63 protein-coding genes, 2 tRNA genes and 1 pseudogene (1 of these 66 running past the window's edge) are annotated in these 51,649 nt (G+C 64.6%); 35 read left to right on the plus strand and 31 right to left on the minus strand.

Annotated elements, in window-relative coordinates; genetic code table 11:
* The first annotated feature begins 337 nt into the window (after positions 1 to 337).
* Complete coding sequence (locus EKH81_RS14120; protein WP_132060107.1) at positions 338 to 1,699, plus strand: LLM class flavin-dependent oxidoreductase; 1,362 nt, start codon at positions 338 to 340, stop codon at positions 1,697 to 1,699.
* Positions 1,700 to 2,051: 352 nt separating this feature from the next.
* Here the strand turns inward: EKH81_RS14120 and EKH81_RS14125 are convergent, their stop codons facing one another.
* Complete coding sequence (locus tag EKH81_RS14125) at positions 2,052 to 2,438, minus strand: YccF domain-containing protein (protein WP_132060109.1); 387 nt, start codon at positions 2,436 to 2,438, stop codon at positions 2,052 to 2,054.
* Positions 2,439 to 2,551: 113 nt separating this feature from the next.
* On the opposite strand from EKH81_RS14125, the gene surE reads away from it, so the two are divergent.
* A complete protein-coding gene (gene surE / locus EKH81_RS14130) occupies positions 2,552 to 3,325 on the plus strand; it encodes a 5'/3'-nucleotidase SurE (RefSeq protein WP_132060111.1) in 774 nt (257 codons plus the stop codon).
* 122 nt (positions 3,326 to 3,447) lie between these two features.
* Here the strand turns inward: surE and EKH81_RS14135 are convergent, their stop codons facing one another.
* The 3 genes from EKH81_RS14135 to EKH81_RS14145 all read right to left on the minus strand — a co-directional run bounded on the left by EKH81_RS14135 (position 3,448) and on the right by EKH81_RS14145 (position 6,337).
* Entirely contained in the window at positions 3,448 to 3,642 is a 195-nt protein-coding gene (locus EKH81_RS14135; RefSeq protein WP_132060113.1) for a cold-shock protein, read from the minus strand.
* Positions 3,643 to 3,728: 86 nt separating this feature from the next.
* Positions 3,729 to 4,799 (minus strand): ATP-binding protein, encoded by a 1,071-nt coding sequence (locus tag EKH81_RS14140; protein ID WP_132060115.1) that lies wholly within the window; start codon positions 4,797 to 4,799, stop codon positions 3,729 to 3,731.
* 128 nt (positions 4,800 to 4,927) lie between these two features.
* Entirely contained in the window at positions 4,928 to 6,337 is a 1,410-nt protein-coding gene (locus tag EKH81_RS14145) for a class II fumarate hydratase (RefSeq protein WP_132060117.1), read from the minus strand.
* Positions 6,338 to 6,458: 121 nt separating this feature from the next.
* Here EKH81_RS14145 and EKH81_RS14150 point away from each other — a divergent pair, with 121 nt between their 5' ends.
* From EKH81_RS14150 to EKH81_RS14165, 4 genes are read left to right on the plus strand one after another with little or no spacing between them, the layout of a single operon-like run.
* Positions 6,459 to 7,745 (plus strand): ABC transporter substrate-binding protein, encoded by a 1,287-nt coding sequence (locus EKH81_RS14150; protein ID WP_132060119.1) that lies wholly within the window; start codon positions 6,459 to 6,461, stop codon positions 7,743 to 7,745.
* A 15-nt stretch (positions 7,746 to 7,760) separates the two neighbouring features.
* On the plus strand, positions 7,761 to 8,843 hold the full coding sequence (locus tag EKH81_RS14155; protein ID WP_238392196.1) for a carbohydrate ABC transporter permease: 1,083 nt from the start codon (positions 7,761 to 7,763) through the stop codon (positions 8,841 to 8,843).
* Between the two features lies 1 nt (position 8,844).
* Positions 8,845 to 9,804, plus strand: a complete 960-nt coding sequence (locus EKH81_RS14160; RefSeq protein ID WP_132060121.1) for a carbohydrate ABC transporter permease — start codon at positions 8,845 to 8,847, stop codon at positions 9,802 to 9,804.
* 32 nt (positions 9,805 to 9,836) lie between these two features.
* Positions 9,837 to 11,009 (plus strand): ABC transporter ATP-binding protein, encoded by a 1,173-nt coding sequence (locus EKH81_RS14165; protein ID WP_132060123.1) that lies wholly within the window; start codon positions 9,837 to 9,839, stop codon positions 11,007 to 11,009.
* A gap of 65 nt (positions 11,010 to 11,074) precedes the next feature.
* On the opposite strand, the gene EKH81_RS14170 is transcribed toward EKH81_RS14165, so the two are convergent.
* Positions 11,075 to 11,881 carry a hypothetical protein gene (locus tag EKH81_RS14170; protein WP_132060125.1) on the minus strand — a complete coding sequence of 269 codons (807 nt, stop codon included), beginning with the start codon at positions 11,879 to 11,881 and terminating at the stop codon, positions 11,075 to 11,077.
* Positions 11,882 to 12,171: 290 nt separating this feature from the next.
* Between EKH81_RS14170 and EKH81_RS14175 the strand changes: the two genes are divergently transcribed.
* Positions 12,172 to 12,384, plus strand: a complete 213-nt coding sequence (locus EKH81_RS14175) for a DUF8141 family membrane protein (RefSeq protein WP_132060127.1) — start codon at positions 12,172 to 12,174, stop codon at positions 12,382 to 12,384.
* 32 nt (positions 12,385 to 12,416) lie between these two features.
* Here the strand turns inward: EKH81_RS14175 and EKH81_RS14180 are convergent, their stop codons facing one another.
* Together EKH81_RS14180 and EKH81_RS14185 are read right to left on the minus strand one after the other, a co-directional pair.
* Positions 12,417 to 12,671, minus strand: a complete 255-nt coding sequence (locus EKH81_RS14180; RefSeq protein ID WP_132060129.1) for a BolA family protein — start codon at positions 12,669 to 12,671, stop codon at positions 12,417 to 12,419.
* A 468-nt stretch (positions 12,672 to 13,139) separates the two neighbouring features.
* On the minus strand, positions 13,140 to 14,756 hold the full coding sequence (locus EKH81_RS14185) for an alkaline phosphatase family protein (RefSeq protein ID WP_132060131.1): 1,617 nt from the start codon (positions 14,754 to 14,756) through the stop codon (positions 13,140 to 13,142).
* Between the two features lie 147 nt (positions 14,757 to 14,903).
* Between EKH81_RS14185 and EKH81_RS14190 the strand changes: the two genes are divergently transcribed.
* Complete coding sequence (locus EKH81_RS14190; RefSeq protein ID WP_132060133.1) at positions 14,904 to 15,224, plus strand: DUF5827 family protein; 321 nt, start codon at positions 14,904 to 14,906, stop codon at positions 15,222 to 15,224.
* Positions 15,221 to 16,027: an ATPase gene (locus EKH81_RS14195; RefSeq protein WP_132060135.1), complete on the plus strand. Its 807-nt coding sequence runs from the start codon at positions 15,221 to 15,223 to the stop codon at positions 16,025 to 16,027. The genes EKH81_RS14190 and EKH81_RS14195 overlap by 4 nt, the downstream gene beginning before the upstream one ends.
* Before the next feature lie 21 nt (positions 16,028 to 16,048).
* On the opposite strand, the gene EKH81_RS14200 is transcribed toward EKH81_RS14195, so the two are convergent.
* Positions 16,049 to 16,498 carry a Rieske (2Fe-2S) protein gene (locus tag EKH81_RS14200; protein WP_132060137.1) on the minus strand — a complete coding sequence of 150 codons (450 nt, stop codon included), beginning with the start codon at positions 16,496 to 16,498 and terminating at the stop codon, positions 16,049 to 16,051.
* 65 nt (positions 16,499 to 16,563) lie between these two features.
* Entirely contained in the window at positions 16,564 to 17,142 is a 579-nt protein-coding gene (locus EKH81_RS14205) for an MBL fold metallo-hydrolase (RefSeq protein ID WP_132060139.1), read from the minus strand.
* A 141-nt stretch (positions 17,143 to 17,283) separates the two neighbouring features.
* On the opposite strand from EKH81_RS14205, the gene thyX reads away from it, so the two are divergent.
* On the plus strand, positions 17,284 to 18,027 hold the full coding sequence (gene thyX, locus EKH81_RS14210; protein WP_132060141.1) for an FAD-dependent thymidylate synthase: 744 nt from the start codon (positions 17,284 to 17,286) through the stop codon (positions 18,025 to 18,027).
* 441 nt (positions 18,028 to 18,468) lie between these two features.
* Positions 18,469 to 19,077 carry a hypothetical protein gene (locus EKH81_RS14215; protein ID WP_132060143.1) on the plus strand — a complete coding sequence of 203 codons (609 nt, stop codon included), beginning with the start codon at positions 18,469 to 18,471 and terminating at the stop codon, positions 19,075 to 19,077.
* 32 nt (positions 19,078 to 19,109) lie between these two features.
* Here EKH81_RS14215 and EKH81_RS14220 read toward each other — a convergent pair whose 3' ends face one another.
* Positions 19,110 to 19,595, minus strand: coding sequence for an Lrp/AsnC family transcriptional regulator (locus EKH81_RS14220; protein WP_132060145.1), 486 nt, complete (start codon positions 19,593 to 19,595; stop codon positions 19,110 to 19,112).
* Between the two features lie 224 nt (positions 19,596 to 19,819).
* Here EKH81_RS14220 and EKH81_RS14225 point away from each other — a divergent pair, with 224 nt between their 5' ends.
* Entirely contained in the window at positions 19,820 to 20,821 is a 1,002-nt protein-coding gene (locus tag EKH81_RS14225) for a DMT family transporter (RefSeq protein ID WP_132060147.1), read from the plus strand.
* A 173-nt stretch (positions 20,822 to 20,994) separates the two neighbouring features.
* Here EKH81_RS14225 and EKH81_RS14230 read toward each other — a convergent pair whose 3' ends face one another.
* On the minus strand, positions 20,995 to 21,219 hold the full coding sequence (locus tag EKH81_RS14230) for a TrmB family transcriptional regulator (protein WP_132060151.1): 225 nt from the start codon (positions 21,217 to 21,219) through the stop codon (positions 20,995 to 20,997).
* Between the two features lie 113 nt (positions 21,220 to 21,332).
* On the opposite strand from EKH81_RS14230, the gene EKH81_RS14235 reads away from it, so the two are divergent.
* Positions 21,333 to 22,073 carry an SDR family oxidoreductase gene (locus tag EKH81_RS14235; RefSeq protein ID WP_132060153.1) on the plus strand — a complete coding sequence of 247 codons (741 nt, stop codon included), beginning with the start codon at positions 21,333 to 21,335 and terminating at the stop codon, positions 22,071 to 22,073.
* Positions 22,074 to 22,094: 21 nt separating this feature from the next.
* On the opposite strand, the gene EKH81_RS14240 is transcribed toward EKH81_RS14235, so the two are convergent.
* Together EKH81_RS14240 and EKH81_RS14245 are read right to left on the minus strand one after the other, a co-directional pair.
* Entirely contained in the window at positions 22,095 to 22,850 is a 756-nt protein-coding gene (locus tag EKH81_RS14240; protein WP_132060155.1) for an archaellin/type IV pilin N-terminal domain-containing protein, read from the minus strand.
* A gap of 57 nt (positions 22,851 to 22,907) precedes the next feature.
* Positions 22,908 to 25,937 (minus strand): FAD-binding and (Fe-S)-binding domain-containing protein, encoded by a 3,030-nt coding sequence (locus EKH81_RS14245; RefSeq protein ID WP_132060156.1) that lies wholly within the window; start codon positions 25,935 to 25,937, stop codon positions 22,908 to 22,910.
* Positions 25,938 to 26,130: 193 nt separating this feature from the next.
* Here EKH81_RS14245 and EKH81_RS14250 point away from each other — a divergent pair, with 193 nt between their 5' ends.
* Entirely contained in the window at positions 26,131 to 26,559 is a 429-nt protein-coding gene (locus EKH81_RS14250; RefSeq protein ID WP_132060158.1) for a methylated-DNA--[protein]-cysteine S-methyltransferase, read from the plus strand.
* Here EKH81_RS14250 and EKH81_RS14255 read toward each other — a convergent pair.
* The 6 genes and pseudogenes from EKH81_RS14255 to paaA form a co-directional block, all read right to left on the minus strand.
* Positions 26,525 to 26,719, minus strand: a complete 195-nt coding sequence (locus EKH81_RS14255) for a DUF2196 domain-containing protein (protein ID WP_132060160.1) — start codon at positions 26,717 to 26,719, stop codon at positions 26,525 to 26,527. The two genes, EKH81_RS14250 and EKH81_RS14255, sit on opposite strands and share 35 nt — an antisense overlap.
* 284 nt (positions 26,720 to 27,003) lie before the next feature.
* Positions 27,004 to 27,171, minus strand: a complete 168-nt coding sequence (gene paaE, locus EKH81_RS14260; protein ID WP_162224636.1) for a 1,2-phenylacetyl-CoA epoxidase subunit PaaE — start codon at positions 27,169 to 27,171, stop codon at positions 27,004 to 27,006.
* A 2-nt stretch (positions 27,172 to 27,173) separates the two neighbouring features.
* Positions 27,174 to 27,572 (minus strand): annotated as a pseudogene (paaD, locus tag EKH81_RS14265) (1,2-phenylacetyl-CoA epoxidase subunit PaaD); the annotation flags it as partial.
* A 169-nt stretch (positions 27,573 to 27,741) separates the two neighbouring features.
* Positions 27,742 to 28,599, minus strand: coding sequence for a 1,2-phenylacetyl-CoA epoxidase subunit PaaC (paaC, locus tag EKH81_RS14270; RefSeq protein ID WP_132060164.1), 858 nt, complete (start codon positions 28,597 to 28,599; stop codon positions 27,742 to 27,744).
* Complete coding sequence (gene paaB / locus EKH81_RS14275) at positions 28,599 to 28,931, minus strand: 1,2-phenylacetyl-CoA epoxidase subunit PaaB (RefSeq protein WP_132060166.1); 333 nt, start codon at positions 28,929 to 28,931, stop codon at positions 28,599 to 28,601. The genes paaC and paaB overlap by 1 nt, the downstream gene beginning before the upstream one ends.
* A 2-nt stretch (positions 28,932 to 28,933) precedes the next feature.
* Positions 28,934 to 29,875: a 1,2-phenylacetyl-CoA epoxidase subunit PaaA gene (paaA, locus tag EKH81_RS14280; RefSeq protein WP_132060168.1), complete on the minus strand. Its 942-nt coding sequence runs from the start codon at positions 29,873 to 29,875 to the stop codon at positions 28,934 to 28,936.
* A gap of 345 nt (positions 29,876 to 30,220) precedes the next feature.
* Here paaA and EKH81_RS14285 point away from each other — a divergent pair, with 345 nt between their 5' ends.
* Positions 30,221 to 30,862 carry a helix-turn-helix domain-containing protein gene (locus EKH81_RS14285; protein ID WP_132060170.1) on the plus strand — a complete coding sequence of 214 codons (642 nt, stop codon included), beginning with the start codon at positions 30,221 to 30,223 and terminating at the stop codon, positions 30,860 to 30,862.
* Between the two features lie 8 nt (positions 30,863 to 30,870).
* On the opposite strand, the gene EKH81_RS14290 is transcribed toward EKH81_RS14285, so the two are convergent.
* A complete protein-coding gene (locus tag EKH81_RS14290; protein ID WP_132060172.1) occupies positions 30,871 to 31,098 on the minus strand; it encodes a hypothetical protein in 228 nt (75 codons plus the stop codon).
* A gap of 102 nt (positions 31,099 to 31,200) precedes the next feature.
* Here EKH81_RS14290 and EKH81_RS14295 point away from each other — a divergent pair, with 102 nt between their 5' ends.
* Together EKH81_RS14295 and EKH81_RS14300 are read left to right on the plus strand one after the other, a co-directional pair.
* On the plus strand, positions 31,201 to 31,398 hold the full coding sequence (locus EKH81_RS14295; protein ID WP_132060174.1) for a hypothetical protein: 198 nt from the start codon (positions 31,201 to 31,203) through the stop codon (positions 31,396 to 31,398).
* Positions 31,399 to 31,477: 79 nt separating this feature from the next.
* The gene (locus EKH81_RS14300; RefSeq protein WP_132060176.1) at positions 31,478 to 31,732 is read left to right on the plus strand and encodes a UPF0058 family protein; all 255 of its coding nucleotides are present in this window, start codon (positions 31,478 to 31,480) and stop codon (positions 31,730 to 31,732) included.
* A gap of 68 nt (positions 31,733 to 31,800) precedes the next feature.
* Here the strand turns inward: EKH81_RS14300 and EKH81_RS14305 are convergent, their stop codons facing one another.
* Both EKH81_RS14305 and EKH81_RS14310 read right to left on the minus strand, forming a co-directional pair.
* The gene (locus EKH81_RS14305; protein ID WP_132060178.1) at positions 31,801 to 32,184 is read right to left on the minus strand and encodes a PaaI family thioesterase; all 384 of its coding nucleotides are present in this window, start codon (positions 32,182 to 32,184) and stop codon (positions 31,801 to 31,803) included.
* A gap of 156 nt (positions 32,185 to 32,340) precedes the next feature.
* Positions 32,341 to 32,646 (minus strand): hypothetical protein, encoded by a 306-nt coding sequence (locus tag EKH81_RS14310; protein WP_132060180.1) that lies wholly within the window; start codon positions 32,644 to 32,646, stop codon positions 32,341 to 32,343.
* A 110-nt stretch (positions 32,647 to 32,756) separates the two neighbouring features.
* Between EKH81_RS14310 and EKH81_RS14315 the strand changes: the two genes are divergently transcribed.
* On the plus strand, positions 32,757 to 33,521 hold the full coding sequence (locus tag EKH81_RS14315; protein WP_132060182.1) for an enoyl-CoA hydratase/isomerase family protein: 765 nt from the start codon (positions 32,757 to 32,759) through the stop codon (positions 33,519 to 33,521).
* 36 nt (positions 33,522 to 33,557) lie between these two features.
* Here the strand turns inward: EKH81_RS14315 and EKH81_RS14320 are convergent, their stop codons facing one another.
* The 4 genes from EKH81_RS14320 to EKH81_RS14335 all read right to left on the minus strand — a co-directional run bounded on the left by EKH81_RS14320 (position 33,558) and on the right by EKH81_RS14335 (position 36,665).
* Complete coding sequence (locus EKH81_RS14320; RefSeq protein WP_132060184.1) at positions 33,558 to 34,292, minus strand: SDR family NAD(P)-dependent oxidoreductase; 735 nt, start codon at positions 34,290 to 34,292, stop codon at positions 33,558 to 33,560.
* 6 nt (positions 34,293 to 34,298) lie between these two features.
* Positions 34,299 to 35,177 carry an amidohydrolase family protein gene (locus EKH81_RS14325; protein WP_132060186.1) on the minus strand — a complete coding sequence of 293 codons (879 nt, stop codon included), beginning with the start codon at positions 35,175 to 35,177 and terminating at the stop codon, positions 34,299 to 34,301.
* Between the two features lie 71 nt (positions 35,178 to 35,248).
* Positions 35,249 to 36,118, minus strand: a complete 870-nt coding sequence (locus EKH81_RS14330) for a hypothetical protein (RefSeq protein ID WP_132060188.1) — start codon at positions 36,116 to 36,118, stop codon at positions 35,249 to 35,251.
* An 85-nt stretch (positions 36,119 to 36,203) separates the two neighbouring features.
* Positions 36,204 to 36,665 carry a MaoC/PaaZ C-terminal domain-containing protein gene (locus EKH81_RS14335; RefSeq protein ID WP_132060190.1) on the minus strand — a complete coding sequence of 154 codons (462 nt, stop codon included), beginning with the start codon at positions 36,663 to 36,665 and terminating at the stop codon, positions 36,204 to 36,206.
* A 129-nt stretch (positions 36,666 to 36,794) separates the two neighbouring features.
* Here EKH81_RS14335 and EKH81_RS14340 point away from each other — a divergent pair, with 129 nt between their 5' ends.
* The 4 genes from EKH81_RS14340 to EKH81_RS14355 all read left to right on the plus strand — a co-directional run bounded on the left by EKH81_RS14340 (position 36,795) and on the right by EKH81_RS14355 (position 39,359).
* The gene (locus EKH81_RS14340) at positions 36,795 to 37,190 is read left to right on the plus strand and encodes an OsmC family protein (RefSeq protein WP_132060192.1); all 396 of its coding nucleotides are present in this window, start codon (positions 36,795 to 36,797) and stop codon (positions 37,188 to 37,190) included.
* A 175-nt stretch (positions 37,191 to 37,365) separates the two neighbouring features.
* Entirely contained in the window at positions 37,366 to 38,217 is an 852-nt protein-coding gene (locus tag EKH81_RS14345) for a Rieske 2Fe-2S domain-containing protein (RefSeq protein ID WP_132060194.1), read from the plus strand.
* Positions 38,218 to 38,298: 81 nt separating this feature from the next.
* Positions 38,299 to 38,754: a DUF5799 family protein gene (locus EKH81_RS14350; RefSeq protein WP_132060196.1), complete on the plus strand. Its 456-nt coding sequence runs from the start codon at positions 38,299 to 38,301 to the stop codon at positions 38,752 to 38,754.
* Positions 38,754 to 39,359 (plus strand): protein sorting system archaetidylserine decarboxylase, encoded by a 606-nt coding sequence (locus EKH81_RS14355; protein ID WP_132060198.1) that lies wholly within the window; start codon positions 38,754 to 38,756, stop codon positions 39,357 to 39,359. Before EKH81_RS14350 ends, EKH81_RS14355 begins: the two co-directional genes overlap by 1 nt.
* On the opposite strand, the gene EKH81_RS19415 is transcribed toward EKH81_RS14355, so the two are convergent.
* Both EKH81_RS19415 and EKH81_RS14360 read right to left on the minus strand, forming a co-directional pair.
* Positions 39,356 to 39,505, minus strand: coding sequence for a DUF7557 family protein (locus EKH81_RS19415; RefSeq protein WP_202935153.1), 150 nt, complete (start codon positions 39,503 to 39,505; stop codon positions 39,356 to 39,358). The genes EKH81_RS14355 and EKH81_RS19415 overlap by 4 nt on opposite strands.
* A 345-nt stretch (positions 39,506 to 39,850) precedes the next feature.
* Positions 39,851 to 40,939 carry a pyridoxal-phosphate-dependent aminotransferase family protein gene (locus tag EKH81_RS14360; protein ID WP_132060200.1) on the minus strand — a complete coding sequence of 363 codons (1,089 nt, stop codon included), beginning with the start codon at positions 40,937 to 40,939 and terminating at the stop codon, positions 39,851 to 39,853.
* 222 nt (positions 40,940 to 41,161) lie between these two features.
* Between EKH81_RS14360 and EKH81_RS14365 the strand changes: the two genes are divergently transcribed.
* Positions 41,162 to 41,914, plus strand: a complete 753-nt coding sequence (locus tag EKH81_RS14365) for a rhodanese-like domain-containing protein (RefSeq protein ID WP_202935154.1) — start codon at positions 41,162 to 41,164, stop codon at positions 41,912 to 41,914.
* A gap of 163 nt (positions 41,915 to 42,077) precedes the next feature.
* Entirely contained in the window at positions 42,078 to 42,371 is a 294-nt protein-coding gene (locus EKH81_RS14370) for a PRC-barrel domain-containing protein (RefSeq protein WP_132060204.1), read from the plus strand.
* A gap of 19 nt (positions 42,372 to 42,390) precedes the next feature.
* On the opposite strand, the gene EKH81_RS14375 is transcribed toward EKH81_RS14370, so the two are convergent.
* On the minus strand, positions 42,391 to 43,839 hold the full coding sequence (locus tag EKH81_RS14375; RefSeq protein ID WP_132060206.1) for a DHH family phosphoesterase: 1,449 nt from the start codon (positions 43,837 to 43,839) through the stop codon (positions 42,391 to 42,393).
* A 231-nt stretch (positions 43,840 to 44,070) separates the two neighbouring features.
* Between EKH81_RS14375 and EKH81_RS14380 the strand changes: the two genes are divergently transcribed.
* A tRNA-Lys gene (locus EKH81_RS14380) sits at positions 44,071 to 44,144 on the plus strand.
* 283 nt (positions 44,145 to 44,427) lie between these two features.
* Here the strand turns inward: EKH81_RS14380 and EKH81_RS14385 are convergent.
* Complete coding sequence (locus EKH81_RS14385) at positions 44,428 to 44,880, minus strand: AAA family ATPase (protein ID WP_132060208.1); 453 nt, start codon at positions 44,878 to 44,880, stop codon at positions 44,428 to 44,430.
* Between the two features lie 6 nt (positions 44,881 to 44,886).
* On the minus strand, positions 44,887 to 46,380 hold the full coding sequence (guaB, locus tag EKH81_RS14390; RefSeq protein ID WP_132060210.1) for an IMP dehydrogenase: 1,494 nt from the start codon (positions 46,378 to 46,380) through the stop codon (positions 44,887 to 44,889).
* A gap of 274 nt (positions 46,381 to 46,654) precedes the next feature.
* Here guaB and EKH81_RS14395 point away from each other — a divergent pair, with 274 nt between their 5' ends.
* From EKH81_RS14395 to EKH81_RS14440, 10 genes are all read left to right on the plus strand, one after another.
* Complete coding sequence (locus EKH81_RS14395) at positions 46,655 to 46,861, plus strand: DUF8099 family protein (protein WP_132060212.1); 207 nt, start codon at positions 46,655 to 46,657, stop codon at positions 46,859 to 46,861.
* A 6-nt stretch (positions 46,862 to 46,867) separates the two neighbouring features.
* The gene (locus EKH81_RS14400) at positions 46,868 to 47,839 is read left to right on the plus strand and encodes a DUF5794 domain-containing protein (protein ID WP_132060214.1); all 972 of its coding nucleotides are present in this window, start codon (positions 46,868 to 46,870) and stop codon (positions 47,837 to 47,839) included.
* A 169-nt stretch (positions 47,840 to 48,008) separates the two neighbouring features.
* Positions 48,009 to 48,236, plus strand: a complete 228-nt coding sequence (locus EKH81_RS14405) for a DUF5795 family protein (RefSeq protein WP_132060216.1) — start codon at positions 48,009 to 48,011, stop codon at positions 48,234 to 48,236.
* A gap of 46 nt (positions 48,237 to 48,282) precedes the next feature.
* Positions 48,283 to 48,463: transfer RNA gene (locus EKH81_RS14410), tRNA-Trp, on the plus strand.
* Between the two features lie 90 nt (positions 48,464 to 48,553).
* Complete coding sequence (locus EKH81_RS14415) at positions 48,554 to 48,826, plus strand: DUF7563 family protein (protein WP_202935155.1); 273 nt, start codon at positions 48,554 to 48,556, stop codon at positions 48,824 to 48,826.
* On the plus strand, positions 48,823 to 49,200 hold the full coding sequence (locus EKH81_RS14420; RefSeq protein ID WP_132060218.1) for a hypothetical protein: 378 nt from the start codon (positions 48,823 to 48,825) through the stop codon (positions 49,198 to 49,200). Before EKH81_RS14415 ends, EKH81_RS14420 begins: the two co-directional genes overlap by 4 nt.
* A gap of 176 nt (positions 49,201 to 49,376) precedes the next feature.
* Entirely contained in the window at positions 49,377 to 50,054 is a 678-nt protein-coding gene (locus EKH81_RS14425) for a hypothetical protein (protein WP_132060220.1), read from the plus strand.
* Positions 50,051 to 50,542: a PD-(D/E)XK family putative nuclease gene (locus EKH81_RS14430; protein ID WP_132060222.1), complete on the plus strand. Its 492-nt coding sequence runs from the start codon at positions 50,051 to 50,053 to the stop codon at positions 50,540 to 50,542. Before EKH81_RS14425 ends, EKH81_RS14430 begins: the two co-directional genes overlap by 4 nt.
* On the plus strand, positions 50,539 to 51,033 hold the full coding sequence (locus EKH81_RS14435) for a hypothetical protein (protein WP_132060224.1): 495 nt from the start codon (positions 50,539 to 50,541) through the stop codon (positions 51,031 to 51,033). The genes EKH81_RS14430 and EKH81_RS14435 overlap by 4 nt, the downstream gene beginning before the upstream one ends.
* Positions 51,030 to 51,649 carry the 5' end (the start) of a DUF7845 domain-containing protein gene (locus tag EKH81_RS14440; RefSeq protein ID WP_132060226.1) on the plus strand. The gene runs 1,012 nt beyond the window's last position, so the window shows 620 of its 1,632 coding nt (coding positions 1-620); it begins with the start codon at positions 51,030 to 51,032; its stop codon lies off the right edge, out of view. Before EKH81_RS14435 ends, EKH81_RS14440 begins: the two co-directional genes overlap by 4 nt.

A 51,649-nucleotide genomic window follows, 5' to 3' on the forward strand; every position in this document is an offset into this window, starting at 1 on the left:
GCGGGGCGGGCCCCCCCCCTTGTCGTGTTCTGCCGCCGGGGGGGTCGCGGGGGGGGGGGGGGGCCCCCCCGGGGGGCGGGCCCCCCCCCGCCACTGATTCGACAGTGCTGGCTGACTCGCCAGCTATCTGCTCGCAACCGCGAGAGGACAATATTCGTCCTCCGCGGTCACGCTCGGGCCGTCGGAGCGTGACCGCGCGAAACGTCCGAGGAAAGTTGGTCCCGGATTCGTATATAAATTCTCGGGACGACCTCGGACGGCGTCCGCCGTCCGAGGTCGTCCCGGGTTCTCGCCGCTATCCCCCGTCTTTTGGCCGCAGACTTCCACCTCCAAAACGATGACCGGAGAGCGGATGCACCTGAATCTGTTTACGATGAACGCTGTCGAGCACGTCACGACCGGCGACTGGCAGACGCCGGGCGACCAGTCCCACCGCTACACCGACATGGAGTACTGGCTCGACGTGGCCCGGACCGCCGAGCGCGGCGGCTTCGACGCGGTGTTCTTTGCGGACGTGCGCGGCGTCTACGACGTGTACGGCGGGAGTCGTGAGACCGCCATCGAGAAGGCGGTCCAGACGCCCGCGAACGACCCGCAGGCACTCGTCCCCGCGATGGCCGCCGTCACCGACCACCTCGGATTCGCGGTCACGCGCTCGACCACCTACGTCCACCCCTACCAGCTCGCGCGCGAACTCTCGACGCTCGACCACATCACCGACGGCCGCGTGGCGTTCAACATAGTCACCTCCTACCTCGAAAGCGCGGCCCGGAACCTCGGCCTCGACGAGCGCATGGACCACGACGAGCGTTACGACCGCGCCGACGAATTCATGGACGTGTCGTATCGGCTCTGGGAGGAGAGTTGGGACGGCGACTCCGTGATTCGCGACAAAGAACGCGGCGTCTACACCGACCCCGAGAAGGTCCGGGGCGTCGATTTCGAGGGCGAATATTTCACGGTGCCCGACCCCCACAGTTGCGAGCCGTCACCGCAGCGAACGCCGGTGCTGTATCAGGCGGGGTCGTCGGACCGCGGCCGAGATTTTGCGGCCGACAACGCCGAAGCGGTGTTCGTGAGCCAGCCGACCGAGGAGGGCGTCCGGAGCTACGTCGAGGACCTGCGCGAGCGCGCCGCCTCGAAAGGCAGAGACCCCGACGACCTCAAATTCTTCCCCGGCGTGGTCCCCATCGTGGGCGAGACCGAGGAAATCGCTCAGCAGAAGTACGAGACCTACGCTGAGAACGTCGATTACGAGGCGACGCTGGCACTACTTGCCGGTTTCACTGACATCGACTTCTCCGAACTCGACCCCGACCAAAAGGTCGAACACATCGAGACCGAGGCGATTCAGGGCGTCATCAACGCCTTCACCAAGAACGACCCCGACCGCGACTGGACCGTGGGCGAGGTCGCGGAGTTCGCGGGCTTGGGGTCCACGTCGCCAATCGTGGTCGGCGACCCCGAGCAGGTCGCCGACGAACTCCAGTACTGGTTCGAGGACGTGGGCGTAGACGGCTTCAACGTCAAGGAGGCGGTCCGGCCCGGCACCCTCCGGGACTTCGTGGACATGGTGGTGCCGGTCCTGCGCGAGCGCGGGCTTGTGCGCGAGGAGTACGAGGGTGAGACGTTGCGCGAGAATCTGTTCGAGGAGGAAGGACGGACGCGGCTTGCGGAGGACCACCCGGCGCGGCAGTGAAATTGGGGGAGTAACCGTCTGCGGTGCGGGTCATAGGCACCGTGTTGCTCGCAGTTCGGTGCTGTTTGGCGGTCGCCGTATTGATGCGGTTTGTTCGAACTCTCACCGCAAGCCCGCCTGAATATCTGCTTTCACAGCCTGTTCAGATACAGGGGAGCGCCCCATTCGCCCAAATCCGGGCGGGACTGAAAGGGGCCGCAGTCTCGGCGAAGACGGACGACGTAAGCACCGCAGGACGGAGTCCGAGGAGCGCAGCGAGTCCATCGAGCCGAGACGGCGGGGGCTTTCGAACTGGTCTCGCTGACAGTTCCGGCAGTTGCGCTCTCATCCGGAACTCCCGGTTTTCACCCCTTCAGTACCGATACAACGACACCACGAACGGAAGCTGATTGTACATCCAGATGGCGAGAGGCAGACCCACCACGGTCAGCGAAATCGCGTACGCGATTCCCGTCCAGACGCCGCTGGCCCACCACCCGACGAGGACGAAATAAATGCCTCTGACGACCAGACTCGGCTGGTCGTGCCTTCCGGACTCGGTGACGAGCGTCCCGGTTCGGTTCTTCAGACTCAGCACCTTCGGCACCGCGTTTATCATTTTGATACCGACCGGCAGGCCGATGATGGTGACGTTGAGGAACCACGCGACCGAGAGCCAGATTCCCGTGGCCCACCACCCGACGACGAGGAACCAGAGGGCACGAACCGCGAGCGAGTGCTGTCCGTTTGGGTTCGACATTGGACGTGAGGGTTCGCGCTTCGAGGAATAAGCTTTCCGGGAGCGAATCGGTTCGTCTCGCATTCGACCCGTTGCGGTAGTGTTTTTGTTCGGCCACCCACAGTTGAGGCCACATGACCGACTCGCTCGAAATCCTGCTCACCAACGACGACGGGATAGACAGTCCCGGCATCCGGGCGCTCTACGACGAACTCGCGACGGTCGGCAACGTCACGACCGTCGCGCCCGCCGACGACCAGAGCGCGGTCGGTCGGGCGATGTCCTACGAGGTCGAGGTCGAGGACCACGAACTCGGCCACGCGGTCCACGGCACGCCCTCCGACTGCATCGTGGCCGGACTCGCCGAAATCGGGCCGTACCCCGACGTGGTCGTGTCGGGGTGCAACGAGGGCGCGAATCTGGGCGCGCACATCCTCGGCCGGTCGGGCACTGTGAGCGCCGCTGTCGAGGCCGCGTTCTTCGGCGTTCCGGCCATCGCGGCGTCGCTCCACATCCCCCAAGACGAGTGGCCGCGCGAGACGACAGTCGAGGAGTACGCCGAAGTCGCCGAGTCGGTCCGGTATCTGGTCGAGCAGGCTCCCGACGCGGGCGTGTTCGAACACGCCGAGTACCTCAACGTCAACGCGCCGCTCCCCGAGGACGGCCGCGCGCCGATGGAAGTCACTCGACCGTCGCACGTCTACGACATGGAGGCCACGCGTGACGACGACGGCGTGGTCTCGCTCCACGACAACACGTGGACCCAGATGGAGTCCGACGCCCTGCCCGACCCCGAGGGGACCGACCGACGCGCGGTGTACGAGGGGAGAATCAGCGTCTCGCCGCTGACCGCGCCCCACACTACCGAGCATCACGACGCGCTCGACGACCTCGCCGAGCGGTACTGACGCGCCGAAACGGTCAGTCAGGAATGCGTCGCGAGTCGATTTTCGAGACCGTCGCTCTCGGGTGAGTTTTCGAAAAATTCCGCAGTAGTAGTGCTGTCGTCGTGAGACGACTGCTCGTTAACTTAGACGCGCTCGACGTTGGTCGCGCGCGGGCCCTTGGGGGCCTGTTCGATGTCGAATTCGATTTCCGTTCCCTCTTCGAGGTCGGGGCCGCCAACGTCCTCCATGTGGAAGAATACGTCGTCGTCCGCGTCGTCCGTCGAGATGAAACCGTAGCCGCCAGTGTCGTTGAAGAAATCAACGTTGCCTTTCGCCATTACGATTCAACGTAGTCACCCTCGACGCATAACGCTTCCGAGGGTCGCGGTATCACGGTGCCCGCGTCGGCGTGCCACGCCGACGCTCACCTCGACTGACCGCGCTCGGGCGCGACGACTTCGACTGACGAGAACTCGAACCGAGCGCCGCCCGCCTCGCTCTCGGTCACGGTGCAGTCCCAGTCGTAGGTCTCGGCGAGTCGCGCGACGAACGTGAGTCCGAGTCCGATGCCGCCCGCGTCGGTGGTGTACCCCGCGTCGAACACGGTCTCGCGCGCTTCGACCGGGATTCCGGAGCCGTCGTCCTCGACGTAGAATCCGGTTGGACCCCCCGAGTCGTCGAGGTCGCCGACGCGAATCGTGACTTCGGGGTCGCCGTGTTCCACTGAGTTTTTGAACAGATTTTCGAGCAGGTGGCGGAGGTGGACCGGGTCGGCCCGAATCACTCGGTCGGTCTCGATGTCGAGGGTCGCGGTCTCCAGTTTCAAATCCGCCCACGCTTCGGTCGCCACTTCGCGGAGCGCGACCGACTCCCACTCGACCTGCGCCTCGGACTTGCGCGCCGTGACGAGCAGAATCTCTATCATCTCCTCGATTCGGTCGAGAGCGCCCTCGACTTCGTCGGCCGCGGTTTCGTCGCCGTCGGCCGCCGATTGGAGGTAGATTTGGGCGATGCTCAACGGATTTCGAAGCTCGTGGGCGAGCATGCTCGCGAAGCTTTCGAGGCGTTCGTTCTGCTCGGCCAACTGTCGCTCGTGTCGCTCGGCCTCGTAGGCCCGCGTCATGGCGCGCGCTTCGTTCACGCCGATTCCGAGACCGCCCGCGGCACCGAGCGCGGAGCCGAACGACGCGGTCCACGACAGTTGGTTCACCTCGACTCCGGGGTTGAGTACGAGCAGACCCACGACGCCGAGTAGCAGTCCGAGACCGCCGAAACACCACCGCGCGACCCGCGGGTACGTCTCCGCGTCGAGGTCGGTTCCGGGGAGCCAGCGCCCGGTATAGAGTATCACGCCGCCGGGAACGGCGATGAGAACGAAATCTATCGCCGTCCCGCCGAGTATCTCGCCTGCCGCCACGTCGATTCCCGCTAACGCGACGGCGAGTGCGATGTAAGACCCTCCGAGGGCGGCGATGACGCGCGGCCAGCGAACCATTACTCCACCTAGACCGTCGGGAGCCAATTATACGATTCGGATTCGGGGGCCGCTCGCACGCGAGCGGCCCCCGAATCCGCCGACTCGACAGGATTCGGTTCGCGCGACTCGACGACCGTCGGGTCGCGCTACTCGTCGCGTCCGAGAATCCCGCGGTGAGTCATCGCCTCGGGGTCGATGATTTCGTCGGCTTCCTCCTCGCTGAGGTAGCCCTTCTCGACGACGACTTCGCGGACGGTCTTGCCCTCCGCGAGCGCGGCTTTCGCGGCCTTGCTCGCCTTGTCGTAGCCGATGTGGGGGTTGAGCGCGGTGGCGAGCGCCATGCTCTGTTCGACCTGCGCCTCGCAGTGCTCTTCGTTGGCCTCCAGTTTCCGGACGAACTTCTCGGCGAACACCTCCGCGGAGTTAGCGAGGAGTTCGGCCGATTCGAGGAAGTTGTGGGCCAACACGGGCTTGTAGAGGTTGAGGTCGATTTGGCCCTCGGCGGCACCGGCGCTCACGGCGGCGTCGTTGCCGACCACCTGTTTGTGGACCTGATTGACCGCTTCGGCCACCACGGGGTTGATTTTGCCGGGCATGATGGAGCTACCGGGCTGATTCTCGGGCTGTTCGAGTTCGCCGAGACCGTTCCGCGGGCCGGACGCCAGCAAGCGGAGGTCGTTCGCGATTTTGTTGAGCGACCCCGCGATGGTCCGGAGCGCGCCGTGGGCCTCGCTCATCGCGTCGTGGGCGGCCTGCGCTTCGAAGTGATTGTCGGCCTCGCGGAACGAGACGCCGGTCTCCTCGGAGATGTACTCGGCCGCTTTCTCGGGGAACTCGGAGTGGGTGTTCAGCCCCGTGCCGACCGCGGTACCGCCGAGCGCGAGTTCCGAGAGGTGGTCGCGGGCGTAGTCCACGCGGGCGAGACCCTTCTCGACCTGCGTGCGATAGCCGCCGAACTCCTGACCGAGTCGGACCGGCGTGGCGTCCTGGAGGTGGGTCCGGCCGGTCTTGACCACGCCGTCGAACTCCTCTTCTTTGGCTTCGAGCGCCTCTCGGAGCGTGTCGAGCGCGGGCAGGAGGTCCTTCTCGACGGCTTCGAGGCTCGCGACGTGCATCGCGGTCGGAATCACGTCGTTCGAGGACTGGCCGAAGTTGACGTGGTCGTTGGGGTGAATCTCGCGCGTGCCGAGGTCGCCGCCGTAGATTTCTGTCGCGCGGTTGGCGATGACCTCGTTGGCGTTCATGTTCGAGGACGTGCCCGACCCGGTCTGGAACACGTCCACCGGGAACTGGTCGTCGTGGTCGCCCGCGATGACCTCGTCGGCGGCCGCCACGATGGCGTCGGCCTTGTCGTCGGGGACGAGTCCGAGGTCGCGGTTAGCCTGCGCGGCGGCCTTCTTGACCACGCCGAGCGCGCGGACGAACCGGCGGCCGAACGTGATTCCCGAGATGGGGAAGTTTTCGAGCGCGCGCTGGGTCTGTGCGCCCCAGTAAGCGTCCGCGGGTACTCGCATCTCGCCGAGGCTGTCCTCCTCGATTCGGTAGTCGTCGCTCATATCCGAGGGGTCTGCGGCCACGGATAAAATCATTCTCACTCGGGCGCGCGCGTCGGCCCCGATTTTATCCTAGAAAAACATTAAGTACCGCGTCGTTGGGTGTACGGTGGGGGAAATACAAATGGTGTTTGGGGAAACATCGGGCGGCATCGACAGACGAACGTATCTCAAACTCGCGGCGCTCCTGGGTGGCGCAGGCTCGGTCACGAACGCCGCCGCGCAGGACGGTCAGGAGTGGTCCAACACGCTGGAGGTGATGCACGGGTGGACCGGCGGCGACGGCGCGGAGGCCATCGACGCGCTGGCCGAGGCGTTCGGGAGCGAGTATCCCGACATGGAGGCCAACTTCCGGCCCATCGGCGGGGCCGGAAACGTGAACTTGGACCAGGCGGTCGCACAGCGACTCAGGGCAGGCGAACCGCCGAGCGCGTTCGCCGGGTGGCCGGGCAACAATCTGGTGCAGTACGAGGGCGTCCTCGGCGACATCGAAGCCGACGTGTGGGACGAGGCGGGCCTGAAGGAGGCCCACACCGAGGAGGCCGTCGAGGCGTGTCGATTTCAGGACGGCTTCTCGGCGGTGCCAATCGGGTCGCACCGCATGAACGACCTGTTCTACAACGTCGAGGTGGTCGAGCAGGCGGGCGTTGACCCCGAGGGTATCGACAGTTTCGACGCGTGGGTCGAGGCGCTCGACGCGGTGGCGTCGGAGACCGACGCGGTGCCGTACGCGAATTCGCTGGAGCCGTGGGTCGTCCTCCAGTTCTGGGCCGTCATCATGCAGGGCACACAGGGCTACGACGCCTACATGAACTTCATTGAGGGCGAGGGCGACGAGGAGGCGGTGCGGGCGTCGTTCGAGAACGCTCAAACCGTCCTCTCGGAGTACCTGAACGAGGACGCCCCGGAGATAGACTTCACCGAGGCGAATCAGGCCATCATGGCGGGCGACGCCGCGTTCATCCACCAGGGGAACTGGGTCGCGGGCGCGTACGTGAACGAGGGACTCGAATTCGGCACCGACTGGGGCCGCATCCAGTTCCCCGGCACCGAGAACATGTACGGGCTTCACATCGACTCGTTCATCTATCCGGGCGGCGACCTCGACAATCCGAGTCCCGAGGAGGCGAAGGCGTTCCTCCGGTTCGCCGGGTCCGAGACCGCCCACGTCGCGTTCAATCAGTACAAGGGGTCGATTCCGACCCGGGAGGTGCCGACCGACGAGTTCAGTCCGTACCTGACCGAGACAATCGAGGACTTCGCGGCGGCCGAACAGCGGCCGCCGACGATTGCCCACGGTCTCGCGGTGACACAGGACGTGCAATCCGACCTCGAAGACGCGCTCTCGGACAACTTCCTCGACCCGTACAACGTGGACGCAGTCACGAGCCGATTCATGGAAATCGTGTAGCACTCGCGAACAGGGATGAGGGACGAACTACGCGCGGTCGTCGAGAGGTGGCGCGACCGGGGGACCGAGACCGGCGGGGACGGCGCGGCCGACGGAGACGGCGCGACCAAGACCGACGGCGGTACCGAGACCGGCGGGGACACCGCGACCGACGGCGGTACCGAGACCGGCGGGGACACCGCCACCACCGGAGAGTTCCGGAGCGAGCGGTCGAGAATCCGCCGGATTCTCGACCGCGACATCGTCCAGTCCGCGCCGTTCTGGCTCCCGCCGTTCCTGTTGATGGGGTTTTTCGTCTACGCCGCCATCGGGTGGAACTTCGCCATCTCGCTCACCGACTACGCGGGGTTCGGGAGCATCGACTACTCCGAACTCGGCTTCGAGAACTACCGGGCGATGCTCAGCGACCCCGCGATGTGGGAGGCGACTCGAAACACCTTCGCGCTGTTGGTCGGATTCACGCTGGTGTGTCTGGTGGTCGGTCTCGTCCTCGCCATCCTGCTCGACCGCGAGGTCCGGTTCGGCCGGACGTTCCGGACCATCTACCTCCTGCCGATGAGCCTGTCGTTCATCGTGACCGCGCAGTTCTGGATGTGGATGTACAACTTCAACTTCGGCATCGTGAACCAGACGCTCGGCGCGTTCGGTCTCGGGCCGTACAGTTGGCTCGGGAATCCGCAGTTGGTGTTGGGGTCGGTGATTTTCGCGCTCGTCTGGCAGTTCAGCGGCTACACGATGGTGGTGTATCTCGCGGCGCTCCGCGCGATACCGAACGACCAGTACGAGGCCGCGAAGGTGGACGGCGCGAGCACGCTCCGGATGTACCGGCGGGTCATCGTACCCCAACTCAAGCCGGCGATGGTGAGCGCGTCGGTCGTCCTGGTGTTGTTCGCGCTCAAGGCGTTCGACTTCCTGTACGCCATCTGGGGGTATCGCCCGCGGCGGGGCGCGGACATCCTCGCCACGAAGATGATTCGCGAGGCGTTCAACAAGCAGGAGTGGGCGTACGCGTCGTCCATCGCCATCCTGCTGTTCGCGCTCTCGCTCGCGGTCATCGCGCCGTATCTCTACCAACAGCACAGGCAGGGGAATCTGTGACATGAGCCGAGAAACCGCCACGTCAGACAGTGTAGCCGACCGCGAGACGGCTTCGGACGACCGTTCTGACGGCCGAATCGACCGCCGGACGCTCGCGAGCGTCCGGCGGGTCGGCCTGTACGCCGCCCTGCTCGGTCTGGTCGCGTTCTACCTCGTCCCGGTCGAGACGGGGCTGGTGACCTCGTTCAAGACGAGCGAAGCCGTCCGAACCACGCTCCCGTTCCTGCCGCCGGGGCCGGGCGGTGCGACCATCGAGAAGTGGCAGTTCGCGTTCGGCGCGCTCTCGAACGGGATGGTGAACAGCATGCTGTTCACCGTCCCCTCGACGCTTCTGTGCGCCATCCTCGGGAGCATGGCGGCCTACGGCCTGACGCTGGTAGACTGGCGCGGACAGGTCGCGGTCCTCGCGCTGTTCATCGCGGGCATCTTCATCCCGTATCAGGCGGTCATCATCCCGCTGACGGAGTTCTGGTCGGTGTGGGTCGAGTTGGACGAACGATTGGCGTTCCTGTGGGCGCTCCCCCTGCTCGAAGAGCATCACGCGACCATCCTCGAACTCATCGTGACACACACCGCCTACGGGATTCCCATCTGCACGATTCTGTTCCGGGCGCAGTACCAGACGATGTCGTGGGAGATGATAGAGGCGGCGCGACTCGACGGCGCGTCGCTCTGGCGCGTCTATCGGCGTATCGTCCTGCCGCTGTCGGTGCCGATGTTCGCTGTCGTCTTTATCTTCCAGTTCACGCAGGTGTGGAACGAGTTCCTGTTCTCGCTCACCATCATCCGGAGCGTCAGCGACCCCGCCGCGTCGGTCACGCTGATACTCTCGGGACTCGGCGAGGCACTCGAAGGCGTGGACTTCCCGCTCCGGATGGCCGGGGCCTTCGTCTCGGCGCTTCCGACCCTCATCGTCTACGTCCTGTTCTCCGACCAGTTCGCGGAAGGGGTGCGAGTGTAACCGCGCGCCCCACACAATCACCGATTTCAGCCATGGCAAAAACCGAACTCGACCACGTGACGAAGCGATACACCGAACGAGACGGCAGCGAAATCGTGGCGGTGGACGACGTGTCGCTGACCATCGAGGACGGCGAGTTCCTCGTCCTCGTCGGTCCCTCGGGGTGCGGAAAGTCCACCACCCTGCGGATGGTGGCGGGCCTCGAAACCGTGACCGACGGCGAAATCCGACTCGACGGACGGGTCATCAACGACCTCCCGGCCAGAGACCGCGAGATAGCGATGGTGTTCCAGTCGTACGCGCTCTACCCCCACATGACCGTCCGGGAGAACATGGCGTTCGGACTGGAGGAGGCGACCGACCTCTCGGACGCCGAAATCGCCGACCGCGTCGAGGGGACCGCGGAGATGATGGACATCGACCGCCTGCTGGACCGGACGCCGAGCGACCTCTCGGGCGGCCAGCAACAGCGGGTCGCGCTCGGGCGCGCCATCGTGCGCGACCCGGCGGTGTTCCTGCTCGACGAACCCCTCTCGAACCTCGACGCCAAACTCCGGGGCCAGATGCGGACCGAACTCCAGCGACTCCAGGCCGACCTCGGCACCACGACCATCTACGTGACCCACGACCAGACCGAGGCGATGACGATGGGCGACCGCATCGCCATCCTCGACGACGGCCGGCTCCAGCAGGTCGGCACGCCCCTCGAATGCTACCACGAACCCGCGAACCTGTTCGTCGCGGGGTTCGTCGGCGAACCCCCGATGAACTTCTTCGAGGTGGACCTCGAAAACGGAACCCTCGTCGGCCAGCAGTTCGAGTACCCGCTCTCCGAGCGGACGCTCGCCGACGTGCGCGACCACGACCGACTCGTTCTCGGGGTCCGCCCGGAGGCCGTCGAACTGGTCGCCGACGCCGAGACGCCCCGCGATTTCCGCGCGACCGTGGACGTGGTCGAACCGATGGGAAACGAGAACACGGTGTACCTCGCGTTCGACGCGGGCGACGTGTCCGAGACCGCCGGCGCGTCCGCCGACGCCGAGACGTTCGTCGTCACGGTGTCGGGCATGCGCCGGGTTGAGGCCGGACAGCAGGTGGTCGTCCGCATCCCCGAGGACGCGATTCACCTGTTCGACCGCGAGACGGGCGAGGCGTTGCACAACCGCGAACTGGAGACCGCCGAGGCCGCGCCGCCGAACTTCTGACCGGGGCGATTCGGTCTCGACCGGTCGAGAGAATCGAGGACGTGACGGTCCGCGACAGAGACAAATTAGCTCCCCGGGAAGCGGCCGAGACCCCCGATCTGCGCGAGCAAAGGTGCCGAGAGAGCGATTGCCGCCAGAAGGAACGCCACAGTCGTCCGGCGCAGTCGACTGTCGTACGCGTTCAGGCCGTCGGGGTCAGCGACGAGCAGTGGTATCACGTGCGCTAGTAGCCTCACCGGAGTCCTGACGGTCGGTTGGTCGGAGTCCCGGGGCAGTTGCCGGAGTTGCCGGGCCGACCAGACGCTGTACCCGGACAGCGAGACTGCGATACCGACCCACGAAACTGCGAGCGCGGCGACACCAATCGCCAGACTCGCCCCGGGTACCAGCATCACATAAATCATGAATCCGGTCAGCGACAGAAAGAGGAAGCCGACCGAGGCCGCAAAGAGTGCTCCGAACGCCTCTCCGAGCGTTTCGGGGCTCAAAAACATGTCGGAACTGACGTGAACCGCTTCGGACTCCGTCTCCTCATCGGCGGCGGAACGGTCCCCCGACTGCTCTTGATAATCTTGGGTCTTGTGCGGAGGCGAGTGAGAGCGGTCGGAACGGTCGCGGTGCGTCCGTTGAAAATACCATCTCAAGACGATTGCCAGGAGCGCGCTTCCCACCACCATGATTGCTCCAACACGGAGGCCGAGAGCGGGGTCTGGAGCTGGCTGATTGTTCCCTCCGATGATGATGACCACGACCCCGCCGACTTTGATTCCCGTTCCGAACACGCCGAGACGGAAGCTAATCCCCGTCCGGTTCAGGATTTCGTGATACGAAACGTCTGCCCCGGAATTCTCGGCAGTCTCGGCGGCGTTCATGCACAGCAACCACGGGAGGAACAGGAAGGCACCGACGCCGCCGAGCAAGCCAGCAATCGCGCCGTAGAGAGGACTTTCGAGCACTCCGACACCGGCCGCAGTCAGTAGGGTACCGAAGAGTACGCCATAGACAGCGCCGTACGACCAGAGATATAACACGTTGTCCTCCGTTTTAGTGGTGGACACGGAAGATAGTTAATAAATACTGATACGAATGTGTTTCGAATATCTGGCTCGCTTCTCAAATCGTATTAACTAAACAGTGCCGACGAGAACGTCGTCTCATCCCCATGTCACAAGGTCTCTCGCAGTGGTTCGACTCGATGCCCTTCGCACAGCAAATTATCGTCCTCGCGCTCGTCTTGGACCCCCTCGGATTCGGCGCGGGCTACCTCCTCGCGCCCTCGCTCGGCGTCGAACCGCTGATGGGCGGGGTGTACGGTCTCGTCGCGGCCAGCATGCCGCTGTCGCTCCACGTCATGCGAGAAGCGTCGGACGAGTAGCGGGCTACTTCTCCGATTCGGAAAGTAGCGGGCTACTCCTCAGCTTCGGCGTACTCCTCGGGCGTGTAGGTCGTGAGTTCGAGCGCGTGGATATCGGTCGTCATGTGGTCGCCGAGCGCGTCGTACACCAGCTGATGCTGCTGGACGAGTCGTTCGCCCTCGAACGCGGGTGAGACGACGGTCGCCGCGAGGTGGTCCTCGTCGTGCGTTCCGCGCGGGTGGGTGACGGTCGCCTTGGCGTCTTCGAGGTTCTCCTCGATGAGTCGCTTCACGTCGTCGGGGTTCATGAGTCGGCGTAGGCGCGGCCGGGCAAAAGGCGTGTGGGTCTGAGACTGAGAGGTGAATACGCTTCGTACCGAGAGGAATTGCGGTCTCATGGGCATCGGGATAGGTGGCGTCTCGCTGTTCGAACACTTGCTTCTGCGCTTTACGCCGAACGTCGCCGTCGTGTTGTAGAAAGCCCCCACCCGGTCGCTCTGTGTCGAAGACAGCAACAGCATGAACACCTCGAAAGCCCCCGCCCGGTCGCGGTCGCTCAGCGACATATCTCGGCCTCTCCGCACTGCCCGGCCGAGATAGGGGTCGCTGAGACGACCACGTAAACGCGACCGGGCGGCCCCTTTCATTCCCACCCGTTGCCTGTGTCACCGGCCGTTTTCGGTGGTCTGTGTCACCGGCCGTTTCCCGGCGGATTGTGTCACCGAGCGCCCGAACCTCGCCAGTAGGTCGCCGAAATCGCGGACGTTTCGCGGTCGCTACTCCAGATACCCCAAATCCGAGAGGCGCTCGGCCACGTCTTCGTCCTCGGTCGATTCCTGCGTCGCGGGGTCGTACTCGGGGTACGACCGGGGTTCGGGCGCGTCCACCCCGGAGAGCGCGTCGCCGTCCATCAGGTCGGCGGGCGCCAGGCCGAGGGTCGCGAGCACCGTCGGGGCCACGTCGAACAGGTGCGCGCCGGTGAGGTCGGCGTCCGAATCGACGGCGTCTCCGGCGAGCGCGACCACGCCCTCGGGCTTGTGGTTCCACGGTTCGGGGTCGCCGAACTCCTCGCCGACGAGCGCCGACAGCGAGTGCTGGAAGTCGGTCGGCACCGCGAGGAGGTCCACCGCCTCGTCGGCGTAGGGACCGTAGATGTACTCCTCGCGCGCGACGACCTCCTCGAAGACGGGCGTGCCCTCGGGCGTGGTGGCGTTCGACAGCAGAGATATTATCTCGTCGCGCACGCGCTCGTACTCGCCCGCGGGCACGACGCCGTCGGGGTCTCGGCCCTCGAGGTTGAGTCTGACGCCCAGTTCGGACGGCGACCGGAGGTAGGCACGCGACGCCCTGAAATCCACCGCGTCGCTCGCGGCGAACACCGCGCCGACCGGGACGTGCCTGCCGACGAACTCCGCGAGACCGAGGCGTTCGAGGACCGCCTTGCCGCGCTGGTACGTGATGCCGACGCTCGCGGCGGTCGCGGCGAGTCGTTCGAGGAGCGGGCGTCCGGAGTCGCCGTCGTCGTCACCCCCGCGCTCGCCCTCGGTGAGTTGTTCGTCCTTGATTTTGAACCACGAGGGGACGCCCTGCCCGCCGGTCGTGGTCTCGACCACGCCCGCCTCGCGGAGGAACTGATTCACTCGGAACTCGTGGCCCTCGTACTCGCCCATGCCGTGGTCGCTCGCGACGACGACAGTGTCCGGGTCGCACTCCGCGAGAATCTCGCCCACCTGCTCGTCCACCTCGCGGTAGATGGCCCGGACCTTCTCGTGGTCGCCGGGGTAGTCGTGAAACACGGCGTCGGTCTTCTGGAACTGGACGAAGCCGAACTCGGGGTCGAAGCGGTCGGCGAGATACCGGAACGCCCCGCCGCGCATCCGAGCGAGTTCGAGGTAGTCCTCGAATCGGTCGTCGCCCGCGCGCTCGTCGGTCTCGCGCCGGGCGTACACCCGGTAGTCGCCCAGTTCCTCGCGCACGTCGTCGAGGATTCCCTCGGGGTGACACCGCGGGTCTTCGGAGGCCAAGTACCCCGGCACGACAGCGCCGTCGATTTCGGGCGGCGGACTCGTGACCGGCGCGTTCACGACCACGCTCGTCAGGCCCGCGTCGTCGGCGTACTCCCAGAGGGTGCGCTCGCGCACGTCGGTCGCGTTCACGATGTCCCAGTCGTAGCCGTCGAATCGCAGGAAGTCGAAGACGCCGTGTTTGCCGGGGTTCGCGCCGGTGTAGAGCGAGGGCCACGCACTCGCGGTCCACGGCGGGATTTGGGATTCGAGTTCCCCCGTCGCCCCGTCCTCGAACACCGATTCGAGGTGCGGCAGGTCGCCGTCCTCGAACAGGGGTCGGAGTACCGGGAAACACGCGGCGTCGAGTCCGACCAAGAGGGTCTGCATACGTCGAACGACCGGAGGCGGCGGCTTAAAACTGCTTTTCCCGTCTCGCGAGCGCGAATCGATGGCGTCGTCTCGGTACCGTCTCGGCGGCGCTCGGAGCGCCGCCGAGACGAACGATTTACCCGGCGGTCGGGCGTACTCCCGGCCATGCCCCGACCAAAATCGGATTTCGAACAGCTGTACCCCTGCGACTTCTACGAACCCGACGAACTCCTCGAATCCGACCAGATGTACACGGTCTACGAAATCGCCCGACTCCTGCAGGGCGTCGAGACCGACGCCGAGTTGGACGCCGAAACCGAGGACATCCTGCTCGACTGGGCCATCCCGTGGGTGGTGTTCAACGCCGACGACCTCGCTATCGCCGAACCCGAGACCGACGACGAACCGGGCTACTACGGCCTGAAGCCCGACGACGAAGCTGACGACGGCGGAGACGCCGCCAGCGACGAAGCCGACCCCGAATGACTCGGCTCCTCGTCGTCGGTGCCGACCGGGTGGACGCCGGAAAGACGACGTTCTCGACCGGACTCGTCGCCCGGCTCGACGGCGTGGGGTTCAAACCACGCGCTGGCAACGACTTCTGGTTCGACCACGACGACTACCGCCGCGCAATCGGCGACGGGCGACTCTACGGGAAAGACGCCGCGCGACTCGCCGCGGCGAGTCGCGCCGACGTCGCGCCCGAGGACGTGAATCCGATTCACCGCCTCTGGCGACCCTCGCCCGGCCCGGACACCGGTCTCGTCGGACGCACACACCGGGAGTTCGTCCTCGACCGCGTGGCCGACTCGTTCGTAGTGAACGCCCGGGCAGACGTGCCGGACTCCGCGCGAGAGGCGCTCGCGCTCGCCGACGCCGAGCGCGTCGAGACGGTCGCGGAACTCGACGCCGCCACGGAGCGCCACCACCTCCCGGCACTCCGACGGTTCGCCGACCGAATCCACGAGACCGAACTCGCAGTCGTGGAGTCGTACGGCGACGTGGCGCTCCCGATTCGCGGTCTCGAATTCGACGCGGTCGCGGTGGTCGAACCCGGCCGGATGCGAGCCTACGACGGCGACCGCTTCCTGAAGGCGTGCGACGTCGCGGGCGGAACGCCCCGCGACGGCGCGCTGGAGGTCCACGTACCCGACGTGACCGACCTCGCGGAATCACGGGCGTCGGTCTCGCTCGCCGCGCTCGCCTCCGGCGAGCGCGGCGACCCCGAAGCGGTCGCGCAGGCGTACGAGGATGCGTACGACGAACTGCTCGCGGTCGCCGAGGACTGAACCCTACCCCCGACCGGAGACTCAGAAGCCGATGTGGGACGTCGAACTCGGCCCGTCGTCGTCGCCGCTCCCGTCGCCGTCACCGTCCCCGATACCGCCGTCGTGGAGGAATGTATAGGCGTCGTCAGTGAGGTAGACGTTGCCGAGTTCGACCGCGAGTTCGACCGAGACGAGCGTGGTGTCGGCGGCCTCGCCGTTGTCGCAGTAGCCCGAGCAGGCGTCGAACATCGACCCGTGTTTCGGGCAGATGATTCCGCCGTCGCGCATCGCCGCGCCGAACCCGCGGTCGAGTCGCTGGGCTTCGTGGGTACAGCGGTTCACCCACGCCTCTACTTCGTCGCTGTCGCCGCCATCGTCGCACGGAACGACGATTATTTCGTCGGGTTCGCCGTACTCGTCGCGGACCGTGAACAGCCGCGACCCCTCCTCGCGGACGGTCTCGACGGTCGTGAGATGCGTTCGGTCTGACACGCCTGCATCCGGGTTCGCCGAAACAGTGAATCTTTCGACGTTATGGTCGTGAGCTACGACGACGCTTACCCCAGTCGAGCGGCGCGTCCGGCGATTTCGATGTCGTGGTACGGATTCGTCTCGACGCTCGGGCCGTGGCCGGTGTGCATCGTCGAGAGGCTTTCGTCCACCGTCTCGCGGACGCGGTCGATGCTCTCGACCAGTTTCGACCGGTCGCCCTCTTCGAGGTCGGTCCTGCCGAAGCCCCCGTTCTGGAAAACCAAGTCGCCCGCGAACAGCACGCTCGCGCCCGACGAGTAGAAGCAGAGGTGGTCGTTCTTGTGGCCCGGCGTGTGGAGCGCGGTGTAGGCGTCATCGCCGATTCGAACGGTCTCCCCGTCGGCGATGGCGTTGTCCACGCCCGGTTGGTCGGGGTCGAACCCCCACGCCTCGACCCCGAACGCGTCTTTGACGGCGGCGAGATTCCCGACGTGGTCGGGGTGGGTGTGGGTCAGAACCACGGCGTCGAGGTCAGCGTCCTGCTCGCGGACTCGCTCGACTACGTCGAAATTCGACCCGGTATCGACCAGCACGGTTCGGTCGCCCGCCACGAGAAAGGCGTTGCTCGTAAACGCCTGCACGCCGCGCGCGAGGTTGCGTATCATGGTCGCCGGTACGGGTGGGGATGGTTTGGGTGTGTCGCTGACGACTGCGAGATTTTTTCTGAGTCAGAAGGCGTGTAAAGGAGTCTCACCGCAAATACCAAGACGGCGCTTTCGGAATACCACGACAACCGAGGCGTCCCTATGGAAGTCAAACTGCTGAAAGCGACCGAAGACCCCGAGGAGGTCATCTGCACCGGCGCGCGAAACGACTACATGAGCGACTTCGTCGGCGACCAGTCGTTCGAGGAAATCATGGAATCGGTCGAGGGCGACGACATCGAGGAGAAGAAGGCCACGCTCATCGGTCACCTCCTGAGCCACGGCCACTTCGGACCGTTCGAGCACCCGAAAGCCGTGTTTGCGGTCAAGGGAATTAGTCGCTCCTGCATGGCCCAAATCACTCGACATCGGCACGTCAGTTTCGACGTGCAGAGTATGCGCTACGTCTCGTTCGACGACATCGACCCGGACGAGGTTGGCGATGGCGAGATGATTGTGATGCCGCCGTCGATAAACGACCCCGACTGGATTGGCCGAAACCAGAAAGGCGGTGCAGTCGACGAGGAAACCGTCGAAAAACGCCGAGAAGTGTTCAAAGATTCCGTCACCGAATCTGTCGAATCGTATCAGGAACTCCTCGACCTCGGAGTTCCACCAGAGGACGCCCGGTTCGTCCTCCCTATCGGGACGAAAGTCAACATGGTAATGTCGATGAATCCGCGAATGCTAATGCATATCGCGGACATGCGCGCGGCGGCCGACGCCCAGTGGGAGATTCGAGAGATGACCGAAACCGTACTCGACTTCGCCGAGGAATGGTGCCCCCTGACGTTCAAATATTATAACGAAAATATGAGAAACCGGAAGAACCGACTGGCTCCGTAAGCCAGCCGATTTCCGGAACTCATGGACGACGAAACAGAGAGAGAACTCGAACGAAGACGAAAGCGGGCATTCGGTCAGAATTTCGCAGACCAACTGCTCAGCGAAGCGGAGCGCGACTTACTCCAACGAGCGTTTCCGAGGAACGATACGGCGGAGAACGCGCTGTTCGCGGCTCGGAACGACCTCGACGCCCACCGTGAGCGCCTCACAATCCACTCGGAGTGGGAGCCAGACGCACCGTCGGACGATACGGTGATTCGGCGATACCTGAGTTTCGACCGTTTTCGGTCGCTCCTCGAAGAGTCGGGACTGTGGTTTTCCCGAATCGACGGTTTCTCCGACCGGTTCGAAGCGACACTCCCGAAGCCGAATGCGACTTTACGCGATGCGGTGAAACGCTGGTCCGCACGCGATTTCACGGAAACCGACCACAACGAGCGGATGCGGAACCGGCGAGACGACAAGACCTACATCAACTGCTGGCGTCTCGGTAAAGACGAATCCGCAGTCTTCTGGAACGCCTACGTCGGCGACGAGTACGGACTCGCCGTTGAGACGACAGTCGGCGATTTCCGCGCAGCTATCGAAATGGACGTTTCCGACGGGTACGTGGATCTCTATCGGGACTACGTCCGGTCGGAAGGCTCTGAACGGGTCGAACGACAGGAACAGCTCTACGACGAACTTTCGAAGCTTCAGATGGGTGCCGTGGAGTACACCGATTACGACGAGGCTGCGATACCGGGAAGTATGTTCTCGTATTCGCGCTACTTCCACAAGCGAAACGCATTCGAAGACGAGGCCGAATTTCGAGCCGTGTTCGAAGACGATACCGCGCTGACGCCCGAACACGACGGACACGATTCGGTACAACTGCACGGGCTGCTCACCGGAACAGAGATGCACGTTGGGGAACCGGGACAGTACGTTTCGGTCGATGCAGATCGACTTGTGAATCAGATAATCCTCGCACCGGGGAGTCCCGAGTCATTTCGGAAGATTGGTCGAACTACTCTTCAAAGAACATGGAGTAGACGCGCAAGTCTGTAGATCCCGCTTAGACGATGAGCCGAATTAGTCAGTTACTCCTCCGCCAACGCCTCCACGAGCGTCTCTAAACTGTAACTCCGGAGCGGGCGCTCGTCGTCCCGAAGCGCCGAGATGACGAACGTCGAGTTGGTTCGCTCGACGCCGTCGATGGCCTCGAACTCGCTGATGAGGCGCTCGACCGCGTCGCTGTTCGGCAGACGAGCGATGACGATGAAGTCGGTCTCGCCCATCGTGAAGTACGCTTGCGTGACGCCTTCGATAGCGAGGAGTCTGTCGCCGAACTCCTCGTACGGGCCTTCGTAGTCGGCCAGCACCTCCACGAGGACGGTGACGCCGAGACCCGCCTTTTCGAGGTCCACGTCGTAGAGGTCGTTCTCGATGACGCCCTCCTCGCGGAGATTGTTGAGGCGGTAGTGAATCGTCGAGACCGGGATGTCGGTCTCCTCGCTGAGTTTCTCGGGGCTTCCGGTGCCGAGGTCGGCGATGGCCTTCAGGATGGTGACGTCGCGTTCGTCCATTTTCGTGACTATTGGAGTTTGTGGCTAATTAATTACCGGCGTTCGAACTCGATTCGACCCGGTCGTGCGCTCGGGGCGGCCGCGAAGCCGCGGCCGCCCCGAGCGCGGTCGTGACAACGGAGGTAATCAAAAACTGCCGCTAATTCGGGATAGAAATACAACCGAAAACGGATTCGTTGTAGAAAGATTTAACACGGTTTCAGCACTTCAGTTGAAACAGAACCATGATTTCGCCAGAAACCCGGAGTTATCTCTCAGGAACTCCGGTATTATTCGTACTCGTTGCAACGCTCTGGGGCGGGTCGTTCCCCGCAATCGAGGTCGGTCTCCACTACTTCCCGCCGTTGCTGTTCGCGGGGATGCGCTACACGGCGGCCGGTGCGATTATCCTCGGCTACGCGGTCCTCGCGGGCCACCGCTGGCGGCCCGCGGGTCGCGACGAGTGGCTCGCCATCGGCGTGGTCGGCGCGTTCCTCATCGCGGGCCACCACGCGTTCGTCTACCTCGGCGAGCAGTACGTCTCGGGCGCGATTGCGTCCATCATCATCAGCCTCTCGCCGGTCATGACCGCGGCGTTCGCCGCGGTCGTCCTCGACGAGCGACTCACCCCCGTCAAGGTCGCCGGATTCGCGCTCGGTCTCGTCGGCGTGGTCGTCGTCGCCGACATCGACCCGGCGAACGCGCTCTCGGCCAGCGCCGTCGGCGTCGGCCTCGTCCTTCTCGCGACGGCCTGCTTCGCGCTCGGGTCGGTCCTCGTCCGACCACTCCGGACGGACCTCCCCGTGACCGCGCTCCAGGGATGGGCGATGGTCGGCGGGTCGGGCGCGCTGTGGGCGGTCGGCGCGCTCCGCGGGGAGACGGTCGCCGCGGTGAACTGGACCCCGACCGCGGTCGCCACGCTCACCTACCTCACGCTCTTCTCGGGCGTGGTCGCGTTCCTCGTCTACTTCGCGCTCCTCGACCGCGTGGGTCCGACGCAGTTGAACCTCGTGGGCTACCTCGAACCCGTAGTGGCAACCCTCGTCGCGTGGGCGCTCCTCGGCGAGCTAATCGACTCGACGACCGCGCTCGGGTTCGTCGTCATCTTCGTGGGCTTCGCGCTCGTCAAGCGCCGCGCAGTCGGCGAACTCCTCGCAGGCGTCCTGCCGTCTTCGGAGTCCGATGTCGACCGGGACGCCGACGAATCGACCGCGTGGTCGAGCGACGCCGGACCCGCCGACGACTGATTCGAGGGACGACGGATTCGGTCACGGTAGCCGCTGACTTTTTACGGCTGAGGCGACTTCCAATCCCTATGCATCTCTCGAAGGAGGAACGCGAGCGCATCGCGCGGTTCGTGGACACGCCCCGCTACGAGCGCACGCCCGACCAACTCCGTCCCGAAGAAGACGAGGAGTAGCTACTCCGCGACCGCGAACTCGCCGTCCCGCTTTTCGACTAACTCCCGCTCGCGGAGCGTCCGCAGAATGCTGTACAGCGCGATTTTTTGGAGGCCGAGGTCGGCCTGCAGGTCGTCTATCGATGCCGCGGCGGTCTGGAGCGAGAGGTACACCAGTTTCGCGCGCGGGGATTCGAGCTCGCTCGGCAACGGTCGATGTCGTGTCGTCGGTCGTTGAACGCTCATCTGGATATTCGAACCCAGAACTTCGACAATAATAAACTCTGTCTACAACGATTGTCGAAATTCTTCGGTCGGCTCACGGTAACACCCAACTCGGTCGGCCTCGAAGGGAGACTATGGCAGACGACCCACTCGGCGGACAGGCGGCGCTTGTGACGGGCGCGAGTTCGGGCATCGGCGAGGCGACCGCACACGCGCTGGCGCGCGACGGTGCGCGGGTCGCCCTCGCGGCCCGCCGCGAGAAGGCGCTGAACGACGTGGCGAAGAAAATCGAGAGCGAATGGGGCGCCGAGACGCTGGTCGTGCCGACCAACGTCCGAGACGAGGACTCAGTGACCGAGATGGTCGAGACGACCGTCTCGGAGTTCGGCGGTCTCGACTGTCTGGTCAACAACGCGGGACTCGCTCGGGGCGAGTCGGTCGAGAAGATGGGGACCGGTCAGTATCGGACGATGATGGAGACCAACGTTGACGGCGTGTTCTTCGCCACCAGAGAAGCGATTCCGCACCTCCGCGAGAGCGAGGGGCATCTGATTTTCGTCGGAAGCTTCGCGGGGCAGTACCCCCGGCCATTCAACCCCATTTACGCCGCGTCGAAGTGGTGGGTTCGTGGGTTCGCCCACAGCGTCGAGGGTAACGTCGGCCCGGACGGCGTGGCGGTCACGGTCGTGAACCCCTCCGAAGTCCGAACCGAGTTCGGGTCGGCCTACGGCGAGTCGTTCCACGAGCGCTTCGAGGAAGGTGAAGTCACCGAACCCGAGGAGGTCGCCGACGCCATCGCGTTCGCCGCGACTCGGGATGGCTCGACCGTGAGCGAACTCGACATCTACCGTCGGGACAAGTTCGGCGGATTCTGAATCGCACCGAGGCGAACTCCTTTACACCGAGACGAACTCCTCGCCCGAGAGCGACTCCGGTACGTCGAGTCGGTAGGTCGTCGTCGCGCCCGCCGCGGTCGTAATTACGAGTTCGACGTCCGACCCCGGTTCGAGGGGTTGGGCGTCGGGCGGCGCAGTGCCGCCGTCGCTCCCGCTCTCGATTTGGCTCGCGTTCAGGTAGATTCGGACTCGCTGAGACCGGTCGTTCAAAACGGCGTGGTCGTCGCCGTTGATGTCGTACGTGTTGAACGTTCGGTGCGAATCGTCACCGTCGTCGTCGCTCGGTTCGGGTTCGAGACCGGACACCGAGAACGCGCCCGAGTCGGTCCCCCCGGCGGTCGGGACGTGGTCGTCGGTCGAACCGTGGACGAGCGTGGTGGCTCGGTTCGGACCGCGCCACTCGACCGTCGCCCGCGAGAGGTTCACGGATTCTGCCCCCGGCGCGAGCATCACCGTCACCGCAATCTCGTCAACCGTCTCGTTTTCCACCAAGTCGCCGCCGCGCTTCGTCCGAGCGTCGTTCTTCTCGGGCGTGACGCGACCGAGCGCGCTCGCGACGACGACCCTGTCGGTCACCTGCTGACTGCTCTCGTAGCCCACCTGTTCGGCGGTCGAACTCAGCTCTCCGGCCGTGTTCAAGAGGACCCCCGCTCCAATCGCGGCGACCAGTACCATCGCGATGAACACGATGAGCGTGCCGATGCCGACTTGCCCGCGTTCGAACTGTGACCGTTCACGTGTCCCCGATTCCCACATACGACTACTCTCGATGTGGATATATCGGATATAAGATACTTAAATGTTTTTGTACCGTCAGTATCGTATCGCTTCAGAAACCTTCTCGATGGGGTGGGGCGGCTCGTCCGCGCTCGCCTCCGAATCTCCGAGCTGAGTTCGACAAGACGCGCCGGGCGCGACCACGGTGTCGCCGTCGCTGTCCGCGACCTGCTCGAACAGAATCTCACCGATAGCCCGACTCATCGAGTAGTGTTCGGCCTCGTAGCCGAAGCTTCCGGCCATGCCACAACACCCCGAGTCGAGCGCGTTCACCTCGTAGCCCACCTCCCGGAGGACCGCGGCGGCGTGGTGGTCCTTCTTGGTCGCCTTCTGGTGGCAGTGGCCGTGGTAGGTCAGCGTCTCCTCGGGCGCGTCGAATTCGACGTCGAACTCGAAGGTGTCGAGGTACTCCAGCGCACCGTAGGTGTTCGCCGCCACGCGCTCGGCGCTCCGGTGGTGGTCGGTCTTGGAATCGCTCGCCCCCAACAGGTCGAGGTAGTCCGACTGGACCATCACGGCGTCGGAGGGTTCGACCACCACGACGTCCCACCCGTCCCGAACTCGGGGGTCGAGCGCCGCGACGTTCGACGCGGCGCGCGAACGCGCCGCGTCGAGAAAGCCCTTCGAGAACGCGGGCCGTCCCGAATCGGTCACATCCTCGGGGATGCGGACGTGGACGCCCGCGGCTTCGAGGACTCTGACCGCGGCTTTTCCGGCTTGTGGGTGATTGTAGTTCGTGTAGGTGTCCGGAAAGAGCAGGACCTTTCGAGTCGCGTCGGACTCGGTCACTCGGGGGCCACCCCGGTCCTCGAACCAAGCGGTCAGGCTCTCGCGGTGGAAGGTGGGAAGGCTTCGCTCGCTGGCGATGCCGACCGTCTTCTCCATCACGAATCGCGCGCCCGGCACCTTGCTCGCCCAGTTGGAGACGGGCGCGAGTTTGCTCCCCATCTTCGAGAGCGTCTCGACGTTGGCGAACGCGCGCTCCCGAAAGCTCGCGCCGTGTTGCTGGTGGTGTTCGTGTTCGATTTCGGCCTTGAGCTTGGCCATATCGACCTCCGAGGGGCAGTCGCGGGCACATCCCTTACAGCCGATGCAGAGGTCCATCACCTCGGCCATGAACTCGGTGTCGAACTGCTCGCCCGTCTCCGCGGGCTTCGCCCGCTCCGAGGAGGCGGCGTGCGCCGCCTCCCACTCCCCCGACATGGCCTGCCGAAGCAGATTCGCCCGGCCTCTGGTCGCGGTGCTCTCCTCGTCGGCCGCCCGGTAGGTCGGACACATCACGCCGCCCGTGGTGTCTTGCTGGCCGCGACACCCGCCACAGCCGTGACAGAGTTCGACCATTCCCTGAAAGCCGTTCTCGTTGTCCCAGTTCAGCGCCGGGTCGAATTCCGCCGAGAACTCGTAGTCCGGGTCGAATCGCAGATTCTCGGTCATATCCACGTCGCCACAGACTTGCCCGGGGTTCAGGAGCCAGTCGGGGTCGAACGCGGTCTTGAGGTCGCGGAAGACGCCCCAGACGTGGTCGCCGTACAGTTTGCGATTCCACTGGGTCCGGGCGCGGCCGTCGCCGTGTTCGCCCGACACCGACCCGCCGTACTCGACCACCAAATCGGTCACGGCGTCCGCGATGGCCTCCATCTGGTTCACGCCCGCCGGACTCTTGGTGTCCACGAGCGGCCGAACGTGGAGACACCCCGGTCCGGCGTGGGCGTAAAAGCTGGCGTAGGTGTCGTTTTCCTCCAGTACCGCCCGAAAGTCCGCGACGTACTCCGCGAGGTTCTCGGGCGGAACCGCGGCGTCCTCGATAAAGGAGATGTGCTTGGCGTCGGAGGTACGCGAGAGCAGAATGGGAAGCCCGGACTTCCGGAGCTTCCAGAACCGGGCGCGCTCGTCGTCGTCGTGGGCCTCCATCGCGGCGAACGCGCGGTCGCCTTCTCGGTCCGCGAGAAGGTCAGAGACCTTCTCGCGGCCCTCCTCGTCGCTATCGGCGTAGAACTCCACGAGCAGGACCGAGTCGGTCCCGTCCGGAAGCATCCCGACCACGTCGGCGAACTCTTCGGTGTCGCGCGCCAACTCCACCAGCACGTCGTCGAGCACCTCGACCGCGGCGGGGTCGTGGTCGAGAATCGGGGCCACGTCGTCCATCGCGTCGAGCAGGTCGCCGTAGGCCAGCAGCGCCATCGACTTGGTCTCGGGAATCGGTTCCAGACCGACCTCCGCCTCGGTCACGATTGCGAGGGTGCCCTCGCTCCCCGCGAGCAGGCGCGCGAGGTTGACGGTACCCGATTCGGCTTCGGTGACGAGCCTATCGAGATTGTAGCCCGAGACGTTCCGCTTGAGTTGGGGGTACGCCTCGTCGATTGCCCCGCGCTCGTCGTCGAGAATTCGGACGACCTCGGCGTAAATACGGGCTTCGAGACCGCCCTCGGAGTCGGCCTCCTCGCGAAGTTCCTCGATTTCCATCTCGCCGAAGGTGGTCACGGTGCCGTCCGCGAGGACGACCTCACACTCCTCGACGTAGGCGTCGGTCTTGCCGTACTTCAGCGAGTGTGCGCCCGTCGAATTGTTGCCGATTGCGCCGCCGAGCGCGCTCCGGTCGCCCGCCGCCGGGTCGGGCGCGAATTTGAGACCGTGGGGTTCGAGTTCGGCGTTGAGTTCCGCGAGGACCGCCCCGGACTGCGCTCGCGCGCGAGCGCAGTCCGGGTCGATGCTGACGATGTTGCCCATGTGAGCCGTGAAATCGAGGACGACGGCTTCGTTGACGGCTTGGCCCGCGAGACTCGTGCCGCCGCCCCGGGGAAGCACCGAAATCTCGCGGTCGGCGCAGTACGCCATCACCGCCGACACGTCCTCGGTCGAGGCTGGAAGCACGACGCCGATAGGGGTCACCTCGTAGGCGCTGGCGTCGGTCGCGTAGAGTTCTCGGGAGTAGCTGTCGAACCGAACCTCGCCGTCCACGAGACGCTGGAGGTCGGAGACGAGTCCCGGTCGCGGCGTCTCGTCGGACTGATAGTCGTAATCGGCGCGCGCGTCCTGCTCGGGGTCGCCCGCGTCACGGGTAGCCATACCGCGGGATAGGGACGGGAGGCCGAAAAGGAGTCGGTTCGGGGAAATTTCGGGACGGCGGTCGCGACGGGCGGGCGAACGCCGAGTATCCGAACGGGCGCCTCCGACTCACGCCTCCGGAGCGCGAGGGGGCACCTCGGTCGGGGTCGAGTGAACCGGAATCGAGAAGTCGCCGCGCTCCGAGTCGGAGCCTATGAACGTCGAACTCTGGGGTCACGCGGTCGGAATCGACGAGTCGCGAATCGACGCGCCCGAAGCCGAAATCCGCGAGCAGGTTGCGGCCTACGTCGCGGGCGAGCGACGAACGTTCGACCTTCCGGTCGCGGTCCCCGACGACTTCGGGGGGAGCGTGATGGACGCGATGGCGTCGATACCGTACGGCGAGACTCGGACCTACGGAGACCTCGCCGACGAACTCGACACCGCGGCGGTCGCGGTCGGGCAGGCCTGCGGCGCGAACCCGGTTCCGATAGTCGTGCCGTGCCACCGGGTGGTCGGTGCCGACTCGCTCGGCGGCTACTCGGCGTCGGGCGGTCTCGAACTCAAAGAGCGACTGCTCGCGCTCGAAGGGAGCGTCGAACGGGACGCTACTCTGGAACGATTCGTTCGACCCACCCGGTGACGCCCGATTCGAGTTTCACCTTGGCTCCCTTCGGACTCTCGTCTTCGAAGACGGTCCGAATCTCGCCGCGAATCGGAGCGTCGTTGTCAGCGTTCGACTGCTCGATTTCGACGGTCATCCCTCGCCGAAGGCTCTCGCGGTCCGGGCGCTCTCCCGACATACTCGGTCCTGCGACGGATTCGGCCAAGAACGTGTCGGCCCGGGTGGTCGGGCGACTCGTCAGCGAACGGCCACAAAAGCTATGCAGATACTGCCGAATGGCCGAAACGCGGTTCCACCGCGAGACTGGTCCGAGTCGTCGCCGTTCCGAATCGCGCCGCCTGCGGTCCCCCCACTCGAACGCGCCCGCCACCGGGGCGCACGCGGTGTCATCGAGTTTCCATTCCTCCACTTCGTTCCGGCTCGCTGACGGCTTCGGTCCTCCCGAGTCCTCGCTGGGACCGGTCACTCGAACTTCTCGAACGGCTGTTCACAGTCGTTGCAGTAGTGCATCGACCGGCAGAGCGACGGTCCCTTCGGGTGTTCGCGCTCGGTGTCGGTGGATTCGCAGTACGGGCACTCCACGCCACTGTCCTCGCCGGTCGTGTCCACGCTGGGGTCGAGTCGTCTCATGATTACACGCTCAGTCCGAACTCACGGAGGTCGTCCTTTCCGGTCTCGGTGACCATCTCGATGGACCACTCAGGGGTCCAGACGAGTCGGAGATTCGCCGATTCGACGCCTTCGACGCCCGCAACCGCGGCCTCGATTTCGTCGGTCAGCATATCGCGCGCCGGGCAGCCGGTGTACGTCAGGGTCATCTCCACGTCGGCGCGGCCGTCTGAGTCCACTTCGGCACCGTAAATCAGTCCGAGGTCCACGACCGAGACCGGCATCTCGGGGTCCTCCACGTCGTAGAGGGCGTCCCAGATTCGGGCCTCAACGCCTTCCGCGCCCTCGCCGGTCGCGGGTAGGTCGTCCGGATTCTTCCCGCCCGGCGAGTAGTCGGTGTACGCGCAGGCCGACGCTGACGCGGCGAAGTCGTCGGACTTCGCCGCGTCACCCTCGCACGACTCCGGATTCTCGGGGTCGAAGTCCGGGTCGTACTCGGTCGCGTCGAATCCCGACGCCGCGGCGTCGGGATTCGACGGGTCGCTGTCGGCGGGGTCGCCGTTCTCGGCGTCCCCGCCGACGGGAACGTCGCTACTCATCGGTCTCGTCCGGGTCGGGCATTATCTTGTGGGCTTCGGTCCGGCCGAGTTCGCGGTAGGTGTGGGTCATCTCGTCGTGAAGGTCGCGCCAGTCGTCGGTGTGGTCGCCGTCCCTGCCGACCTGCTCGGGCAGGAACGATTTGGGGTCCTCGCGGATTCCCTCGGGCGTGTCGAGGCCGAGCGACCGGCAGAACGGAAGCGCGATGTCGAACCACTGCTCGCGCATCGAATCGAGCGACTCGGTTCGAATTCCGAGGTCGTCGATGCGAGCGTCGATTTCGTCGCCCTCGAACAGCGTCAGCGCGTACGGAAGGAGGCGGTCGATGGCCTCTTGCAGTCGGGCGCGGCCCTCCTCGTCGTCGGCCAGTCGTTCCAGCCAGTTCTGGGCGTGTTCTTGGTGGTACTCCTCCTCGCTCCGGACCTTCCCCACGCGGTCGGCGATTCGGGGGTACGACGTTCCGGCGAGCGCCTCCAGTCGGACGTCCTCGGCCACGTCGTAAAGGTACGACCGGACGATGGCGTCGGCCCAGTCGCCTTCCTCGAACGGGAGTTCCACCAGCGTCGAGTGGCGGAAGTCGGCGGGGTCGCGCTCGTAGATGAGGTCGGCTTCGTCCGCACCGAAGTCCTGCAGGAGGTCGTACCAGAGCCGAGCGTGGCCGAACTCGTCCTGGGCGATGTTCGCCAGCGCGAGGTCGGATTCGAGGGTGGGCGCGCGGACCTGCCACTCGGTGTATCGCTCGCCGAGCACGAGTTCGTCGTCGGCGAGTCGGTAGAGCAGGGTCTCGACCGCTTCGCGCTCCTCGTCGCTCAGGTCGTCGGGCGTACCGAGTCCGGCCTGTTCGACCGCCATCAGTCGTCACCTCGCTGGGCCTGCTTCTGTCGGTCGGCCGCCTCCTGCTCGCTCTCGGAGTCGGCGATTTCCTGAGCGAACGCGGCGTCCAAGTCCTTGTACCCCATCACCCACCGGTAGGACTTGTCGGTGGTGCCGCCGAACGCGGCGTCGTCGGTGTCCACCTCGCCGATTTCCTCTTTCGGGACGACCCAGAGGCTGTTGGTCGGCTTCCGGCGACCGTGCTGAATCTGGGCGAACAGTTTCGCCATCTCTCGGTCAGGCGCGTGGACGTTCCCGCAGTGGGTGTGATACTTGCCGGCTTCCTCCTGTCTGAACACTTCCCAAATCATGGTTAGTCTGCCGCCTGCGGGGTCGTCGCCCCGCCCTTGCTCTCCCAGTCGTCCAAACTGTTCCGGACCCACTCGACCGCGTCTTGGGCCGCCGCGCGGGTGTTAATCTGACCCTTTCCGGGCTCGTACTCGTTCTTCGCGACGGTGAAGAACTCGTCCCAGTCGAGGTCTTCCTCGACGACCTCGTAGGTGCCGTCGTCGTTGTCCCGAATCCGCGGCGTGTCGGGGAGTTCGAGACCGTACTTCCGGGCCTTCGGGATGTAGGCGTTGAGGAAGGCGTTGCGGAGTTCGTCGTTCGTCATCGTCTTCAGCCCCACGTCCGCCGAGAAGTCGTGGTGGGTGGACTTCTCGTTAGTCGGCCCGAAGAACTGGATGATGCGGGGCCACCACGTCTCGAAGGCGTCCTGCAGCATCTCCTGTTCTTTCTTCGACCCGGTCGCCAGTTCGCGCATGATGTCCTCGCCGTGTTTGACGTGGAACCCCTCCTCGAAGCACACCTTGTCCATCGCGTGGGCGTAGGGTTCCCAGCTCGTGCGCTTCAACGTCGCTTGGCGGCGCATCGCCGCGCCGTCCACGAAGAACGCAATCATCGGCACCTCGGCCCAGTTCTCCATCGGGTAGTGGAAGCAGTTGAGGAACTTCCCCTCGCCCGCCGCGAGTTCGTCGAGCATCTGGTCGCGAGATTTGACGCCGAGTGATTCCGCAGCGCGATACAGCAGTTGGCCGTGGCCGATTTCGTCTTGGACCTTCGCCGAGAACGCCAGCTTTCGGTCGAGGCTCGGAGCCTGCCGGATGAACGGCTTTTCGAGGTACGCCCCCATTATCTCGCTGTTCGCGTGGAACTGAATCATCCGCGTGGCGGCCTTCCGGTAGTCCTCCGGAAGGTCGTCCTTCGGACTAAATTCGCGCGGTCCGGCGCGCTCTTTGACCTGCTCGATATCCATGCGAGAATCTTCGCGCTCGCCCGACATACCGATTCACCCGCCCATAGACTGCTTTTAAATACTTCCCGCGCGAACGACCGTTATGAATTCGAAGCGGAACTCCACCTCGAACCTCCTGCGCTCGGTTCGACAGACGCCGGGGGGTGGGAATGAAAGGGGCCGCCCGGTCGCGGGCCGCAGGCCCATGGTCGTCTCAGCGACCCCTATCGCCGCGCGGGCCGTGCGGAGAGCGCGGCGATATGTCGGTGAGCGACCGCGACCGGGCGGGGGCTTTCGAGGTCTTCTCATTCGCGTACCCACTGCCGAAGCCTCTAGCGAAAACACCCCCAGTGATATCCCGAATCCATGATAGACGAGTGTCTCGTCGTGGAGTTCAGCGTCACGGGCGACGACTGCCCGCTCGCCGAAGCCACCCGCGAAACGAAAACCACTATCGACGCCCGGCCCCCGCAACTCCGGCGCGACGATTACGCACTTCTCCGATTTAGCGCGGGTGAGCGAGCCACTGGTCTCGCCGAAGCGCTCGACAGCGACGACCGGATTCGGTATCTCCACGTCTCGACCACCGACAGCAGGACGAATTTCCGATGCCTATCCAAGCACCCCTGCGTCGTCCACGCGTTGACCGACGAGGGATTCATGGCCGAGAGTCTGCAGTATCGGGAGGGCGTCGAGCGATACACCGGTGCGGTCGTCGGTCACGACGTGCTACAGGGCGTCCTCGAAGCCGCGGCCGAGACCGTGGGCGTCTCGCTGGAGCGCGTCTCACCGCTTCGGGGCGAGGACGACGAGGCGGTCGCTCAGCGATGGGACCTCACGCCCGCACAGGAGGCGGCCCTGCGAACCGCGCTCGGGAGGGGCTACTTTTCGGTGCCGCGCGGAGCGACCGCGAGCGAGGTCGCTGCGGAGTTGGATATCAGCAAATCGGCGTTTCTGGAGCGTCTGCGGCGTGGGCAAGCCGCGCTGTTCGGGCAGGTGTTCGGGTGAGCGGGTCGCTACGACGTATCGCGTTCCGGGCCGACATCGCAGTCCGTCCCGACATCCAGGCCTTGGAGGTCCGGAAACGCCACCCGCGCCAAGATGCCGACGACCGCGCCGACGAACACGAGCAGCGCGAGGAAGTCGCCGCCACCGACGGCAACGACCACTCCTGCGAGCAGAAAGGCGACGACCGCGAGCAGTGCAATTATCGCGTCGAGTCGCTTTCGGAGAGCTTCGTTCATACGTGACCCGAGAGAAGCAACGGGAAAGTAGATTGTGGCCGCCTCTCGATTTCTCGCCGCCGAACCGCATTGAATTTGTAGCTCGGCCGAAACGAACACCGCATGGCCGACCCCGAAATCGCTCGCAGACTCCGATACATCCATCAGACGCTCGAACTAATCGCGCTCCTGCTCGCGGTACTCCTCGTCCAGCAGGGCGGAATCGGCGTCATCGTCGGCGTCGGTGCGGCGGTCGTGCTGGTGGTGAACGCCGTCTCGCGGTTGCTCGGGTGGACCGGCGGGAAATCGACCGTCGAGTGAGCCGCAGACGCAGCTGACGGTCAGAGACGCATCTCGCGGGCCGCGGCACTTACTGACGTCGAGCGCGTACGATTCGAGCATGCAGAAGACCGAACTCGTCTACCTCCACTCGCTGTTTCGACTTTTGAAACGGCACCTCGAACGCGAGGGAGCCATCGACGGCGCGTTCGAGGAGTACGAATCGCTCGGCGTCCGACCGGCCCACGCCCACAAACCGAAAGCCCGCCACAGAGAGGCGGTGCTCCTGCTCGCGTCGGGCATCGCGGATGAACTCGCCGTGAACTCGGAATACGCCGATGACGGCCAGTTGGACGCCGTTCCCGCGAACGGATAGCGTCGTCACGACCGAGCGGCCTCGTCGCCGCGTTCGCGGCGACGAGGCCGCCCCGTTCGGTGCTGAGGCTATCCCGTTTTGTACACTCCGCGCGCGTCCGCGACCGTCGTGCCGTCCTCCGAAACGACCTCGACATCCACGACGCCCACGTCGCTTCCGCATCGCACTACCTCGGCCTCCGCCCGCAGGTCGCCGGTCCCGGCTTCGAGGTAGTCGATTCGCATGTCGATGGTGGGCACCGGCTGGTCCACTACCGAGACGAGCGCCGCGCCGCCCACCGTGTCGGCGAGGGTGAATGTGACCCCGCCGTGGGCCATCATCCGGTCGGCGTTCCACGAGAGTTCCTCGCGCATCTCGACCCGGCCCTCGGCGTGGCCGTCGTCGGCCTCGGTCACCTCGACGCCGAGCAGGTCGGCGAACGGCATCTCCTCGAAGAAGCGTTCGATGTCCATACGGGCGATTTGGCCGACCGGGCAATAAAAAGACACGTCTTCGGTTTCGCCCGTTCAGGGTCCGTGCGACACGACTCCGTCGACAGCGGGAGTCGGAGACGGGCGAACCGACAGTGTCGGCCATTCGACGCGCGATAGTCACTCGATTCGCGACGGTCACTCGACGCTGAAGTTGACGCGGGCGCGACCGCCGAGTATCTCCTCGACGACCGCTCGCTCGCCGTCGATGGTCACGAAGTCACCGGGGTCCGGAGAGTCCGCGTCGATGTCCGCGACCGAGCAGGTGTCCACGTCGGCGTCGTCGCCGCCGACCACTCCGAAGTTGACGCGGGCACGGCCGCCGAGTATCTCCTCGATTATCGCCGTCTTGCCGTCGATTTCGACGTAGTCGCCTCGGTCGGGGTCGTCTCGTTTGAAGCGCGTGACCGAGTAGGTCTCGGTCGCGTCTGGCTTTCGAGTCATCTCGTCTGGCGCGTCTGCGTCCGGACACTTAATTTCACCCGACGCGTCTCGACGCCGGTCGGTCGCGGACAGTGGGTATCCTTATCCCGGTCGCCCGAAACCATCCATCCATGAACGTCACCGACGACGACGGGATTCGAACCGTCACCTTCGACCGCCCCGAGGTCATGAACGCCTTCACCACCGACACGGCCGAGGAACTCGCCGAGGTACTCGCCGACGCGGACCCCGCGGAACTCGACGCTATCGTCCTCACGGGCGAGGGCGAGGCGTTCAGCGCGGGCGGCGACGTTCAGTCGATGGCCGCGCGCGAGGAGACGCCCGAGGAAGCCTACGAACGCATCGGCGAGACGTTCGGGCGCGTGGTCGAGGAAGCCCTCTCGGCACGGGTCCCAATCGTCGCGAAGGTGAACGGCGACGCCGTGGGCGCGGGTCTCGCCATCGCGGCCGTTTCGGACTTCGCCTACGCCGTCGAGTCCGCGACGTTCAGTTGCGCGTTCGTCCGCGTGGGGCTGATCCCCGACACGGGCGGGACCTTCCTCCTGCCGCGACTTGTCGGGCTTCGAACCGCGAAGCGACTCGCCTTTACCGGGGAGTTCTTCTCGGCCGGTGAGGCGGCCGAGCTGGGACTCATCAACGAGGCTGTGCCCGACGACGAACTCGACTCTGCGGTCGCGGACCTGCTCGATACGCTTCGAAAGCGCCCGACGAAGACCATCGGATTGGCGAAGCGCGCCATCCACGAGAATCTGGGTAACGGGTGGCAAGAAGCGATGGACTACGAGAATCTGACTCAGTCGCTGGCGTACGCCACGCCCGAACACGAAGAGGGCGTGGCGGCGTTTCTGGAGGGGCGGGACCCCGAGTTCGAGTGAGTAGTCGGGACTCCGAATTCGAGTGACTACCGACAGTTACGAGAACATCCTGCGAAACGCCGCGTCGGGAAGCGCCTTTAGCACCCACGCCGCGAGTCGCCACCGCCGCGGGACGTAGGCCCGGCGCGCCTCGCGCTCGATTGCCCGCCGAATGGCTCGGGCCGCCGTCTTGGCCGAGACCTCCCAGAACCGACTCCCGCCGGTCGCCATCTCGGTATCGACGTAGCCCGGTCGAACGTCGGTCACGGCGATGTCGGCGTCTCGGCTCCCGGCGCGGTACCGGAGGCCGTCGAGATAGTTCGAGACCCACGCCTTCGACGCGCTGTACCCCGGCACCGCGGCGTTGCCGAACAGCCCCGCCACCGAGGAAATCCCGACGAGGTGCCCCCCGTCGCGGGCCTCGAAGTGGTCGAGCGCGACGTTTGCCGCCGCGGCGAACCCCCGGACGTTCACGTCGATGGTTCGGCGTTCGACCTCCCAGTCGAGGTCCCAGTTCGTCTCGCCGACGCCCGCGGCGAGGACGACGAGTTCGACTTCGCCCATCGCACCGAAGAGCCTCCGGAGCCGACCCATCGCTTCGTCGGGTTCCGACACGTCGATTCTGGCGACGTAGGCCTTCGTGGGAAGGGCTTCGCCGAGCGATTCGAGACGGTCGAGTCGCCGGGCCGCGAGTCCGACCTCGTACCCATCGGCGGCGAGTTCGCGGGCGAGTGCCGCGCCGATGCCAGACGATGCGCCCACGATTACCGCGCGCTTTGCGTTCGCTGGCATGGCCGATTAGAGACTGAGGAACTCCTCGGCGTTCTCCCACAGAATCTTGCGCTGGACTTCCTCGGAGAAGTCGAGTTCGGCGAACTGGTCGAGCCACTCGCCCGGCGAAATCATCGGGTAGTCGGTGCCGAACATCACCTTGTCCTTGAGAAGGGTCTTCGCGTAATGAAGCACCTGCTCGTCGATGTACCGCGGGAGCCACCCCGAGAGGTCCATGTAGACGTTGCCCTTCTGCTGGCAGATGGCCAACTGCTCGCGCTCCCACGGGAACGCAGGATGGGCGATGAGAATCTGGAGGTCGGGATGCTCGGCCGCCACGTCGTCAATCAGCATCGGATTTCCGTGCTTGATTTTGAGGCCTCGCCCGCCGGGTGCGCCCGCACCGAGCGTGGAGTTGCCGCCGTGGAACACGACCGGGACGCCCAACTCCTCGATAGTCGCCCAGAGGTCGTCGTGTTCGGGGTCGCTCGGGTCGAAGCCCTGCGCGATTTGCTGGAATTTGAACCCCGAGAGGTCGAGGTCCCTGACGGCGCGCTCGGCCTCCTGTACGCAGTCGTCTTTCAGCGGGTCCACGCTCGCGAATCCGACGAAGAAGTCGTCGTACTCGTCGCGAATCTCGGCCACGTAGTCGTTCGGAACCGGAGGGTTGCCGGTGTTGGTCTCGGCGTCCCACCCGAGCAGGACCGCCCGCCCGATTCCGGCCTCGTGGTACTCCTCGATGAGGTTCTCGTAGGTGTCGGTCTCCATCTCCGCGCCGAACTTCTTGGCGGCGTCTTCCATCATCTGTCCACCCGCGGTGTGGAGGAACTCCTCGGTGGGTTGGTGGCAGTGGGTGTCGATGATGGGGTGGGCCTCGTCGTGGTCGGTTACTACGTCGAGTGTCATAGGTGAAACTATGCCCCCGAGCATCAAAAACGTTCGAATCATTCGTTCTCGACGGCGACCGCCCGAATCGGTCAGAACAGCGCGAGCATCTCGGGAATCAGGTCCTGAACCAAATTTTTCATCAGAACGGCGAGAAAGAGCGTGATGAGCCCAAAGAGCAGTGAGTAGCCGAGGTGTCCGAAGACGGCCCCGTTCCGCTTCTCGGTCAGGATTCGAAAGAGGAGTCCGCCGTTCGTCACGCGTCGTTCACCCGACTCGTCCGTCTCCAGTTGCCCGATTACGTACACCTCGTCGCCGGGCGAAACGTGGCGCTCCTCGAATCGCTGGGCCACGTCGCTGGTCACCGTTCCACCGTCGCTTTCGACGTTTCCGGTACTCGCGGGTGCGCCGACCGCCGCGGCGTTCTGCTCGCGGTCGTCACCGTCGAACCCGTCGAGTTCGTTTACGACTCGCGCGACCGCCTGCTCTTCGCTCGCGGGGGAAAACACGTTCTCGATTCGATTGGGAACGACCTCTCCGGCGTCGAATTCGGTCGACGTGCTTCGGTGGACCTCCTCCAGTGCTTCCTCTTCGAGTTCGTCGGTCGGGTCGACGAGTACCGTTCCCGTCTCGTCTTCGACGCGAAAGGGTACCATCCGGTCGATTCGGTACGTTTCATCCCAACTGCCGAGCGCTCCGGTGACTCCCTCCTTGACCGAGCGCGTGACGGAGGATACCACGGTCGACTCGTCGGTGACGGCCGGGTCGATAGTCGCGTCGGCTTCGGTGACTGTCCCACGAATCTTCGTAAGGCCGCCATCGGCCGTCTCGATTTCCGTGACCGACTTGAGGGCAGCGCGAACCTCATTTCCGTAGAAGATGGCGCTGGTCAGCGTCAGCATTCCGATGTAGGCGACGACGAGTCCGAGACCGATACCGAGAACGACTGTTACAAGTCCCATAGCCGAGACCTCTCTCCCCGGATATATTTGTATTATTACCAATATCAAAAATGATAACGAAATCGGCGGAGAGGGATTCGTTGTCTCAGTCCTCCTTCTTAATCAGGAACTTCATGTCGCCTTCAAAAACGACCGTGTCCTCCTGGTTCGTCATCGTGGTGTCGATAACCACGAGTCCGGCGTCGTCCCGACTGCTGAGTTCTTTCGTCTCGACGACCTCCATGTCGAGCGAAATCGTGTCGTCCATGTAGACGGGGTTCGGGATGTCCATGTAGTTCATCCCGAGGAACGCGAGGACGGTGCGCTCGAGGAAACCACACCGGTAGACGAACCCGGTGGCGAGAGTGAACGTCATCGGGCCGTGGGCGACGCGCTCGCCGAAGTATTCCTCCTCGGCGTACTCCTTGTTGGTGTGGAGTTCGGTCCAGTCGCCCGCGAACGCGGAGTGCTGGACGAAGTCGTACTCGGTCACGGTGCGGCCGACGCTCTCGAACGTCTGGCCTTCCTCGAAATCTTCGAAGTGGTGGGGGGTGTAGCTGTACGGCATGTCTCTCCGTTCCACCAGGCGGAATAAAATTCTATGGTCTCGGTCGCGGACGCGACCCCCGACGCCGTTCGTGGCTCTTCCTACTCAATGAGCAATACTTAGGGGCGTGGCGAGTGTTGATTCGGACGCATGTCGAAGAACGTCATCACCATCTCAGAGGAGGGGTACTCGGCGACGAACGAGATTCGGGACTTCGAGGTAGACATCGACGCGACCGGCGAGGAAGCGCCCGATACGCTCGAAAGTCTGCTCGCGGCGTACGGGTCGTGCTACGTCCCCGCGCTCCGCGTCGGCGGCGAGCAGCGCGACGTGGGCGACCTCGGCCGCATCGAAATCGACGTGGAGGGAGACCTCAACGACGACGACAAACTCGATGCGGTCTCCTTTACGGTCAAAACCGAGGCCGAGATGGACGACGAACAGGCCGAGAAGGTCGTCGAGCGCGCCGACCAACTCTGTAAGGTTCACGACGCGCTGAAGGACTCGCTCAAGGCCGACGTGAAAGTCGAGAGCGGCGCGTTCTGAACCGGCGCCGTCCGTCGGTTTTTGGGAAATAGTGTCGAACAGCGACGCGATTCGCATCGGACGGACGACCCCGATAATATCTTCCTTCTAACAATTAAGCGTTCGGGTCGTTCTCAGCTACTGTATATGTAATCCCAAATATACAAAATCTCTAACTGAATTGGTAGCCACCTCCATGGACGAAGACAAGTATCCATCCGAGAGCGGGCGGCGTCGATTCGTGAAGGGAGTCGTCGGAAGCGCGACGCTCACCGGTGCCGGTACCGCTGCTACGGCCGCCTTGAATACGGCCACCTACGAAGTCGGTGGCACTGGCGGGCTGACCGACTACGTCGGCATCGAGAACACTGCTGGTCCCGCTCCGCGAGGGATGCCCATCGTGCCGCTCACTGTCGACGACGAGGGGTATCTGAAAGGCATCTGGCCCGAGACGAAGGAAGAAGTGCGCGAAGACGGCAGTACGATTGTCGTGACCGAACAACAGATGGGCGAAGTGACCTACACCGGCCGGTGGTTCCAGTACTGCGGCGCACAGACGGCACAGGGTCTCCGACCGGAAGCGGACCAGGACAACTTCCTGCGGTCCAGCCCCGGCATGTACGACTGGCAGGACGAACTCGACCCGGGAGAGAAGCTCCACGTAGACGACTTTTCGGACTACGAGACGTGGACCAACGACATCGGGTCTCGCGGCGCTGGTAAGCCCGCACAGACGACGTGGCGCTCGCAGTCGGACGGCGACGAGGACGTCCAAGAGCTCCCGGTACAGGTACTCCGGTCGCCGAAGGTGTCGAACCTCCCCGAAGCGAGTACCACCCCCGCCTTCCTCCGGGAAGCGACCGAGTCGGACTTCGTCGCTTGGCTCGACAAATGTACGCACTTTTGCTGTACGCCCGGGTTCAATTCGTCTCGGGACGCCTCGAAGTTCGGCGCCGAAGACGCAGTGTACTGTCAGTGCCACCAGTCGGTGTACGACGTGTTTTCGCCGGTGGAGCTGTCGTTCCCCGCCTTCCCGCGCTCTGAGTAGTCCGGACCGAGGACACGACCGCCCGGCGTCTCGCATCTCGCAGGAAAACCCTCATGCACCCCCGAATCCAAGAGTCCGGACATGTCCAACAGAGGCTGGCAGGACGTAATCGTGGGCGACCGGATGACGGTAGACCAGCAGTTCGCCCAGCGGGTCTCCGACTCGGAGTTCTCCCGGCAGGAGTGGGGTCTCATCATGACCGCGGTCGAGTTCGAAATCGAGAACCCCGACGACGAGGAGCGCGCGCGAATCGTCGCGGAGACCTCGAAAATCGAGCAGGTGATGCCCGAACTCGACAACATCCGGGACCAGATGGGCGCGATAGGCGCGGGCGGCGGAGGTGGCCCGTCGAAGGGGGGCGGCGGCATCTTCGACTCCGTCAAGGACGCGCTCGGACTCGGCGGCGGCGCGGGCGGCGCGGACGACGAGCGCCTCCGGGCGGCCGAGCGACTCACACAGGAGTACGCCGACGAACTCCAACAGCACCTCGAATCGAGCGGCAAGTGGGAGCAGGTCCGCCGGACGGCCAGCGAGTAATGGGTCGGTTTGCCCCCGGCGCGTGGCGGTACGCCGCCCTCGCGCTCGCGCTCGCAGTTGCGTCGGCAGTCTCCTCACGGATTCGAAACGCCGTCGCGCTCGCGTTCGTCGCGCTCGCGGGCGGTGCGCTCCACTTCCACCGCGACCCCGACCGCACACCGCCCGAATCCGGCGTCGTCGCGCCCGCCGACGGCCGCGTGTCGGTCGTCCGCGAGGAGGGCGACCGCGTCCGAGTCGGCGTGTTCATGAACGTGACCGACGTGCACGTCAATCGCGCACCCCTCGGGGGTCGCGTCGAGGCGGTCGAACACGAACCCGGAAAGCACCGCCCGGCGTTCTCGAAGGAGTCGGACAACAACGAGAAGGTCCACGTCCGATTCGCGGACCACGAGGTGACGCTCATCGCGGGCGCGTTCGCCCGGCGCATCCACCCCTACGTCGAACCGGGCGACGAACTCGAACGCGGCGACCGACTCGGCCACATCTCGTTCGGGAGCCGGGCGGACGTTCTCCTACCCGAATCTATCGAGATGGACGACGTGGCGGTCGAGCGCGGCCAGACCGTCCGAGCGGGCGAGACGGTCGTCGCGCGCGCAGAAACTTAAATCTCGTCGCCGCCGTGGAACAGTGTGAGTTCCTCGGCTTCGTAGATGCTGATGAGTTCGTTGATGAGTTCGTCGTACGTCTCGTCCTCGGTCTGGAGGCTGTCGAGTCGCTCGACTGTTCGTTCATCGACTTCGATTTTGGGCATAGAACCGGAGTACTTCGTCTGAGTCCTTAAGCGCGTGGGGTGGTGGGAGAATAAATGGTCCGCGAGAAACTCTACGATAGTGGAGACGTTCGAAGCAGAACGTCTCGTCCAGTCGCTACGAACCGCAGTGGACGACAAAGCTAACAACAATCCGAAAGCCCCCGCCCGGTCGCGGTCGTCTGACCGACATATCCGAGGCTCTCAGCACCGCCCGCCGCGGATAGGGGTCGGTCAGACGACCTCACCCTTCGGGCGCGACCGGGCGGCCCCTTTCAGTCCCACCACCCACTTGGGTCGCCGAGCGAAGCCTTTCAAAACACGACCGTTACGAGAGGCCGCGGGAGGTCAGTTCAACACGGATTCGAGCGCGTCCATCGTGCGCTCGACGCGCTCGACTTGCGCGCCGTAGCCCATGTGCCCGACTCTGAGGAGGTCGTCCTCGAAGTCGCCGAGACTGGTGGCGACGACGACGCCGTGGTCGGCTTCGAGTCGGTCGCGAATCTCGGTCGCGCTCCCCTCGATTTCGAAGGCAGTCACGGTCGGCGACCGGAGGCCTTCGGGCGCGAACGGTTCGAGTCCGAGGTCGCGGCCGCGCTCGCGACACCGCTCGGCCGCGGCCTCGTGGCGGTCGTGGACCGATTCGAGGCCCTCGTCGAGGAGGCGGTCGAGCGAGGCTTCGAGCGCGTAGAGGTTCGACACGGCGTGGGTGTAGGGTAGGAACGCCGGGCCGTCGCCCGACAAATCGGGGTCGCGCCACGGTTCGAGGCTCGTGTAGAACGAGTCCTGTTCGGTCGCCTCGACCTTCTCCCACGCCCGGTCGCTGACCGAGAGCGTGGTGAGACCGGGCGGCGAACTGAAGCACTTCTGGGACGCCCCGAGGCACACGTCGATGTGTTCGACCGGAACCGCGGTTCCGCCGAGCGACGAGACCGCGTCCACGACGGTCAGTACGCCCGCGTCCTGCAGAATCTGTAGAACCTCCTCGAAGTCGTTGAGCACGCCGGTCGGCGTCTCGCAGTGGACCAGCGTGGCGGCCGCGAAGTCGCCATCCTCGACTGCGGCTTTGACCGCTTCAGGGTCGAATCCGGCGTCGAAATCGGTGGCGTGAATCGTGGGGTCCCCGCCGTGCATTTCCACGAAGTCGGCGAACCCCTCGCCGTAGATGCCGTTCGCGAGACACAGCACGTCGTCGCCGTCTTCGACCAGCGACGCGGCGCTGGCTTCGAGACCGAGGATGCCCTCGCCCGCGAGAATCACCGTCTCGTCGTCGGTGTCGTAGACGGTCGCGAGCTTGTCGAGGAGCGACCGGTAGTAGTCTGCGAACTCCGCTTCCACGTCGGGGTTCACGAGCGGGCGACCCATCGCCTCGCGCACGTCTGGCAGGAGTTCGGTCGGGCCGGGCGTCATCAGGAGTTCGTCGCGTTCTTCGACCATGCGAGTGCTTGCACCCTCGGCGTCCTAAAGATGGCCGAAACGGAAATCCGGACCTCGGGCGGACGACCCGAATCTCCACGAATAGTTCCACCGTTCCGAGAGACTGATTTCTGGCACCTGTCTGCGAAACGCAACATAATAAAATTAATGCCTCAGCGGTCGCTACCGCTACGAAAGATGAAACGCCGAACGTTCTTGGCGACCGGTGTGGCGTCCCTTTCGATGACCGCTGGCTGTCTCGGCGGCGTAGGCGGCGGGAACGGCGGCAGCGGAGATGGCGACGGGAGCGACCTCCCGACCCCCTCGGACGAGAACACCGACGGCTACCCGCCGGAGTTCGACGACGTCCCCGAGGAGCGCGACATCGACACCTCGTCGTTCGGCACCTCCGAACACGACGGCGTGGACGTGCCGTTAGCCCCGGTGGACGTCACCCACTACTGGTACAAGCGCGGCGAAGCCAGATTCGCCGACGCGCGCGGCGCGAAGCAGTACGAGGAGTCTCGCGTGTACGGCGCGGTCCTGAGTCCGTCGAGCGGCCGGGACGACGACCCCGTCGCGGACTGGCCGAAAGACGAGCGCATCGTCTGTTACTGTGGCTGTCCCCACCACCTGTCGGGAATTCGGGCGGCCGACCTCATCCAGAACGGCTACGAGGAGGTGTACGTCATCGACGAGGGCTTCTGGGAGTGGTTCGATTTGGGCTACCCGGTTCGGGGCAGCGACACGGAGGACCAGCCCGAAAACTGGGTCATCCGGGGCGAGACCGAACCCGCACACGCCACCGACGACGCGTGGGCGTTCCACGACCCGACCGACCAGACCGAGGCGACACGCATCGGCGACGACGGAAGCTACGAACTCCACCTCAAATTCCACGATGTCGGTCCCGACTCCACGATTCAGGTCGAGACGCCCGCGTACACGGTCGAAGGGAAACTCTCGGACCTGTCGGTCGGAACGGTACAGGGGTAGGCGTCGGCGCGGTCGCCGACCGCGCCGACGCCGCCGAGTCGATTGGTGAGTGACATGAGACTCCGGTGGGGATTGGTTTGCGGGTAGAAACTGTCCGCAGTCGGATTGGTTCGCGGTCGGGGTCTGCCAAAAGTTAAGACCCGTCCACACAATCGGTCCCTACATGGACGGAACTCCGCAGGAGATAACCACGCTAGTCGGCCGGGAGGTGTACTCCAACAACGGCGTCTTCGTCGGCGAAGTCGAGGACGTCCGCTTGAACGTCAGCGGGTGCGTCGTCTCCGGTCTCGCACTCGGCGAACTCAACCACGAACTGTTCTCGAACGTCATCGCCGGAGAGAACGGCGTTATCATCCCGTATCGGTGGGTGCGCGCGGTCGGCGACGTCGTGCTCATCAACGACATCATCGAGCGACTCCGCCAGCCCGAACCCGAAGAAGAGGAGGCGGCCGTCTGACGGTTCGGACCGAGATTTTCTAACTCCCGTTGCTCCCCTCGCCGTCCACGCCCATCGCGTCGAACAGCTTCCGCTTGACGGCTTCTTCGGTCAGCGACAGTAAGGTGTCGCGGTTGTCGTCGGTCGTCTCGATGCCGGTGAAGATGCCGAGCGGAATCTCGACGCTGGCCTGCGTGGAGTGGCCCGCGGCCTCGCCGATTTCGCTGAACGCGTCCTGGAGGACCTTGCCGATGTTCATCCGGATGTCCTTCGAGCGCGCCGCGAGGTAGATGGTGTCGTCGGCGATGCCGAAGACGGCGGTGGTGGTGATGCCCTCCAGATTCAGCAGGTGGGAGGCCGCCTGCGTGAGCGCGTCCCTGTCGCGGATGAACCCCGCGTTGCTCACGAGGTGGCTCCCCTGTACCTCGCGGTTCGTGATGGCCTCCGCGAGCACGTCGAGCGTCTCGGGCGACATCGACGGCGACTCGACCTGTTCGAGGGTGTCGTGGTTGGCGAAGGGGTAGAGAAACGCCGCCGCGGTCAGGTCGGCGGGGGTAGTGTCGCGTTTGAAGTCGAGGGTCTCCGCGCGGATACCGTACAGCAGCGCGGTCGCGACCTCTTCGGAGACGTTGAGGTCGAACTCTTGGATGTACTTCGTCAGAATCGTCGAGGTCGAACTCACGCTCGGGCGGATGTCCACGAACTCGGCCTCGTACTCCTCGTCGGGTTCGAAGTGGTCGATGAGGATGTCTACCGGCCGCCCGAACTTCGCCTCGGTCGCCTTCGCGTGGTCCACCAGCGCGATGGTCTCGTAGTCGCCGATGTCCACGTCGTCGTACGAGTGGAGTTCGATGCCGAGCAGATTCACGAACGCGCGGTTCTCCTGATGGCCGATGTCGCCGATGTAGAGGATGTCGGCCTCGACGCCGAGCGTGTCGGCGATGGCTTGGAGCGCGACTGCGCTCGCGATGGAATCGGGGTCGGGGTTGTCGTGGGTGACGATAGCGAGTCGGCCGTCGTTGTCCTCGATGACCTCCGAGAGCTGTTGGGCCTTGTACTCCAGTTCCCCGGTTTCGAGCGCGCGCAGGGCCGAATCCGAGATGACCGTCGAGGGGTTGATGACCACGTCCGCGCCGAGTTCGGTAAGTTCGTCCTCCGAGACGGGGTCGCTCGCGCGCACCACGATGAATTGGTCGCCGTCGTTCTCGCGGATGTTCTCGACCGCCTTCTTGTTGGCCTCCACGTCAGACGAGAGGATGAGGACGACTTCGTTGTCCGCGATGGACTCGTAGATGTCCTCCTCGCGGATGTCGGCGGTGCGAGCGTTCAGGTCTTGGTCGCGCAGGGCCTCGACGCGGTCCTCGTCGCGGTCGATGATGAGTACGTCCTTCCCCTGTTCGACGAGCTCCTCGGCGACCGCGTGCCCGACCGACCCACAGCCCAAGATGGCGTAGTCGGACATCGAGGAGATGGTAATCCCGGCGCTCATGATACTGTGGCGTTCCTTCGGACCACACTTAACAGTCCCGAACCGAGCGCCTGAGCCACCGCAACGCTGGTCTCGTGCGATTATTTCCACTCCGATTTCGCTCGCCGGAATCGAATCGGGACCCGCGCGGGTCCGCGTTTCCTCGCGGGGTTCGGTTCGAAATCGAAACGGGTAACAGTCCGAGAAAACGGAAACGTATTTACGTCCCACCGGGCAAATTCAGGATGCGTTGGGCCGGTAGCTCAGTTAGGCAGAGCGTCTGACTCTTAATCAGACGGTCGCGTGTTCAAATCGCGCCCGGCCCGTCAACCTTTTGCTGCACTCACGAACCACGAGCCTTCGGCTCGCGGTCGTTCGCTGGCAAAAGGTTGATCAAAAACACGGCGTCACCCCCTCCTTCGGAGATGTGGCGGCAGAGCCGCCACATCTCCTCAGTTGAGGGTTCCTTGGTCCGCTCGCTCCCTGCGGTCGCTCCCGGTGAATCGCTTCGCTTCGGGTTCTTCGAACCGCTCGCTTGCGAATGCTATCCAGAAGAAAAGTCGGGCTGGCGCGAACGCGATGGATTGGAAAGTGGTCGAGTTACGCCACTCAGTTATCGTCCAGCCACGTCTCGACGTATCGCTCCAGCGCGTCGGTCGCTTCCGTGGCCGACAGTCGCTCGGTGTCGAGCGTCAGGTCGGGATTTCGGGGCACGTCGAAGTTCGCGTGCATGGCGTGGACGCCGCGCTGTTCGATGGGATTCTCGCGCTCGCGGTTTCGCTTGAGACACGTCTCCAGACTCGCCGCGACCGAGACGAGGTGCGCGTCCGGAAGCGACCGAAATCGCTCTTGGGTGGCCCGCTCGAAGAACGTCCCGTCGAGAATCCAGTCGGCCTCGGGGTCGTCACGCACGCGCTCGAACAGCTGTCCGTAGGTGTTGCTCGAAAAGTCGTCGGAGTGAAGAATTTCGAAGTCGCGGCCCGCCGCGCGCAGGCGGTCGTGCAAGCGATTGGCGATGGTGGTCTTGCCGACGCCGGGCGGTCCGCAGACGACGAGTATCACGTCCGCTTATTCACCGGGGCTGTAGTTGGGCGCTTCGTCGGTAATCATCACGTCGTGGGGGTGGCTCTCCTGCTGGCCCGCCGAGGAGACCCGGACGAACTCGCTTCGCTCCTTGAACTCCGGAATCGTCGAACCGCCGACGTACCCCATTCCCGACTGCATCCCGCCGACGAGCTGGTGGAGTTCGCTTTCGAGACTCCCCTTGTAGGGCTTGGCGGCCTCGACGCCCTCCGGGACGTACTCCTCGTCGTCGTCGGGTTCGTCCTTGAGATAGCGGTCGCCGTCGCCCGACGCCATCGCGCCGACCGACCCCATGCCGCGGTACTGCTTGTACTTCTTGCCGTCGATGGTGATGATTCGACCCGGAGCCTCGTCCGTACCCGCGAAGTACGAACCGAGCATTACGGCGTCCGCGCCCGCCGCGATGGCCTTGATGGCGTCACCCGAGTATCGAATTCCGCCGTCGGCGATGACGGGCACGTCGTGGTCTGCGGCCACATCCGCGACCTCCGCGACCGCGGTAATCTGGGGCATCCCCGAACCGGAGACGACCCGGGTGGTGCAGATGGACCCCGGGCCGATGCCGACCTTCAGGCCGTCGGCGAAGTCCACGATGTCCTCGGCGGCCTCGCGCGTGCCGACGTTGCCGACTACCACGTCGGCCTCGACGGCCTCTTTGATTTCGCGCGCACCGTCGATGACGTTGAGGTTGTGCGCGTGCGCACAGTCGATAAATAGAACGTCCGCATCGGCCTCGTCCACCGCGACCGCGCGGTCGGTCTCGAAGGGACCGACCGCGACGCCGCATCGGAGGCGTCCCGTCTCGTCGCGGGCCGCGTTGCCGTACTCGCGGCGCTGGAGGATGCCCTGCATCGTGACGAGTCCGAGGAGGCGACTGTCGTCGTCCACGACCGGGACGCGCTCGATTTTGTGCTCGTACATGAGTTCAAGCGCCTCGCGCGCGGTCACGTCCTGCCCGGTAGTGATGACTTCGTCGGTCATCGCCTCCCGCACTTCGTCGGACTCGCCGACTTCGAGGTAGGGTCGGATGTCGGTGCCCGAGATGATGCCGAGAACTTTGTCGTCGTCGCTCACGACGGGCGCGCCCGAGACGCCCTCGCGCTCCATCATCTCGTCCACTTCGCGGACGGTCTGGTCGGGGTTCGCGGTCACCACGTCGCGGATGATGAGTTCGTCGGCGCGCTTGACGCGCTCGACTTCCGCGACCACTTCGTCTACGTCCATGTTCCGGTGGAGGACGCCGAGACCGCCGTGTCGAGCCATCGCGATTGCGAGTTCGCTTCGGGTCACGGTGTCCATCGCGGCCGAGAGGACCGGGACGTTGAGTTCGACGTTGGTCGAGACGCGGGTGCTCACGTCGGCCTCGTCGGGTTCGACGCGGCTCTCTTTGGGTCGCAGGAGCACGTCGTCGAACGTCAGCGCCTCAGGAACTCGGAGTTTCTCCGTGTACTGACCGCCGGGGGTAGAATCTCTCGCCATATAAGCCGAACAGCCCCGCCGCTCAAAAGTGTTGCGAGATACTGCCGGTTCGTCGGTCTCTGGCAGTGTCGTTGTGCATATGCGTGCATTTCACAGTGTGCCGTCCCTCTCTTCTCATCGTCTGCGCAGGAATACTCGTCAGACTCGAAACCGTGAAAATGAACTATCCGAAACGAACGAATTTCTATTTTCGAGCGCCGTAATCTACGATTCTAAACCGATTGGGGTTGTCTCTCACGCAACGTTTATGCTGGAAACGCGTTTGATTACGGGTATGGACTCTACCAGTCCCATCGCATCGCGTATCGCCGGTCGAACGAGCCTCGACTCCGGCACCTTCTTTAAACCGACATTCGCGATGGCGTTTTTCACACTGGTAGAGAACACGTTCGTGGGACGGCGGCCCGACGCCGAGGGCGGCCACCGGAGATACCGCGACCGTTACCACCGCTCGGCCGATGGTCACGGCCATCCCAGTTAGTGGGTCATGAGTAGTTCACAACACCCAGTCGCCCTTCGCTTGGAGCGGCAGGTCGGTGGCGCGACGAAGCTTCTCGCCACCGTGATGGCGCTCCCGCTGGTAGACGGCATCTTCCCCGCGCTCGTCCTCGCGGGCGCGCTCGACACTCCCCTGGAGATTCTCCAAGTCGGTCTGCTCGTCTTCGGCGGGAGCGCCACCGTCGCGGTCATCCTCGCCGAGATGGACGGCACGCCCCGCGAACAGGCCAGCATCGTGTTGGCGGTCGGCGTCGGAATCATCGCGCTCGCGGCGGTCGAAGCCGCGTTCGCGCCGACCATCGAGAGCATGCTCGACACCGAGACGTTCAAGCGATTCGCCGCTGTCGTCATGCTCGCGGTCGCCGCCAAAACCGCGAGTTCGCGCATCGGCGAGTACCTCCCGCGTCCGGCGGTCATCGTTGGTCTGGGGATGGTTGCCAGCTTCCAACCCGGCGGCTTCGAGTTAGCGATTGTCCCCGACTACGACCTCGTCCTGCGGGCGGTGGCGGCCGCCGGGACGGGCGTCGGCTTCGCGCTCGCAGTCGCACTGACCGCGCCGTGGCTTCGGGGCGTCGTGGACATCGACCGCTTCCGGTTCGGGAGTGCGGTCGCACTCGGCGTGCTCCCGCTCAGCATCCTCGAACTCGCGCCGGGTCGCGCCCCGCTCGCGGTTCTCGCGGTCACCAGCCTGCTGGCGTTCGACCCCGGCTCGGACCAGGACGCGGCCGATATCGAGGAGTCGGACGACGAAACGCCCGGCGACGAGACTCCCGACGACGGAATGCCCGGCGACGAGACGCCCGAAGTCGTCTCGGATGCACCGAGCGCTGACGGACCGGCCGCGAGAGTCCGGTCGTTCGTCACCGACGGGTCGGGCGACGAGGACACCGACGACTCCGAGACGGACGGTACGACCTACGGCTATCCCGGCGAGGACGACGCGCGCGAACCGTGGCTGTGACGGCTGGGTAGTCGAAACGGTCGAGAACTCCGCCCGGCCGCGGTCGCTCTGCGACCGCGGCCGGACGTGGTTTTTTTCACAGTCGTGGTGCATCTCGATTCGCAGCGAGCGACCCACCCGAACGTCGCGGACGGGAAGGCTTACCCGCTCGGAACGAGTGCGTTCGACCATGCCTGACAACCGCGTCGTACAGGGTCGGATGGTGACGCCGAAGGCGCTCGCCGAGATGATAGAGGACGAGCGCGTGATGGACGCCGAATCCATCACGGAAGTAGACCGCGAGTGCCCCGAGTGCGGCGGCGACGTGCTCGAAGTGGGGTACATGCCGAGCGTGACAGAGTTCGTCACCGGCTCGAAGTGCCAGGACTGCGACTGGGCCGACACCGACCGCGAGTGAAAAGAATCGAAACCCCTTTAGGGCGACTGGACCAACGAATCCCTGCGGGGTCGTGGCCAAGCCAGGGATGGCGACTGACTCCAGAGGCCACGCGCCCGGGACGAGACTCCAGCTGATATACCGAGCGGCCGACTGATCATCGGTTCGCTGTGACGACCCTCTGGAGTTCCGAGGCGCACGAGACCGGAGATATCAGTCGATCGGGGGTTCAAATCCCTCCGACCCCATTCTGCAAAAAAGTGTTGCGGAAGCTATTGCCTCTACTTACCAGAGGTTAGCGTTCGTTCACACACCCGCCAGTCGGGGGTGACCGTCTGATGGCGGTCCAACTCCCGGACGCCATCGGCGAACCCGACGAGTCGCGGTGTCTGTTCTGCGAGAATCCGGTTCCGAAGGACTTCAGACGCGTCTTCGGCGACGACGAGAACCACGCACACCGTTGCCGTTCCTGCGACACCTTCACGAGAATCAAGAAGGGAACTGCTGCGGGCCGCGAGGTCGCCAACACCGACCCGGTCGAGGACCCACAGAAACAGCATCACGTCTCCACGGACGCTGTTCTCGCCTCTGACGGGGGTGACCGGCAGTGACGCCCCCGCTCATTGACCATCGCGGGTTCGTCCTCGGCAGGGTCAACGTCATCGACGGCCTCGCCGTTCAATTCACCGCAGCCATCGCCGTGGTTGGCGTCGCGTTCGTTGCTCCCGATTTCGCGAACCACTGGGTGACGCTCATCCTCACGGCCGACCTGATTGCGCTGTGGGGCCTCTCACGCGCTCCGGAGCCGACCGCCGCGAATGACCCCGAGGGAACTTCGAACCGCGATGGCGAGCCGACTGGCGCCGCTGGTGCGACTGAGACAGATGACTCGGAACCGACGGTCATCCTCGAAGTTCCGAGCGATGTGAACGTCCGCGTTCGGAACTCCGAACGCGCTGATACGGGTCGGGAGGTCGAGCGATAGATGACGGGGACCGACCCCGCCGTTCGGTTCGTGACCGGCCGCGAACTCGCCGCGGTCGAAGCCGACGACGTTCTTCAGCCCGCCGATTTCTGGCTCGGAGGTGGTTCGGCGTGACATCGTGTGACGCCTCGTACCGCATCGGCCATCTATTCGCGGACTACGGCGTCGAGAGTGAGGTGCTCGCGACCTTTGGCTCGGTCGTTCGGGTGACCATCGAACCGCGCGAGAATCCGTACGTCGACCAGACGTTCCAGATGGACCTTATGGCGGAGACGCCGGACCTCAAACTTGATCTGGCGCTTCTCCATCCGAAGTGCACGGATAAAAGCCAGATGACGAGCATCTCGGGCGATCCCGACGACCACGAGAATCAGATTGGCCGTGCCCGCGAGATTGCTCAAGAGATTGCAACCGATTACGTTCTCGAGAACAAGCCTCGCGATGATCTGCGAAATCCGACGGTACTCAACGGCAAGATGTTCGGCCTGCCGATTCACTACGAGCGGGCGTTCGAGACCTCGTTCCGTGTCGAAACACCACCACGCGAGCGGACTCTCGGCGAAAAGACCGTCTCGCCGTACTTTTTCAGCGACCGCACACACGACTGGTGGCAAGCCACCAAAGGCTACCGTCACCACTGGCCGAAAGAACACCTCGCGAAAAACGCACTTCCTGCGGTCTACGTCCAGCATCTGGTGCGTTCATGGCTCGAAACGACGACGGATCACGACGGCGAGACGATTCCCGACAACAACGGGCCGCCGCCTCGGAAAGTCTCCGGCGAACAAGCTACACTCACTGACGATGGCCCGTTGGGCACGAAATCTGACGGCGACAGAGGTGAGTCGGCGTGAGCGACACCGCCAGCACGCCGAGTTCGAAACGCTCGGGCGAGTTGGTCGAAGCCGAGGTTGTAGAGCTGGTTCCCGAGCTGACGTACGTCAGCGACCGCGAGGCAGAGTGGCACGACGCTCGCGTTACCGCGCTTCTCGAACCATCCGAGGACATCACCTTCTGTTCGATAAATCTGCTCGCCACGGGTGTCCCGGTCGAAATCAAGGCCGCCCAGTTCCGGTTAGCAAGCGGGCGGTCCGGACGATTCTTCATCCGCCAGCGCCAGCACCAGCGCCTTCTCAACGCAAACGGTGCGTACCTGCTCGCCGTCTACGACCCGCGAGGCCACCACGTCCTCGCAATGGCGGTCATCCCAGCGTCGATTCTCGACGAAGTGCTTCCGGACGGATGGACCGAAGTCCACGGTGACCGCGCCGAAAGGGGCTACCGTCAGCTCGCGTGGTCGCGGGTACTCGATTCCGAGACCGTCGATGGAGGGTCGCGATGAATCCCGACGGTGCGCTTCCTGACTGGCAGCGGCGGCTCAAAGATCGTCACGGCGAGAATCCCGCGCGATTCCTTGACCACCGACTCGTCGAGTACGGCGCGGATCACACCGACCACACGCTGTCTCGGATGGTCAAAGACCGCGTTCGCGGTATCGACCGCATTGAAATCGTCCGGGTGTGGAAGGCTGTCGAGCGCCGTCTCGACCGTGGGCCTCGAAAACCAATTCTCGACCTGTTGGACGAACGCGAAGCGTTCCTCGAAGAACACGGCGAGCGTCCCCCGGACCTCCGTACCGAGTGGCCCCACGAACTTCCGGAGCGGTATCAGCCGACTGAGCGGGAGGTCCCGCCGAAAGAGTGCTTCATCGTCAAAGCCAACGGTGAGCGGGTTCCGTACGACGAGCGCCCGACGAAAGCCACAGTCGGGAGGTCTTTCGACAAGGAACGCTCTTCCACCGAGGTCGCCGCCGACGGGGGTGACCGCCGGTGAGCCACGTTGCGACCGCGCCGCACGAACTCGAAGGCAACCTCATCTTCGTCGAAAACGGCCTCCGTCCGTACTGGACACTCTCGAAGCTCGTCGTGGACTACCTCGACGGCGGCGGTCAGTTCGAAGACGTCGAGCTCGCTGGCGAACGGTGGGACGTTTCGGTCGGCTACCAGAAGGGAGGCATCGCGCCTCGCGACGAAGACAGCGCCACCGAGCGACTGTACGAGTGGCGCGTTGCCGCATACGGTGACGGCCAGCGGAAGGCGACGTACCTGATTCAACCTCGGTTCGTCGGAATGCAGCACCACGAGACCGGCGAACAAATCAGCAGTCCGTTTGACCATGTCGCTGCGGACGAAGGCGTGAACGTCCGCCTCGAAGGAAGCAGCAATCTCGAACCCGACGAGTCCAAGCAGTTGCTCCCTCGGATTCTCCAAACCGTCGCCAGCGAGCACGGGCTTCGGTTTTCGCCGGAGTACTTCTCTGGGACGCCCCACGAGATGAGCAACATCACGAAGTACGAGCGATATCTCCGGGTCCGTCGCGAGATGGCCCGCAAAGTCGTCGCCAACGACGGGACGTTCATGCGATTGATGCATCTACTCGCGACCGAGGA

This window comes from Halorussus amylolyticus, from assembly GCF_004143485.2.
GTDB classification, from domain to species: domain Archaea; phylum Halobacteriota; class Halobacteria; order Halobacteriales; family Haladaptataceae; genus Halorussus; species Halorussus amylolyticus.

What these genes read in the sequence shown, in the direction of transcription:
- EKH81_RS14120 (WP_132060107.1), top strand. Translation starts at nt 338, where the DNA reads ATGACCGGAGAGCGGATGCACCTGAATCTGTTTACGATGAACGCTGTC.
- EKH81_RS14125 (WP_132060109.1), bottom strand. Translation starts at nt 2,438, where the DNA reads ATGTCGAACCCAAACGGACAGCACTCGCTCGCGGTTCGTGCCCTCTGG.
- surE (WP_132060111.1), top strand. Translation starts at nt 2,552, where the DNA reads ATGACCGACTCGCTCGAAATCCTGCTCACCAACGACGACGGGATAGAC.
- EKH81_RS14135 (WP_132060113.1), bottom strand. Translation starts at nt 3,642, where the DNA reads ATGGCGAAAGGCAACGTTGATTTCTTCAACGACACTGGCGGCTACGGT.
- EKH81_RS14140 (WP_132060115.1), bottom strand. Translation starts at nt 4,799, where the DNA reads ATGGTTCGCTGGCCGCGCGTCATCGCCGCCCTCGGAGGGTCTTACATC.
- EKH81_RS14145 (WP_132060117.1), bottom strand. Translation starts at nt 6,337, where the DNA reads ATGAGCGACGACTACCGAATCGAGGAGGACAGCCTCGGCGAGATGCGA.
- EKH81_RS14150 (WP_132060119.1), top strand. Translation starts at nt 6,459, where the DNA reads ATGGTGTTTGGGGAAACATCGGGCGGCATCGACAGACGAACGTATCTC.
- EKH81_RS14155 (WP_238392196.1), top strand. Translation starts at nt 7,761, where the DNA reads ATGAGGGACGAACTACGCGCGGTCGTCGAGAGGTGGCGCGACCGGGGG.
- EKH81_RS14160 (WP_132060121.1), top strand. Translation starts at nt 8,845, where the DNA reads ATGAGCCGAGAAACCGCCACGTCAGACAGTGTAGCCGACCGCGAGACG.
- EKH81_RS14165 (WP_132060123.1), top strand. Translation starts at nt 9,837, where the DNA reads ATGGCAAAAACCGAACTCGACCACGTGACGAAGCGATACACCGAACGA.
- EKH81_RS14170 (WP_132060125.1), bottom strand. Translation starts at nt 11,881, where the DNA reads ATGAACGCCGCCGAGACTGCCGAGAATTCCGGGGCAGACGTTTCGTAT.
- EKH81_RS14175 (WP_132060127.1), top strand. Translation starts at nt 12,172, where the DNA reads ATGTCACAAGGTCTCTCGCAGTGGTTCGACTCGATGCCCTTCGCACAG.
- EKH81_RS14180 (WP_132060129.1), bottom strand. Translation starts at nt 12,671, where the DNA reads ATGAACCCCGACGACGTGAAGCGACTCATCGAGGAGAACCTCGAAGAC.
- EKH81_RS14185 (WP_132060131.1), bottom strand. Translation starts at nt 14,756, where the DNA reads ATGCAGACCCTCTTGGTCGGACTCGACGCCGCGTGTTTCCCGGTACTC.
- EKH81_RS14190 (WP_132060133.1), top strand. Translation starts at nt 14,904, where the DNA reads ATGCCCCGACCAAAATCGGATTTCGAACAGCTGTACCCCTGCGACTTC.
- EKH81_RS14195 (WP_132060135.1), top strand. Translation starts at nt 15,221, where the DNA reads ATGACTCGGCTCCTCGTCGTCGGTGCCGACCGGGTGGACGCCGGAAAG.
- EKH81_RS14205 (WP_132060139.1), bottom strand. Translation starts at nt 17,142, where the DNA reads ATGATACGCAACCTCGCGCGCGGCGTGCAGGCGTTTACGAGCAACGCC.
- thyX (WP_132060141.1), top strand. Translation starts at nt 17,284, where the DNA reads ATGGAAGTCAAACTGCTGAAAGCGACCGAAGACCCCGAGGAGGTCATC.
- EKH81_RS14215 (WP_132060143.1), top strand. Translation starts at nt 18,469, where the DNA reads ATGCGGAACCGGCGAGACGACAAGACCTACATCAACTGCTGGCGTCTC.
- EKH81_RS14220 (WP_132060145.1), bottom strand. Translation starts at nt 19,595, where the DNA reads ATGGACGAACGCGACGTCACCATCCTGAAGGCCATCGCCGACCTCGGC.
- EKH81_RS14225 (WP_132060147.1), top strand. Translation starts at nt 19,820, where the DNA reads ATGATTTCGCCAGAAACCCGGAGTTATCTCTCAGGAACTCCGGTATTA.
- EKH81_RS14230 (WP_132060151.1), bottom strand. Translation starts at nt 21,219, where the DNA reads ATGAGCGTTCAACGACCGACGACACGACATCGACCGTTGCCGAGCGAG.
- EKH81_RS14235 (WP_132060153.1), top strand. Translation starts at nt 21,333, where the DNA reads ATGGCAGACGACCCACTCGGCGGACAGGCGGCGCTTGTGACGGGCGCG.
- EKH81_RS14240 (WP_132060155.1), bottom strand. Translation starts at nt 22,850, where the DNA reads ATGTGGGAATCGGGGACACGTGAACGGTCACAGTTCGAACGCGGGCAA.
- EKH81_RS14245 (WP_132060156.1), bottom strand. Translation starts at nt 25,937, where the DNA reads ATGGCTACCCGTGACGCGGGCGACCCCGAGCAGGACGCGCGCGCCGAT.
- EKH81_RS14250 (WP_132060158.1), top strand. Translation starts at nt 26,131, where the DNA reads ATGAACGTCGAACTCTGGGGTCACGCGGTCGGAATCGACGAGTCGCGA.
- EKH81_RS14255 (WP_132060160.1), bottom strand. Translation starts at nt 26,719, where the DNA reads ATGTCGGGAGAGCGCCCGGACCGCGAGAGCCTTCGGCGAGGGATGACC.
- paaE (WP_162224636.1), bottom strand. Translation starts at nt 27,171, where the DNA reads ATGAGACGACTCGACCCCAGCGTGGACACGACCGGCGAGGACAGTGGC.
- paaC (WP_132060164.1), bottom strand. Translation starts at nt 28,599, where the DNA reads ATGGCGGTCGAACAGGCCGGACTCGGTACGCCCGACGACCTGAGCGAC.
- paaB (WP_132060166.1), bottom strand. Translation starts at nt 28,931, where the DNA reads ATGATTTGGGAAGTGTTCAGACAGGAGGAAGCCGGCAAGTATCACACC.
- paaA (WP_132060168.1), bottom strand. Translation starts at nt 29,875, where the DNA reads ATGGATATCGAGCAGGTCAAAGAGCGCGCCGGACCGCGCGAATTTAGT.
- EKH81_RS14285 (WP_132060170.1), top strand. Translation starts at nt 30,221, where the DNA reads ATGATAGACGAGTGTCTCGTCGTGGAGTTCAGCGTCACGGGCGACGAC.
- EKH81_RS14290 (WP_132060172.1), bottom strand. Translation starts at nt 31,098, where the DNA reads ATGAACGAAGCTCTCCGAAAGCGACTCGACGCGATAATTGCACTGCTC.
- EKH81_RS14295 (WP_132060174.1), top strand. Translation starts at nt 31,201, where the DNA reads ATGGCCGACCCCGAAATCGCTCGCAGACTCCGATACATCCATCAGACG.
- EKH81_RS14300 (WP_132060176.1), top strand. Translation starts at nt 31,478, where the DNA reads ATGCAGAAGACCGAACTCGTCTACCTCCACTCGCTGTTTCGACTTTTG.
- EKH81_RS14305 (WP_132060178.1), bottom strand. Translation starts at nt 32,184, where the DNA reads ATGGACATCGAACGCTTCTTCGAGGAGATGCCGTTCGCCGACCTGCTC.
- EKH81_RS14310 (WP_132060180.1), bottom strand. Translation starts at nt 32,646, where the DNA reads ATGACTCGAAAGCCAGACGCGACCGAGACCTACTCGGTCACGCGCTTC.
- EKH81_RS14315 (WP_132060182.1), top strand. Translation starts at nt 32,757, where the DNA reads ATGAACGTCACCGACGACGACGGGATTCGAACCGTCACCTTCGACCGC.
- EKH81_RS14320 (WP_132060184.1), bottom strand. Translation starts at nt 34,292, where the DNA reads ATGCCAGCGAACGCAAAGCGCGCGGTAATCGTGGGCGCATCGTCTGGC.
- EKH81_RS14325 (WP_132060186.1), bottom strand. Translation starts at nt 35,177, where the DNA reads ATGACACTCGACGTAGTAACCGACCACGACGAGGCCCACCCCATCATC.
- EKH81_RS14330 (WP_132060188.1), bottom strand. Translation starts at nt 36,118, where the DNA reads ATGGGACTTGTAACAGTCGTTCTCGGTATCGGTCTCGGACTCGTCGTC.
- EKH81_RS14335 (WP_132060190.1), bottom strand. Translation starts at nt 36,665, where the DNA reads ATGCCGTACAGCTACACCCCCCACCACTTCGAAGATTTCGAGGAAGGC.
- EKH81_RS14340 (WP_132060192.1), top strand. Translation starts at nt 36,795, where the DNA reads ATGTCGAAGAACGTCATCACCATCTCAGAGGAGGGGTACTCGGCGACG.
- EKH81_RS14345 (WP_132060194.1), top strand. Translation starts at nt 37,366, where the DNA reads ATGGACGAAGACAAGTATCCATCCGAGAGCGGGCGGCGTCGATTCGTG.
- EKH81_RS14350 (WP_132060196.1), top strand. Translation starts at nt 38,299, where the DNA reads ATGTCCAACAGAGGCTGGCAGGACGTAATCGTGGGCGACCGGATGACG.
- EKH81_RS14355 (WP_132060198.1), top strand. Translation starts at nt 38,754, where the DNA reads ATGGGTCGGTTTGCCCCCGGCGCGTGGCGGTACGCCGCCCTCGCGCTC.
- EKH81_RS19415 (WP_202935153.1), bottom strand. Translation starts at nt 39,505, where the DNA reads ATGCCCAAAATCGAAGTCGATGAACGAACAGTCGAGCGACTCGACAGC.
- EKH81_RS14360 (WP_132060200.1), bottom strand. Translation starts at nt 40,939, where the DNA reads ATGGTCGAAGAACGCGACGAACTCCTGATGACGCCCGGCCCGACCGAA.
- EKH81_RS14365 (WP_202935154.1), top strand. Translation starts at nt 41,162, where the DNA reads ATGACCGCTGGCTGTCTCGGCGGCGTAGGCGGCGGGAACGGCGGCAGC.
- EKH81_RS14370 (WP_132060204.1), top strand. Translation starts at nt 42,078, where the DNA reads ATGGACGGAACTCCGCAGGAGATAACCACGCTAGTCGGCCGGGAGGTG.
- EKH81_RS14375 (WP_132060206.1), bottom strand. Translation starts at nt 43,839, where the DNA reads ATGAGCGCCGGGATTACCATCTCCTCGATGTCCGACTACGCCATCTTG.
- guaB (WP_132060210.1), bottom strand. Translation starts at nt 46,380, where the DNA reads ATGGCGAGAGATTCTACCCCCGGCGGTCAGTACACGGAGAAACTCCGA.
- EKH81_RS14395 (WP_132060212.1), top strand. Translation starts at nt 46,655, where the DNA reads ATGGACTCTACCAGTCCCATCGCATCGCGTATCGCCGGTCGAACGAGC.
- EKH81_RS14400 (WP_132060214.1), top strand. Translation starts at nt 46,868, where the DNA reads ATGAGTAGTTCACAACACCCAGTCGCCCTTCGCTTGGAGCGGCAGGTC.
- EKH81_RS14405 (WP_132060216.1), top strand. Translation starts at nt 48,009, where the DNA reads ATGCCTGACAACCGCGTCGTACAGGGTCGGATGGTGACGCCGAAGGCG.
- EKH81_RS14415 (WP_202935155.1), top strand. Translation starts at nt 48,554, where the DNA reads ATGGCGGTCCAACTCCCGGACGCCATCGGCGAACCCGACGAGTCGCGG.
- EKH81_RS14435 (WP_132060224.1), top strand. Translation starts at nt 50,539, where the DNA reads ATGAATCCCGACGGTGCGCTTCCTGACTGGCAGCGGCGGCTCAAAGAT.